Consider the following 56,821-nt stretch of genomic DNA (forward strand, 5'->3'; position numbering starts at 1 on the left):
GCTGTGATCGGTGTGCCAGCCGCCACCGATATTGAGCTGCTGGCCTGCTTCCTTCAGCACCTCGGCAATTTCGGGATAGCCCTCGCGCCGCTTGAAAAACCGGTTGAGGTCGATTGCGCCCCAGCGTTCGGCAAAGGCGATATGCGCTTCGGGGGTCAGATTCTGGTCGCGGAAAAACAGAGCGCCATGGTCGCGAAATGCGGCGCGGACTTCTGCAAATTGTTGATCACTCAATTTCGTCACATCGACATCGTCAACGACCGCGCCGACCGCTTCGCCGGCTTTTGAAATCTGCATCTCGCTCTCCCTTTTCCAGTTTCCTTCTGGAACTTATATCATGATCGTGTAGCATGAAATCTGATATTGAGGAGTCCGACAATGACCGAACATAGCCAGATGCCATCTTTCAACCGTCGTCAGTTGCTTGCTGCCACCGCCGCCACCGGGGCTGCGCTCTCCGCAGGTCCGGCGCGTGCCGTTGCCGAGAGCAAGCCGGATTTGACCGGCAAGTCGATATTGATCACCGGCTGTTCTTCGGGCTTCGGTAATCTCGGTGCGGTTCTTTATGCCCAACTGGGCGCGAAAGTTTTTGCCACGATGCGCAATCTTCCGCGCGCCGAAGGGACCGCACTGGCAAAGACCGCCAAGGCGGGCAAGCTTGATATCACTATTCTCGAACTCGACGTATTGTCCGATGAATCGGTTGAGACGGCGGTCGCCGAGGCCGAACGGCTGAGTGGCGGCGCGCTCGACGTAGTCATCAATAATGCGGGGATCGGTACCGGCGCTCCGGTCGAGCTGCAGGATATCGAAACGATGCAGCTGCTCTTCAACACCAATGTGATGGGCTACCAGCGGGTCGCCCGCGCCGCATTGCCGAAGATGCGTGCCAAAAAATCCGGCCTGATCGTCAATGTCTCCTCCCAGCTCGGCCGGGTGATGGTGCCGGGCATGGGGCTCTACAGTTCGACCAAATTCGCGGTGGAATCGATGAGCGAGCAAATGGCCTATGAGCTGGTTCCGCACGGCGTCGATGTCACCATCGTCCAGCCCGGCGGTTTCCCGACCAAGATATGGGACAATGGCAACAAGCTGACCGCACCGATGCTCGAAAAGGCTTCGGACGAACGCAAGGCTGCCTATCCCGCGCTGGTCGCCGGCGCCCTGCGCGATGGGGGCGGTTCGTCCGATCCGATGGATGTTCCCCGCGCCATCGCCCGGACCATCGCCATGGCTCCGGGGACAAGGCCACTGCGGCTTCCGGTCCATCCCGGTGCCAAGCCGCAGGAGGCGATCAATACGGTCAGCGCCCAGACCCAGGTGGCCATGCTCGGCAACTCGCCCTTTGGCCCGTGGGTCAAGGACGTGAACGGACGCAGCTAGCGGAGCACAACCGTTTCAGGCGGTGCGCTTCACGAGAAACAAGGGCGCCAGATAGACGATCAGAAACACGCTATTGGGGATGACGTTGGCGGCATTGCCGGACGCCGCCGATGCGCCGCTGTCGACCGCGAACCAGATCAGGATTGTGGTAATCGTGCCCTTGCGGATCAACTCGCTGCCTTGCTCCACACCCGGCGCGGTGATGAAGACATACATGGCCATCAGGCCAGCAAAGACCCCGCCGGCAATCGCCATCGCCATTTTCGCTTCCGGCGTGTCCAGACCGGCCACGCCATTGCCGCCGGAGGAGGCGAGCTGGAAGAATATCTCGTTCGCGCCGGTAAAGTCGTTCACTCCGGCGAAGGCAAATATGATGGCAACGATAATCGAAAAACTGCCGACGATACGGATATAGCGGCCAGCGGCTTGTGGTGACATGATCTGCTCCTCCTTCTGTTTCATCATCCTTAGACCATGGAGCGGTCATCAAAACAATTACCTCCCGGGTAAGTGCATGGGGATCGATCCGTGCTATCTCTCGCTGACGCGACGGACGGCGGAAAGGAGACGATCATGGCCAGTGAATTTGGCGCGATATTGAAGGACTGGCGCAAAACGCGCCGTTTCAGCCAGCTTGACCTCAGTCTGGAGGCCGAGATGTCGGCCCGGCATCTGAGTTTTCTCGAATCGGGCCGCGCCAATCCCAGTCGCGAGATGGTGCTGCGGCTTTCCGAAGCCTTGCAATTGCCAAGGCCCGCCGCCAATCAGGCGCTCAATGCGGCTGGCTTTGCGCCGGTCTATCCCAGCCTGTCCGACGACGCGCCCGAACTGGCGCCGGTCCATCAGGCAATCAGCGCGATGCTCGACCATCATGATCCGTTCCCCGGCTATGCCATCGACCGCCACTGGAATGTCGTCAACAGCAACCAGGGTGCGCAGATGCTCCTCGCGCTGGCCAGTCCCGGCGGCCCCGCCAATCTGATCGACATATTGATCAACAGTGCGGGACTCGACCTGATCAAGAACTGGGACGAGGTCGCCATCCTCTCCCTCTCGCGCCTGCGCACCGAGATACTGGAACTGGGGGGCGACGAACAACTGTCCGCGCTGGCCGGTCGGCTGGCCTCCCATGAACGGGTCCGCAAGGTCGACATGGCATCGGTCAATCTCAACCAGGCGGTGATCCCGACGATCTTTCAGGTAGGGGAAAATCGCCTGTCGCTCTTCTCGGTGATCGCACAATTCGGCTCGGTGCTGGATATCAGGGCGGGCGAGACGCGGATCGAACTGATGTTCCCGATGGACGAGGCGACGGTTCAGTTTTTCGCAAGATAGTGGTTGGCATAGTCTGCCAACGCTTCATAAGAAGCGAAAAATGGAGGGACGGATGCGGACAATCAAAAATGGTCTGATAGTTGGGATATGCGGCCTCGCTGCCTGTGCAATGGTGGAGCCTGCAGAAAATCCGGCCCCCGTCGCTCCCGTGACGGCAAGCAGCGCAGAGGCGCCGGATCTCGAATTCCAGAAACTTTACCAGACATGGTTTGAAAATATCGAACCGTTTCGCGTGATCGGAGAGGGCCAACGGGGGATTTACTTTGTCGGCACGCGCGGGCTTGGCATGTTCTTCATCCCGACTTCCCAGGGCCATATCGTGATCGACGGCGGCATGCCGGGCCAGGGCAAGCAGGTCTGGGACAATATCATAAAGCTCGGCTACGATCCCGCCGATGTCAAAATCCTGCTCAACAGCCACGCCCATCTTGACCATAGCGGAGGGCTCGCCGAGCTGAAGCAACTGACCGGCGCGACGCTGCTGGCGAGTGAAGGCGACCGGTCGGCGCTGGAAGGCGGCTTCTATCTCGGTTCGGAGGATGATGCCTCGATGGGCGCGCCACCGGTCAAGGTCGACAAAATCATTGCCGACGGTGATGTCGTGACGCTCGGTCCGGTTTCGCTCACCGCACATCTGACTCCCGGCCACACCCGCGGCTGCACCTCATGGACGATGGATGTTCGCCAAGGCGGCGAGACCTATCAGACACTGTTTTTCTGTTCCGCTTCGGTCGCCGCCAACCGGCTGGTCGGACCGCCGCAATATCCCGGCATCGTCGCGGATTACCGCAAGACTTTCGCGATCACCCGCGACTGGAAACCGGACATTTTCCTGTCCAACCATCCCGAGTTTTTCGGCATGGCGGAGAAGCAGGAAAAGCTGGCGGTCGGCGATCCGCTGGCCTTTGTCGACGACAGCGGTTTTCCGCGGTTCATCGGGAAGATGGAACTCTGGTTCGAGGCAGCGCTGGAAAAACAGATGCTAAAATATAACGCGATCATGAAAGACTGAAGATCAGACGCCGCTCATAGCAACCGGTCAGTCTTCCGCTATCCATTCCTTTTTCAGCGGCCTCGCGGCGAGCGCCATCAGTGCCGCAGCGATGACATAGAAGGTCAGCGAGTAGAGCATCGAATAGCGCAGTCCGTCCTCGCCGTAGATCGGGGTCAGGCTGTCGGACAGCGCGCCGAGGAAGAAAATTCCGCCGCCGATCCCGATCAGGTTGTTGATCAGCAGGAACAGCGCCGATGCGGTCGCGCGGGATTCTGCCGGAACCAGATGCTGGACCGCAGAGAGCACCGGGCCGAGCCAGAAATAGGCCAATGCCTGCGGGATAAGGAAGAGGATGAAGGCGATGGTCGCGGAGCCGCTCATGATGCCGGCGGCGAATAATGGCACCGCCAGCAGGAAGGCAGCAGCGGGAACCAGACCATAAGCCGCCTTGTTGTTCTTGCCGAGCCGGTCGCCGATCATCCCGCCGCCAAGCACGCCGGCAACCCCGCCGAACAACAATATCGCGCCATAGAATAGCGAGGTATCGATCAGGCTCAGGCCAAAGCTGCGCTGCAACAGGCTGGGCAACCAGAAAGCGATGCCATAGCCCAGCATCGAACTGGACGCGGCGCCAAAGGCGAGCAGCCAGAAGGCTCTCTTTCTGGCCAGAATGTGCACGGTTCCCATGAAGCTGTAAGGCGCGACCGTCTGTTCGGCGGGAGCCGGCACCTTGGCCTTGTCGCGCACGAAATATTTGAACAAAGGCGCGATCAGCAGGCCGGAGAGTCCGACGACAAAAAAGGCGAGGCGCCAGTCGACGGTGGCGGCGATATAACCGCCGGCGATCACCCCGGTGGCGGAGCCGAGCGGAATGCCGAGCGAATAGATTGCCAGAGCCCGGGCGCGCTTCTCGCTCGGGAAATGGTCCGAGATCAGGGCATAGGAAGGGGCGACGCCGCCCGCTTCGCCGACACCGACGCCCAGCCGCATCAGAAAGATGGACCAGAAACCCTGCGCCAGGCCGGTCAGGGCGGTGAAGCCGCTCCACACCGCCAGCGAGACGGTGATCACCCAGCTGCGGCTGGTCTTGTCGGCGACCCACGCCAGCGGCACTGCCAGCGTTGAATAGAGCAAGGCGAACGCAAGGCCGCCGAGCAGACCCATCTGGGTGTCGCTGAGCCCGAGATCGGCCTGGATCGGCCCGGCCAGAATCGCCAGTATCTGGCGATCGACGAAATTGAAAATATAGACCAGCAGCAACATGCCGAGCGCAACATTGGGCGAAGTGGTCCGGCTGATATTGCTCTGCTGATCGGCCATTTATTTTCCTATGTTCGCAAAAAATTCGTCGATCGCAGCCAGTGCTTCAGGTTCGTCGAGCATCGGGGCGTGGCCACGATCCGGGATTTCCACGGCGCTGATAGGCCCGGGATGACGGGCTATCATCTCCGCAACGGTAGCGGGAGAGAGTATGTCTGACAACGCCCCGCGGATGATCAGCACGGGCAGGGCTGACAGCCGGTCCCATATCTCCCAGAGATCGGGGGGAACAGCCGAGCTTCCATCACCTGAAAGCCCGTCGGAGATGGCCGGATCATATGCAAAGCATATTTTGCCGTCCGGCATTTCGGTGCAGGTGCGCCGGGCGAAGGACAACCAGTCCTGTGCCTGATATCCGATCAAGGCGTCGCCATGTACGGACTGGCATTGATCGGCCGCCTGTTGCCAATCGTCGAACGGTGCGCGCGCGCCGACATAGCTCTGGATCCGGTCGAGCCCTTCCGCTTCGACCACCGGACCGATATCGTTCACCACCAGCCCGTCGAAGCGAGCGGGCGAAATTGCCGCCATCATCATCGCCATCAGACCGCCGAGCGACGTGCCGATCAGGCCAAGCTTTGCGAGGCGCAAGCCGTCGATCAGGGCAAACATGTCCTGGACATAGACGGCGGGCGTGTAATTTTCAGGGTCGGGATCATATTCTGATCGTCCGCGACCGCGCTGGTCGGGGACGATCAGTTGATATTGGCCCGACAGATGCCCGGCCAGCGCCTCGAAATCGGCGCTGTTCCGGGTCAGCCCGTGCATCAGCAGCAGTGGCGGACCTTCTTCCCCGTAGATGCGGGCATGAAGGTCCAGCCGGTTGTCTGCGCTGCGGTAGACATGGTCCGCATATTTCATCAGTTTTGCCTATGCGCCGGTTAGAATTTCACCCCGGCGGAAATGAAGACCTGACGCGGGTTGCCGTAGAATGCAGTCAGCGTTCCTTCGGGTCCGAGCGTCGGGATCGGCTGGCCGTTCGCGCCGGGAATAATCGCTCCGGTCGTCGGGTCGGCGGCGATAAAGGTATAGCCCGATGTCTTGTAACGCTTGTTGGTCAGGTTCTTGCCGTGCAGTCCAATGCTCCAGCGTTTGTCTGGCGCGTTATAGACAAGATTGGCATCAAGCAGCGCGAATCCCTCTTGATCGATAAAGGGGTTGGCAATCTCGAACTGGTTGGTCTTGCTGCGATAGGACAATGTGGTCCCGAGGTACAGATCACCGTCTCCCACCGGAGTGGTATAGGAAAATGTTCCGCTGGCCGTCCATTCGGGCGTATTCTGCACCGAGCGGAAATCCGCAACATCGGTCGGGACACCTCCAATATTGGTGATATATTCATCATATTCGGCGTCGATATAGCCAAGCGAGCCAGAGAGCATCACCCGGTCACCACCGGCCAGCAGGTCTTCGCCAAGCCGTGCCGAGGCCTCGAACTCGATGCCCTTCAGTGTCGCCTTGCCGGCGTTGTTGATCACGCCGCAGAAGGACGGAAGGCCAGCGACCGTACAGGCGACCGAACCGGGAATCTGCACATCCGTATAATCGGTGTAGAAACCGGCCAGCGCGATATTGAGCGCGCCGTCGAGCAGGCTGCCCTTGTAGCCGACTTCATAGCTGTCGACCGATTCTGGCTGGAAGCTGAGGAAGGATGCGACCTCGTCATCACTTGGGATGCCGCTGGCGTTGGTCGTCGGTGCGTTGACGCCAACACCGCGCGGATCAAACCCGCCGCCCTTGAAGCCCTGCGAGAAGCTGGCGTAGATATTGTGGTCCGGAGTCGGCTTGTAGCTCAGCGATGCGCGCGGCGTAAATTTCTTGAATTTCGCGTCGCCCTGAAAGTCGGTTCCGGGAGCGCCGAAAGGAATGCCCGCGCCGCCGAATGTCGGCGAACCGCCGCCAAGGTAGTTTTGCCGGAAGATGCTCGCTGTCCGCTCATCCCATGTATAACGACCGCCGAGCGACAGGCTCAGCTGCTCGGTGAAATCATAGGTGAAGTCGGCGAAAACCGCATAGGTTTCGGTGTCGACTTCGGCCTGGGTGAAGGCGGTCAGGCCAGCGAAGGTCGTGAACAGGCGAACATCGAAGAGGGTGTCGGCGCTGGCGTCGAGATAATAGAAGCCGACCAGTCCGTTGAGCTTGTCGCCTTCATAGAGCAGCTGGAATTCCTGGCTGATCTGCTCGTTCAGATATAATCCCGGGACGTCGAGATCGACCGCCGGCAGCGCGTCAAAATCGATTGGCGTTGCCGTGTCGTCCTTGCGCCATGCGCTGATCGACCGGAACGTCACCGTGTCGCTCAGATTGGCGGTGATGTTCATCGCCAGACCATAAGCCTCGATTTCCTGAACCGGGTCGTTGAGACCGCCGCGGGTATCGAAAACATTGTCCAGTACCGGAGCACCGGAGACGGCGCCCGGGATTAGCCGGTGCCCGCCGCGCGGATTGCTCTTGTCTTTTGTATAGTCGCCGGAAATCCGGACCAGGACGGGCTCGCCATAGCCGCCCAGCTCTACGGTACCCCGTGCAGCCCAGATATCCTTGTTGTAATTTTCCAGACCATTGGTCAGATTGTCGCCGAAACCGCCGCGCGACAGCCGTGCGCCCGATGCGCCGACGCGGACCAGATCACCAATCGGCATGCTGGCGGTGACCACGGCTTCTGCCTGATCATAAGTACCGTAGGTCGCCCGCGCCTTGAACGAAGGTTCGTCGGGCAGCCGCTTGGTCACATATTTGACCGCGCCGCCGATGGTGTTGCGACCGTAAAGCGTGCCCTGTGGACCGCGCAATACTTCGATCCGTTCGACGTCATAAATGTCAAGAACCGCGGCTTGCGGACGGTTGAGATAGACATCGTCAAGATAGATGCCGACGCCCTGCTCGAAACCGGAAACCGGATCCTGCTGGCCGATGCCGCGGATGAAGGCGGAAAGTGTCGAGTTGGTGCCGCGCGAGGCTTCCAGCGTCGTATTGGGCGTCGTCAATCCGATATCGGTAATATCGACCGCACCCTGCCGTTCGAGCTTCTCGGCGGAGAATGCGGTGATGGCGATCGGAACATCGACCAGCCGTTCGTCCCGGCGGCGGGCGGAGACGATGATGATATTGTCATCGGCGCCCTGTTCGGCCGACTCGGATGCCTGCGCATGGACTGCGGCAGGAGCGACAAGGCCGCCCGCGAGACCGGTGACAATCGCTGCATAGCTAACGGTTTGATGGAATTTCATGAAAGCATCCTCCTTGAATTTTATGCCTGGCATTTCCAGGTCGTGAAGCCGCCTATATTGAAACATGAACCAACATTCAACTTAGAAATTTGCTTATCCAGTGAAATGCGGTTAGCCGTGACATTATGGCCACCGAATATTCCGAACATATTGAGTCAAAAGACAAACAGCCGCGCACTGCGCGCGGGCTCAAGACCAAGCGCAAGCTGCTAGACGCCGCGGCGCTGGAATTTGGCGAGAAAGGCTTTCACGAAGCGTCGATCACCGGGATCACCCAGCGGGCGGGTACCGCCCTGGGCAGTTTCTACACCTATTTCGATTCGAAGGACGAACTGTTCAGCGCCCTCGTCCGGGACATGAGCAGCCGGGTGAAAAGCCACGCCGCGAGCGCGATGACCGAATGGCAAGACGCGCTCGAACGGGAGAAGCTGGCGCTCGAGGCGTTCATGACCTTTGCCCGCGAGCACAAGGAAATCTACCGGATCATCGACGAAGCCGAATTTGTCGATCCCGATAGCTATCGCTCGCATTATGAAGAGACCGCCAAGCGGATCCACGAGCGCCTCGAAGAAGGCAGCGCCGCCGGCGATTTTCGCGGCGGGCTGGAAGAAGCCCATGCCTGGGCGATCATGGGGATGAATGTCTTCCTCGGGTTGCGCTATGGGATTTGGAGCGAAGAAAAGTCCGCCGTCCAGATCGCGGAAATCGCGAGCGACATCCTGGCAAGAGGGATAGCAACGGACAAGGACTAGGCGATATCGAGGGCGAGACCCGTTCTCGCCGTTTCATCGCGACATTCCCGCTAGAGCGAATATCCGTAGCGCCGAACCCAAGGCTCCAGCACCGGCAGGACCGGTTCAAGATTTTCGCGGTAGCGGGTCCAGCGACCGCTGGCCCGTTTGTAGATCGGCTCGGTGACCTGCGAATAGCTTGCGGTGGTAATCAGTCCGCGTGCCTTGGCCGTGCGCTGGTGATCGAGCACCTGGTCGCGCCATTCGAGGCCCAGAAAATCAAACAGGGGCCGGACCTCGGCTTCGACATCCTCGACCAGATTTTCATATTTGACGACGTGAACATTGGTCGGGAATAGTTCGCAGGACCGCTGCCAGTGCCGGAAGGTGAGGTCATAAAATTGCGCCGCGTCCTCGAGCCGGAGAAAATTCGACATCGCGGAGTTGAGCCGGAAATTGCTCATGAAGCAGCTCAGCAGGACATCGCAGGGATGGCGCATGGCGAGGATGAAGCGCGCATCGGGAAACAGCCGCTGGATCAGCGGCACTTTCTGCAAGAAAAGCGGCGACTTGTCGATCAGCAGATTTGAGGCAGGCACGTCCCCGATCTTTTCCACTTCGGCAAAATATTGCCCGCGGGCCCGCGCTATATCTTCCGTCTCGAGAGCGGGCAGCCTTGCCAGCCCGCCGATTGTTTCATCGACAATGTTCAGCGGCGGCTGTTCCTCCAGCACCGTGGCATCGGGATGGCCCATCAATATGGTATCGAGCAAGGTGGTCCCGGATCGTGGAAATCCGACCAGAAATATCGGGTCTGGCCGATCGGCCCCAGCCTTGTCCGGCGACCATGTTGATATCCATTCGGGGGTGAGCAGATCCAGTTCGGCGCTCAGTTCGTGCCGAAGCTCTGCGGCGCGCCGGAGCGGTTCGGTCGGATTGTCCTCGTGTAGCCGCGCGGCCTCCTCGAAGGCGGCAAATGCCTCCTGCGATCGGCCAAGACGGTCGAGCAGCGTCGCCCGGATATGCGCGCTGCGCTCGGTTTCTATCTCCGCCGGGACTTTCGACAGGGCTTCCAGACCTTTCGCAAATTGGCCCGCCCGCCGATGTTCCAGCGCGCGGAGAAAGCCAAGCGCGCCGTCGTCCACACCATTGGCTTCGGCCAGCGCGATCAGCGGCGCCAATTCCTCTTCGCGATTGCTATGCTCATATTGAATGGCGAGGCCGAGATAGGCGTCAACCACGTCCGGCTCGAGTTCAATCGCTCGTCGGTAGGCGCGTTCGGCTTCCCCGATCTGTCGCAAAACGCCACGCTCTATGCCAAGCTTCAGCCAGATATCGGCAGAACCCGGGTCGCGGTCCGAAGCTTGCAACAGGGCCGCAAGCGCCTCTTCCTGCTGGAGCTGCGCCTTGTAGAATATGTAGAGCCGATAGGGCAGCTGCGATTCATCCGGAAATTCATCGATCGCCCTGACCAGCTCCGCTTCGGCTTCCTCAAACCGATCGAGGGCCTCGAGCGCAGAAACCAGATTGAGCCGGGCCGGCGCGGCACCCGGATCAATCTTTATCGCCCGCCGCAATGCGGTCTCCGCCTTCTCGTGCTCGCCCAGCCCGGCGCGGGCATTGCCAAGATTGTTCCAGCATTCGAAATCGCCGGGCTGTTGCGCGACGATCAACTCATAGGCCTCGACCGCGGCTGAAAATTCTTCCAGATTCTGCGCGAGAAATCCGCGAAAGCGTGCAACGCGCAGGCTCTCGTCCCGGCGCATCAGCTCGGCACTTGCGACCTCCAGAGCATCGGCTTCGCGCTTCTGGTCCATCAGGATCGAAACCAGATTGCAGGCGATCGTGATATCCTGCGGTCGCAGCGCATGCGCCTGTTCCAGATGCTGGGTCGCGGCGGAGAGCTCACCCGAGCGCGCGCAGATCATGCCGAGGAAGCCATGAAAGGCCGCCGGATCGCCCCGGCCGTCCTCGAGAGCCTCCTCCGCTACCGTCCTGGCGCGCGCGAAATCGCCCTCGCTGGCCGCTTGCACGGCCTGGTCCAGCATATCTCTGTCGTCGATCATGTCGGAAGATAGTCCGGCCATCTCTTGCCCTCGCTCTGCAATATCCTGGCGGGCCGATTCATGTGCCGGCCCGCCAGATGAAGATGGAGGGTTGCTCCGCTGCAACCCCCCAATATCATGGATCCGCCCGGTTTCAGAAGTCGAGCGTGACGCCGGCGAAGAAATAGCGTCCGAGCGCGTCCCAGGTTGCCGGATAGGTGTTCCCGTTGCACGGACCGGTAGGGCACAGGTTAGGGGTTCCGCCACCGCCGGAGGTCACCAGTGGCGGCTCCTTGTCAAACAGGTTGTTGACGCCGAGACGGAACTGGAATGTCTCCTGCAGATCGAACGACAGCACGGCATCGATATAGTTGAATGACGGGATACGGGTGCCGGGTCCGGCATGGTCGGTAAGCCCGCCGGGGTTCAGGGCGGCAAAGGAGGAGACGGTTTCGGCCGTCACCTTGCCGACATAGCGCCACTGGATCGACCCCCCGATGCCGGAGTCCGTGTTCAGCGATACACGGGCCTTGTGGCGCCAGCGAGGAAGCGGAGCGCCCGCATCCGATGTTCCGCCCACGCTGCAGGTAGGACCATAGAGGCCTGCGCAATCATAGCTGACCTGGCTGCCGTCCGCGTTGGTGAGCCCATTCTCGACTTCATAGGAGTCGAGATAGGTGCCGTTCATCGAAAAGGAGATGGTGCCAAAACTGACCGGTACGGAATATCGGCCACCGACTTCAATGCCCGAGGTCTGGAGACGACCGACATTGTTCGGCAGGTCGACCGTGAAGCCGTTGGGCGTCAGCCACAGCGAGCCCGCGGCATCGCGGTTGATGAGCGCGCATGATTCAGGCGTAAAGGTCGCCGAAGCGTTGGTGACACAATTGTTGAGCACGGCATCAACCCCGAAGGTGCGGATCGCATCGTCTACCTCGATATTGAAATAGTCGACGGTCAGCGACAGTCCCGGGATGAAACTGGGCTGGAGCACGACACCGGCCGTCCACGTCTTCGCCGTTTCGGGCTGGAGATCGGCATTGCCGCCGAGCAGGCCGTTATATTGTCCCGCCGGATTTGGCGTCACGCCCTGGCCAACCGTCAGGCCCTGCGCGAGACAACCGTAATTGGTGGCGGTGATGGTGAAACCGGCACAGGGATCGTTCGAGCCGCTCAGCCCGACCGCCGCCGTCCGGAACAGCTCCTGGATATTCGGTGCCCGCACGGCCTGGTTGTAAACCGCACGAAAGCGAATGTCCGGAACCGGTGCCAGTTCGGCGCCGATCTTGAACGTGTCGGTATTGTAGGTTCGGTCGGCGCTGGTTTCATAATGCGAGCGACGATAGCCGGCATTGATCTCGAACAGGTCGATAAAGCCGTCCTGAATGATCGGAATCTGCGTTTCGGCAAAAAACTCGATAACATCGAAACTGCCCGCAAGCGGCAGGGTTGCGCCGCCCTGGCCGGTCAGGTCACCGGTGGCAAAGGCGGTGTCGACCTTCAGCTCGAGCGTCTCCTTGCGCCATTCGCCGCCGACATTCACTCGCACGCCGTCCTGCGCCCATGGAAACACAGCCCCATAGTCTGTCAGGTCACCGGTGAAGGAGATATTGGCAACCTGCTCGGTCGTTTCGCCGTTCTGGAAGCCCGACACGTTGAGATAGTTGACCGCAGCCTGGCTCGCTCCGCCTTCGCCTGCGAACAGGTCATAGGGAACACAGTCCGTGTCGCCAGCGGTGATCAGCGAGCGGCAAACCACCTGTCCCTGGGTCGGGCTGCCGGGGCGATTGTCGGTCACCGCATCGAGGGCCCGGACCAGGCGGGCGATCGAGAATTCATTGTCATAGACTTGCGAATATTCGACCTTGCCATATTGATAATAGGCATCGTAGCTCCACACATCCGAAATATCGCCATTCGCGCCGATGACGCCGCGATAGGTCGTGTGACCCAGATTGGAGCGACGCGGACCACCTTCCAGGTTGCGACGGAGAGTGAGCGCATAGCCCTGATTATAGGTTCCGCCCTGACCATCCGCAAAATCGATCGGAGGCGCGGTCGGGTCTGGATTGAACGGCGCCGTGGTCGCCGCCGGGAAGGTGCCGACATAGCCGCTGATCAGATTGTCGGTGTCGCAGATGACCGCTCTTTGTGCTGCCGACATCAGCGGGTTGTCGCAGTTCAGGGTCAGAGTGTTGCCGAAGTTGCCCGATGGAGCGATCTGGGCCACGGTCTGGTTGTCCATGAACTGGAATTCCATATAGGGACGGAACGAGTCGCTGACCTCATATTTGACAAAGGCCCCGCCGGTAAACCGCTCGTCGGGACGCTGGAAATGGTTGAAGGGTGCGAAGTTGAAGACGCCCAGCCCGTTCACGAATCCGCGATTGGGCGCGAACGTGTAGAAGGTTGAAGTTCCGGTGGTGACGGCGGTGTCGAACACCAGCACATTGCCATTTGGTGTCGTCGCTGAACCGCCGCAACGATTGGCTCCCCCGGCAACATTTTGCAGAACGCATGAGCTGAAGTCCCGTTCGGCCTGGGTCACCGCATTGATCTTGCGATAGCCGCCATAGATCATGAAATGACCACGATCATCGGCAAATTTTGATCCGAAGGCGACCGTGGCATCGATCGAACCGCCATCAACCGTGTTCCCGTCGGGAAACGGAAATCCGCGGGCATCGAGAAACGGCCGGATGAACTGGTTGTTATTGTCGTGCTGGTAGACTCCATATTGGGCGTCGATCCGGAAGCCTTCGAATTCATCGTCGATGATGAAGTTGACAACCCCGGCCACAGCGTCTGCACCATATACCGAAGAAGCGCCGCCGGTCAGCACTTCAACCTGCTTGAGCATCGCGGCGGGGATGATGTTGATGTCGGCTGCCGAACCACTGGTCGGGGACGGATCGCCCGGGACGAGCCGGCGGCCATTTATCAACGTGAGTGTACGGGTGGAGCCGAGGCCGCGCAGATCGACCGTCGCGGTACCGTCTGCACCGTTGGCGAGCGAGGATGCCTGGCTGGCGGCGACTGCAGGCAGCGAATTGAGAACATCCTCGATCCGCGTCGTGCCCTGTAGCTTGATGTCCTGACTGCTCACCACCGCTACGGGAGACGAGGCCTCTACGTCCGGGCGCGCGATACGGGAGCCGGTAACGACGATGAGCGCATCATCGCCTGCGGCAGACGTATCGGCGCTGTCGGCGTCCATATTGTCGGCATTGATATCTTGCGCAGCCGCTGGCGATGCAATCAGCGCGAGACTGAGAGCGATGGGAGCGACGGTGGTTTGCAATTTGTAAAAGCGTGCATTCTTCATGGGTCGAGCCTTTCAATATCGACCCCGACGCATGAGTGGCCACTCATGCATCAAGGTCTGTTATGAAAGCTGCCCTTACAGCTTTGTTGGTGATTTTTATTAGCCACACAATTTCCGCCGCGCAAGAAAAGCTGTGGGATTGCAACCAAATATTTTTGTATTTGTAACTTTTCTGCAACAGTCACGGACAGCGCGACCGCTGTGCCGTCGGAGACTCCTTTATTATGTATGATAGCCGCTAGCGTCCAAAAACAGGGCTTTTCGCCGCCTTGAATGCAGGCGGGCAATCACAAATTAGTTGCAAGGGTTACAAACAGTTACATTGATCGACGTAGATTTGCCGTTGGTCGAAGCCGGTCGAAGCCTGTCGACAATTGCATGGGGGTTTGTCGAAGTCCTGATGATTGTCACGGTTGATCCAAGTAATCAAAAATGACTGATCCAGATATTGGAGAGTTAAAAATGAAGAGATCAATATTCCCCCGAACAGTCTTTGCCGCAACTTGCGCGATATTGGTTGCAACCGGAACATCCACTGCCGCCAGCGCGCAGTGGCGCGAGGTACGTACCGCAACCGTCGAATATGGTGACCTCAATTTGCTGAGCGACGAGGGCAAGGCAACCCTGCAAGGCCGCATCAGAGGCGCGATCCGTTCCGTCTGCGGGACCTATGACACGCGCTCGATCAAAGACAGGATGGATCACAACCAATGCTGGGAGGAAGCCAGCACGTCGGCGCGACAGGCCAGCGTGACGATCATGGCAGAAGCGGCGGCGGGCAAGCTCAAGGAAACCGCGATGGTGATCCGCAGATAATTCGAGAAATACGAGAGCTGCCAACCCCAAATGAAGCAGCTCCATTTGGCCAAATAAACTTCGACAATGCCCCGGTGCCCTTACACCGGGGTTTATTTTTGTCTGGCCGCCCGGGCATTGCGGCGCTTGCTTATCGCAGCGGGTGTCATAATAGGAGCAATGCCCGGAGCAGAACCCTATCGGCCACAATCTGCCCCACCGCCCGGCCGGGTCCAAATTTGCCTGGCAACGCGAGGTCCGGGCGGCATTCGCAAGGTCGTATTTTCATGAGCGATCTGCAGCGGCTTTCCGTGGCCCGGCGGACCGGTGCTCTCTTTTGGTCCAACGCTTATGTCCTGCTTTCCTTCACCGCACTTTTCTGGGCGGGGAACAGTATCGTCGGCCGTGCCGCGCGGGACCTGATACCGCCAGCCTCGCTCGCGTTCTGGCGCTGGAGTCTGGCGCTGCTGCTCGTGCTCCCGCTGGCCTGGCCGCATCTCAAGCGCGACTGGCCGGCACTCAGGGCCAATTGGCGAATCATGTTGCTGCTCGGCGCATTGGGCATCGGCGCGTTCAACACGCTGCTCTACACCGGCCTCCAGTCGACAATGGCGCTCAACGCGATGTTGCTGCAGGCCGCCCAGCCCGCGCTGATCCTGATAGTGGCGGCTTTGCTGATGAAAGACCATGTCAGCGTTCGCCAGATCGCCGGTGTGATTATCTCGCTGGCGGGCGTTCTGGCGATCATATCGCAGGGCAATCCTGCGGCATTGATGGCGCTGGACCTCAATCGCGGTGATGCGATCATCGCCTTCGCGGTGCTGCTCTGGTCGGTCTATGCGGTCATGCTGCGCCACCGGCCGGACGTTCATCCGTTCAGCTTCCTCGCGGCAACCCTGATGATCGGGCTGGTCTGTATCGTCCCCTTTTATGCCGCGGAAATCATCCGCGGGCATTTGATCATAGCCTCGCGCGAAAGCGCGCTGGCGATCGCCTATGTCGCCATTTTCCCGTCCTTCTTCGCCTATCTCTTCTTCAACCGCGGCGTCCAGCTGATCGGGGCCGCGACTACCGGGCAGTTCATGAATATCCTGCCGGTAATGGGCGCAGGCCTCGCCATGCTGTTTCTTGGCGAACGCCTCTATGCGTTTCACATCGCGGGCATCGGGCTGATTTTCACCGGGATATTCGTGGCGGGGAAGGGGGCTGCTTCTCCACCGCTCGCCAATGCCAAGGGCTAGAGTGATTCGCAGGGCCCGCGTTCCCCGCCATATTTCCGAACCGGCAAAGATCGTCACGAATAATGCTGACAGTCTGGCTGATGCGGTCTAAAATCCCTTGATGTACAAAATCCTGACCAGAAAACATAAGCCCGATATCGCGATTGATCTCGGCACGGCCAACACGCGCATCATGACCGCAGCAGAGGGGATTGTCTTTGATGAACCGACCCTGTGCTGTTTCTCCGGTGACACGGGCAGCAAAAAACTGGTCGCCGCAGGGCTGGACGCGGTAAAGATGCGCGGTCATGACACAAATGATCTCGACGTGGTTCGCCCGCTCAGCTTTGGCGTCCTCAATGATATCGACGCCACGCGGGCGTTTCTGGAATATGCCATTCAGGCGAGTATCGGCAAGCCGCGCAGAGGACGTCTGACGGCGACGATCGGGGTTCCGACCGACGCAACCAGCGCCGAGCGCAACGCGCTGATGACGGCAGCAAGAGATGCCGGGATATCCTCGGTCAGCCTGGTCGAGGAAACCATCGCCGCTGCGCAGGGCGCCGGTATAGAAATCGACTCGCCGACCGGTACGATGATTCTCGAATGCGGCGCGGGTCTGACCGAGGCGGTTGTTCTGTCTCTCGGTGGTCTGTGCGGTCGCGCCGCGATCCGAAAGGGTGGCGACAGTCTCGACCGGTCGATCATCGATCATCTCCACTTCAAGCACAAGTTCCTGATCGGTCAGAATATGGCGGAAGAGACAAAACTGACACTCGTCGATCAGATGATCGCGGACGCCGGAGCAAGCGGATCGATCGACGTCAAGGGCCGGAATATGACGAACGGCCTGCCCGAGACCCGGTCGATTCCGGCGCGGGAACTGGCAGCGCTGGTCGGCAGGCATATTGACGCGATCGCCGATATGTCGGCCAATCTGTTGAGCAACACCGCCCCCGAACTATGCGATGATATTTATTCGAGCGGCATTCTGCTGACCGGTGGCAGTGCGGCGATCAGCCTGATCGGCCAGACCCTGACCGACAGGATCGGGGTTCCGGTCGCGATAGCGAATCAATCAAAATCCTGTGTCGCCTACGGTTTGCACAGTGGCCTGGTCCATTAGCCATCGCGTAACCGATCCACCCGATTGACTTCACTGATCTCCGCTCCATCATATCTTGCATAGGCCTTGACCATTCCTCTCGGGCGATATCGAGAATGATTGCCTGGCCGGACCGTGCCGGAACCGAACGGATGTTGCGCATCGTTGGCGTCGCACCGCCCGATGATCCGAATGCAACCCGGGACTGACGCCATGGAGAAAGAGCTTGCCCACTACCGATGCATCGCCAATGATGGTTCCGGTCTCTATGTCATCGAATATCAGCATTTCAGGATCGTGGATGTGGACAGTGGCGTTCGGCATTATCCGGGCGCCCGGAGGCTGGTGACCGCCGATGACGAACCGGTTGGCTATATCGATGGAATGACTTTTGAAATCATCGATACCGGCGAACTGGTCCGTCGGCACAACTAGTCCGACACAGGGCTGCCAGAGGCGCGACGGCATTTGTCTGAATGGAATTTCCGGAGTAGAAAATGATAAGATTTGTGGTTCCGATATTGCTGGTTGCGGCGGCGGCCCTGCTGGGCATCCTGCTTCCGGCCAATCCCTGGCTGATCTGGCTGCTGGTGCCCGTGCTCCTGGTCCTCGCCGTTGCGCTTTGGGATATGGTCCAGACCAGCCACACGCTGCGTCGCAATTATCCGGTCATCGCCCACATGCGCTGGTTTTTCGAGGATCTGCGTCCCTATCTGCGCTCCTATATCGTGGAAAGCGATCTCGACGGCAGGCCGTTCAATCATAATGATCGCGCGCTGGTCTATGCGCGGGCCAAGGGGGATATTTCCTCCCATCCCTTTGGCACCGAACTGAATGTCTATTCCGAGGAATATGACTGGCTCAACCATTCGATGATGCCGAATGAACGGGCCGCCAGCGAATTCCGGGTCGATGTCGGCGGGCCCCAGTGCAAGCAGCCCTATTCGGCCGCGATCCTCAATATTTCGGCGATGAGCTTTGGCTCGCTCAGCGCAAAGGCGATCGAAACCCTGAACCTGGGCGCGCAAAAGGGCGGCTTCTATCACGACACGGGTGAAGGCGGTTTCAGTCCCTATCACGCCAAACATGGCGGCGATATCGTCTGGGAAATCGGCAGCGGCTATTTCGGATGCCGCAGCGACGACGGCAGTTTCGATCCCGACAAATTCGCCGGAACCGCGGTGCTCGACCAGATCAAGATGATCGAGATCAAGCTCAGCCAGGGCGCCAAGCCCGGCAAGGGCGGGATGCTCCCCGGTGCGAAGGTTACCGCCGAGATTGCGAAAACGCGTGATGTTCCGGAAGGCAAGGACTGCATTTCACCCGCCGCCCACACAGCCTTTACCACCCCGCTCGAACTGCTCGATTTTGTCGAGCAGCTGCGCCGCCTGTCCGGCGGCAAGCCGGTCGGGATAAAATTATGCGTGGGTCAGCCGCACGAGATTTTTGCGCTGATGAAAGCGATGCTGCAAACCGGCATCAGGCTTGATTTCATTGTCGTCGACGGCGGCGAGGGCGGCACCGGAGCCGCACCGGTGGAACTGTCCGACCGCGTCGGCATGCCGCTCCGCGAAGGCTTGATACTGGTCAACAACGCGCTGATCGGCGCCGGTCTGCGCGGCGATGTCCGGCTCGCCGCATCGGGCAAGGTGATCAGCGGCGCCAGCCTCGCGATGAACGCGGCGCTGGGCGCGGACTGGTCCAACGCCGCCCGCGGCTTCATGTTTTCGCTCGGCTGCGTCCAGTCCCTGCAATGCCATACCGGCAATTGCCCGACCGGTATCGCGACCCAGAGCGTCTCGCGCCAGCGCGGTCTGGTCGTCGAGGACAAGGCCGAGCGCGTGCACCGGTTTCAGAAGGAAACCGCTGCCGCTCTGCGCGATATTGTGGTTTCGATGGGGCTCGACAATCCCTCGCAAATCCGTCCCCACCATCTGCATGAACGCCTGAATGCGGTCAAATCCAGTTCGATTGACCAGATCTATCCGTTCCTCAAGGCCAATGCGCTGGTCGATACGCCGGACGCCACGCCTTATGCCCGTTTCTGGGCGGCGGCGCAGGCCGAGAGTTTTCGGGCGCTCCCGGATATGCGCCAGACGAGCTATGACTGAGACGGCGGGACGACGACAGGCCTAGCGGAGCTGGCTGTCCTTGCTGCCCCGCCGGTTGATCCCGGCACTCTTCCGGTCCGCATCGCGAGCCGACTGGCAGACCACACAGGTCCGCGTGCCGGGCAGGGCGAGCCGGCGCGCCTCGGGAATCTCCTCGCCGCATTCCGCGCAATATCTGGCGGCTTCTCCCGACGGCATATCCGCCCGCGCGCGCTTTACCGCGTCGGATATCGTATCGTCGATCTGATCCTGCACCGCGCCATCGCGTGCCCAACCGCCTGCCATTTTATATCCTTTGACCATCTTGTGATTAGTCTGTCAGATATAAGAATGGGATCGCCGCATTCAACCGGTCCCTGCTTCTGCATATTCCTTCGCAAGCACGCGACCATTCTCGCCCCGGATGATTTGTGACGCCATGGTTACGGATCGCCTGGCCGGCTCGATGAAGGGTTCCGGGCCCCTCAACCTGCGCCTGAATTTGCCTCACCATGAGACCTCACTATAAAGGCGTGTCCACGAGATAGCGGATCGTCCTGCGATATATCTCCGTCGACTGGGCAAGCACCGACCGGCGCCACTCAGGATCGGCGGGAATGAAACTCTCTATGGCCCGGCGTTGCAGGGTCCGTCGCTCGGCATCGTTGATCTGGCCGGCATCGCTTCGCAAAAAGCGATCGATCAGCAACGCCCCGAACATCGTGTCGATATCGAAAGTCCCCCATTCGATGACCGCCCCCAGGATTTTTTTGTCCTTCCCGTCGCGCAACGCTTCTTCCGCAGCAGAAATGACCAGACCGCTGTGCGAAATGGAAACGCCTTCTCCGTAAATATCATCGGGATTGACATGGGACGGGCCCCAGCAGTCCTCCGCGCTCGCAAATGTCGACTTTTGTCCAGCCGGGTTCACGATGATGAAGGGTTCGCCAAAGTCTCCGATGCCGGTGTGCCAGTCGATGACAACGACCGATTGTGCCGCACCCCGGAAATCATCCAATAGGCGCAGCAGGCTCTTGTACGACCAGCTCGCTTCCTGTCCGCCGTAGCTCAGCCCATCCGGGAATTCATATTGGCCCGCCGCAAAGCCCTCGAAGCCCTGGGCAGTGCCCCATTCCTCACAATAGACATGAAAATTGGCGAGCGCTTTCTCAACCGCATTTTCCGAAGCGCCATATTGCGTCAGCAACGGATGCAGCGCACGGTAATTTTTATTGTGGGTTGGGCCGCGGGAGTGATCGAAACAATTGCGATTCACATCGACATTATTCTCGTCGCCCCTGGTAGAATGCGCCCAGCCGTAAGGATTGACCGCGTGCACCAGCACCACAGAGATATCGTCCGGCAATTCCGCCGGTCCGCCATTTTCCAGCCAGTAGAGAAAGGTTGCCGCACCTGCTGCCGCTTCCAGCCCATGGGTGCCGCAGAGGAAAATGCCGAGACGCTTCGCCCCTTCCGGCCCGAACCGCGCCACATCCGTGGCCAGCTCTTCCTGATCGGGTCCAAACTGGTCGGGGTGAACATAGCTTTTCACCTCGGCGCCAGCCTTGTCGCAAGCCGCAATGAAGCGGGCGCGCGCATCCTTGTAACTTGATGAAAAGCAGCGACCGACAGCAAGCTCGTCTGGCTGGTGGGGCATTATAATGTTCCTTTAACTCGAGCTGTTCGCAAAATTCAGGCCGTCTGGTCAGCCTGAAGATTCGAGAAAGTCCCGCAGGAGCAGGTTGAACCGCCCCGGATCATGCAGGAAGGGCGCGTGCGAGCTGCCGGGAAGCACTTGGACTTCATCCTTCCAGAGATTGCCCCAGTCGGCCTTCTCGACAAAGTCGACCCTGGCCAGTGCATCATCCTGCCCCATCACGCAGGCGATCGGTCCCTGCCAGTTGGCGATGACGGATAACTGGTCATGGCCACTTGTTCCTTCGGCCCAGTGCGTTCCCATAGTTTCCCGGGCACGGCCATCGGTGCGGATGGCCGCCGCCGCAAAACATTCGGGGACAGAATCGAGAGACCCCACGGCATCCTGCACGAAGTCAACAAGTTCCTGATCTGTCGCCTCCGCCCCCATCGCCGGCGATTCGAGCGCCCGGGCCTGGAAGGCTGCGGCAAAATCAGGCGTGCCCGGCCCGACCGGCGGTGTGCCGACCAGCATGATCCCGGCGATCGCCGTCCCCCGGCTGGCCAATTCGAGGGCAATATTGCCACCCAGTGACCAGCCCAGAATGACGGGATTGGCAATCTCCAGTTCCGCCAGCAATTGCAGCACAAGATCGGCATAGCCGGGGATTGTATACTGGCTAGCCGGATCGGCCGCATCGGAAGACCCGCCATGACCCGGCAGGTCTATCGCAAGAAGCGACCATTCGCCGCCCGAGAAAGCGTCAAACTGGCGATAGAACACCTCTTTGCACATGGAATTTCCATGCAGAAATATCAGATAGCGCGGTCCCCGGCGCACTTCCCAATAGCGCAGCGAAACCCCGTCGATCGTCGCTCTGCGCTCCTCCCCGACCCGCCGCAGGGCAGAAGCCTGCTGCGAGACCTCTCTATGTCCTGGTGCGTTCATTCATCCTGCTCCACCGCTATCACCGGAAATCATAGACGATACGAAAACCGAACCGGCGCGGCGGTTGGGTGATCGAGAATGGCCTCGGATCTGCAAAGAAGAACGCGTTGAACACCCGCGTTTCGATGAATTCGTCCGTCACATTGTCAACAAACAGATCGAGCCGGAAATTTTCATGTTCAAGCGACGCCGTCAGGTCAAGCACCTCGTAGGATTGAACCGGGAATTGCAGATCAACATCCACACCGCTTCCCGAAAGAATATCGCCGACGTGGCGAAAATTGGCGCCCAGCGTCAGGTCACCAAAATCGCCGATCGGAATGGTCGCCCGGCCATATAGTTCGGCGGTCCATTCGGGCACGAAAGGAAAACGCTCCCCGGACCGGTCCGCCCCCACGGTATCGAGGTAGGAGCGATATGTTGCATCGGTATAGCCAACGTTGCCGCCCAGGGTGATCCAGGGCGACGGCCGGATCGCCATATCAAGTTCAAAGCCTTCCGATCGACTGCTGCCGGCATTGCCGACCGATGCCACCGGCAGATTCGGATCACCGTTGAGAAAGACGATGGTCGAAAGCTGCTGATCGGAAAGGTCGATGCGGAACAGGGCAAAATTGAAGTCCAGAATTCCGCCAAGAGACGATCCTTTCAGACCGATTTCGTAATTGTCCGAGGTTTCGGGCCCGAAGGATATATTGGTCGTGGCGCTGGCCGGGGCGAGCGGGAATCCCCCCGCCTTAAAGCCGCGAGCATAGCGCGCATAGGTCGCCAGATCGTCGGTAAGATTGGCTCTTATGGATACGGTCGGCGAAATATTGGAATCGGTCAACGACCCGCTTCCCGTTTCGCTGATCGCTACGATGCCGGGCAGGGCAAAATCCAGAACCACATCGGAATCAACGGACTCGCGGGCATAGCGCAGGCCACCTCCGATTTCGAGCCAGTCGACCGGCCGCCATTGCAGATCAGCGAAAAGCGCAAAGCCGTCGCGCGTCAAATCCTGACGCTGGGCATCGACCGTCAACCCTCCGGGAAAGGCATCAATGTCCAGCAATTGGACCGATCTGTCGGTCAGCGAGTCTTCGCGAAAGGCATAGGCACCGACCAGCCAGCTCAGCCTGTCTCCAAATCCGCCGTCGAGGCGAACTTCCTGCGAAAAGAGCGTCTGTTCGCTCTGGATATCCTGCAGATTGGGGCCGCGCTCCGGCGAACCGTCAAAATCAAATGGCAGCTCGGTGGAAATGTCGCGGAAAGCGCTGATCAGCGTTAGCGCGACATTTCCAAAATCATTCTCGATTGTCAGCGCGCCACCGATATTCTCGGTCGTTCCGTCAATCTGAAAATCGCTGCGCACGATATAGTCTTCGCTGCCGCGCGGGACGCCGGGATAGCCATCGAGGCCGCTTTTGCGAGATCCGTCAATCGCCAGATTGATGTCCAGACCGTTGTCGGGATTGTAGCGCAAGGCCAGACGGCCGGAATATCTGTCACTGGCATTTGCCGATACCGTGCGGCCCTGTCCGTTGGCCCCCGCGGCATTGGCCACCACATTGTTGCGAAGATAGCCGTTGGTGGTGGAGACATCCGCCGCAATCGAACCAAAGAAATTGTCCGATATCTGGCCAGACAGCGCAGCCTGCGCGCGCGCCGATTCGAATTCGTCGAAGGTCAGCGCCAGACGTCCGCGCGTCTCTTCATCCGGGCGGCGAAGCACGATGTTCAGGGCACCGCCTTGCGTATTGCGACCGAACAAGGTGCCTTGGGGCCCGCGCAAGACTTCCACCCTCTCCACATCCATGAAGCCGATGTCGAAAGACAGGGATGGCACGAAGGCTCCATCGACAAAGGTTCCGACCGCCGGCACCCCGGCGCCTTGCGCGCCGACCCCGCGGATCGCAATATTGAGGAAATCATTGCCCGGCGAAAGCACGTTGGAACTGAGCGACAGATTGGGAGTCCGCCCGACAAGATCCTCGACATTGTCGACCCGGTCGCGCTCCAGCGAGACGGCCGAGAAGACCTGCACGGACAACGGAGCATCGATCGCGCGCTCTTCGCGCTTTCGCGCCGTGACCACGATTGTGTTGGACGAATCGTCCGCGACGCCGCTCGCCGCTTGCGCACGCACCTCGGTGCTCGTTGCGGCAAGCGCCAGCGCACCTGTGGTCAAAAGCAATCCCAATTTCATGACTTCCCCCTATTCCGATCAAATGTGCCCGAAGGAAACAAATGATCCTATTGAAGCTATGTTAATTTAATTAACATTGGATTGTTATCTCGATTAACATTAGGATGTCAAGTCCTGACAATCGCTCACCGTTTTTTGGGCCTTCGTAGATAGAGCTTCACCATGGAACGCCATCCCCAGAAACCCGATAAACCCCTGAAAAAAATGCGTTACCACCATGGCGACTTGCGCAATGCCATCATCGATTCGGTGGCCAGATTGATCGAGGAAAAGCGAAGTCTGGCCTTCCAGCTCAAGGAAGTTGCGAAGCTGGTAGGCACATCCCAGCCCGCCATTTACCGGCATTTCGAAAATAAGGACGCCCTGTTGGTCGAAACCGCAGTTCGAGGCTACCAGCTGCAAAGAGAATTGCGGGAGCATGCCATCAAGACGACCGGCGGCACGCCATTGGCCGACATTCTGGCCATTCTGGAAGCCTATACGCTCTTTTCAATAACGCGGTCCGGCTATTTCCTGCTGATCAAGAATCTCGAAACCAACGAAATATTGGCATCCTCGACCTATCTCGAAGAGCGCAGCCGCTCCATCAAGCGCATCACCGATTTGCTGCAGGATTGCATCGAGAATGGACTTCTGGCGGAAACCGACCTCGAAATTGCCCACACCGTGCTGCAGTCGTCAGCCTATGGATTGGCCCATTTATATATAACCGGCCAGGTCGAGTTGATTACGCGCCCCGATGTTGACAATTCTATCTTATCAACCCGCATCTTCACTCTCAGTCTGGGCAGCCTTTTGTCCGAGAAGGGCAAAGCGGAATTTGCGAAAATAATCAAAAATCGCAATCCCATGGATTTTGCAAAACTGGCTGACGGAAAGATATTATCGGACATCGAAGATGAAGTCCGCTTGCGGTGATCTGCGCTACTATATTCGATGGCTGAAGCCGAGCCCTTTGCCGACAGGCTGCTTTCAGGCAGTTCGCCGGGAGAAGCGAACCTTTCCTCGGGTAGCCCATAGCCCCACGCGTCGATAAAATATCATCTTACCAAAGCGAAGATTAATTGCTCTTCAGCGGTCAAAGCCGATGAACGTCTATTGCAATATCCTGTAACTTGTATAACAATACCCTCTAACGAGGAGAATGACATGGTTTATATCTTGGGTGGCTGCCAGACGGACTTTGCCCGGAATTGGGAACGTCAGGGCGAGGATATCGCCTCGGTCTTTGCTGACACGCTTCACAAGGGTCTCGCGCAAGCCGAGCTTGATGCAGAAGATATTGAAACAGGTCACGTCGGCAATTTTGTTGCGGAGCTGTTTGCCGGACAGGGGCTGCTCGGCGGATTTTTCGGGCAGGCGCATCCGGCGCTTGATGGCCTTCCGACGGCGCGGCATGAAGCGGCCTGCGCGTCCGGCAGTGTCGCCATCCTCGCTGCCATGTCGGAGATCGAAGCCGGTCGCTATGATCTGGCCTGTGTTCTCGGGCTCGAGCAGATGCGCAATGTTCCCGGGCGTGTCGCTGCCGGTCATCTGGGCGCTGCTGCGTGGCGCGGACAGGAATATCAGGATGCGGAATATGTCTGGCCGCGATCCTTTTCGGACCTGGCCGAGGAATATGACGAACGCTATGGTCTGAAATATGAGCATCTGATGCGGATATCCGAGATCAACTTCGGCAACGCCAAGCGCAATCCCAACGCCCAGACACGCGACTGGGCCTTCACCGACAAAAGCTTCACCGCCGATGACGAAGCCAATCCGGTCATCGAAGGCCGCACCCGCAAGATGGATTGCGGGCAGGTTACCGATGGCGCTGCCGTCCTGTTTCTCGCTTCGGAAAAACGGGCCCGGCAATATGCCGACGAGCACGGCGTAACCCTGGAAAGCCTCCCGCGCATTTCTGGCTGGGGCCACCGTTCCGCACCGATTTCCTACAAGCAGAAAATCCGCAACAGCGCCGACGGGCCGTATGTTTTTCCGCAGGTCAAACGGGCGGTGGACGACGCCCGCGCCCGCGCCGGGATAGACGGCATCGACGCCATCGACATGGTCGAAACGCACGATTGTTTTGCGACCACCGAATATATGGCGATCGATCATCTCGGAATCACCGAAGCCGGCGAGTCATGGAAGGCGATCGAGGACGGCAGCATCGAAATGGGCGGCCGGATTCCGGTCAACCCGTCCGGCGGCCTCATCGGTCTGGGCCATCCGGTTGGCGCGACCGGGGTGCGCATGGTTCTCGACGCCGCCAACCAGGTCACCGAAAAGGCCGGCGATTGTCAGGTCGAAGGTGCGCGTCGCGCGCAGACGCTGAATATCGGCGGCTCCACGACCACCACCGTCAGCTTTATCGTAGAGCGCGAAGCCGCATGATCGGCAGACGCGAGCTTATCATCATGACAGCGGGCGCGGCCCTCGCCGCCTGCTCAAAAAAAATCAAAATATCTGGAGAGAGTGACATGTCGACCCGATTTGAACAGTTCAAGACCGTAATCGAATTCTGGAAAAACAAGGATATCGACGCGGTGATCGACGCGATGAGCGATGATATCGTCTGGCATTATGCCGCCGCGATCGCACCGCCGGTCAGGGGCAAGGACGAAGCCCGCGCCTTTCTCGAACGTTTTGGCGGCGCGATCGGCGAAGTCAAATGGCGCATTTTCGAGACAGCCGAAACCGCCGATCGCCTGTTTGTCGAAGGCGTCGACGAATATGTCACCAAAGACGGTGTCGCCGTCGCGGCGCCTTATGCCGGCGTCATCGAATATTCCGGAGACAAGATCAGCGGCTGGCGCGATTATGTGGACTCGGGTGTCATGAGTCACATGAAAGCGGGCAATCCCTATCCTGAACAGGTCAAAGAGCTCATCGCCCGGCCAGCCCGGTAGGCAAAAAAATCATGACCGATTTCCGAACCGCGCCGTTTCGCGACGCCGAATTCATGCCCGTTGATTTGGATGTGGACCGGCAGGACGACGGCACCATAATCTTCAAATCAAACATCCCGATGCCTGAGCGCGAGACCAATGTCGCGCGCGCCGTTTTCCAGAGTGTGGAAAATAATGCCGGCACAATCGCTCTCGCGCAGCGCGACGGGGAGGATGATTGGGAAGTCGTCAATTATATCACGCTCGGCCAGCGGATCGCTTCGCTCGCCAACTGGCTGATCGAAAATGTGCCTGCGGGACGCGCCGTTCTGGTACTGGCGGAAAATTCGATAGATTCGGCCATCGTCAAATTCGCATGCTATGCAGCCCGGGTCATCCATACGCCGGTGAGCCCGGCCTTTGCTCTGGCAACCGACTATGCGCGGCTGTCGCATGTCGCAAGGATGACCAATCCTGCATGTGTTTTCGCACCGGCGACGGCGCCATTTGTCAAAGCGGTAGAGACGGTCCTGGCGGATGACGTTGCGATATTGACCGACAAGCCGGAGCTGTTTTCGCGGCCAGCCACGGCTGTTCACGATATTTACGACATTGCCGCAACCAACGCGGTGCAGGAATCGATCAACCGGATCGATCCGGACGATGTCGCCAGCTATATGATGACATCGGGTTCCACCGGCCTGCCCAAAGTGGTCCAGCTCAGCATGACGGCCCTGGCCGCCAATACCGCCCAGACAATTGCCGCGATCGGCAAGGCGGCAGGGTGGGATGATGTCATGCTGGACTGGTTGCCCTGGCACCACGCGGCCGGCGCCTCGGTGCTGCGCTCCTGCCTGGTCGAAGGCGGCACGCTCTATATCGATGCGGGGAAACCCGCGCCGGGACTGTTCGACACATCGATCCGCAATTTGCGCGAAATCTCCGTCTGCTATTTCAACAATGTGCCATCGGGTTACGCGATGCTGGTCGCGGCGATGGAAGACGATCCCGAGCTACGCGCGAGCTTCTTCAGGAAAATGCGGCTAATGCTCTATGGCGGAGCGGGTCTGCCGCAAAATGTCTACGACCGGCTACAGGAAATGGCGGTCGCGGAGACCGGTCACCGGATTCATATGACCACCGGCTATGGCATGACCGAGACCGTCTCCGGTTGCCTGACTATCCATTTCCCGACTCAGACAGTGGGTATCGGCCTGCCGTGCCCCGACGTGACGGTAAAGCTGGTGCCGACAGATGGCCGCTATGAAGTCCGTTTGCACGGCCGCAATCTGATGAATGGCTATCTCAACGAGCCGGAGAAAAATGCAGCGGTTTTTGACGAGCAGGGCTTTTACAAGACCGGCGATCTGGCGCGACTGATCAACCCCGACAATCTCGAGGAAGGTCTCGCCTTTGCCGGTCGTCTGGCGGAAGAATTCAAATTGTCCAACGGCACGTGGGTCTATGGCGGGGAATTGCGTGACAGCTTGCTGAAGGCGCTTTCTCCCGACATCATGGATCTGGTCCTGTGCGACGCCAACCGGCCCTATCTGACGATGATGGCCTGGCCCGGCCCCAAGGCAGATGCCGACGCCGGACCGCGGATTGCCGAAAAACTGAAGGCCTTCAACGCCAATCGCAGCGGCAAGTCGGCGACCATCCAGCGCTTTGCCCTGCTCGCGACAGCGCCTGATCCCTCGGCCCAGGAAGTGTCCGACAAGGGCAGTATCAACCGGCGCGCAGTGATCGAAAACCGCGGAGACATTGTCGAGCAGCTCTACGCCGACACACCGCCCGCATCGATATTTTGCGTCGACCCGAGCAAATAAGGAATCATCATGAATCTGGTTACTATGTTGGCGATGAACGCCGCAATCCTGCTTACGCTGTTTTTTGTCCTGTGGCTGGTTTTCCAGAAAACCCGCGACGTCACGCCGATAGACAGCGTCTGGGCACTGGGAATGGTGGCGCTGGCGATCAGCAGCTTCTTTCTTGGGAGCGCGTCGGACGATCGCAAATATCTGTTGCTCGGCCTGTGCGCTGTCTGGGGCATCCGGCTCGGCGGCTATATGTTGTGGCGCTGGCGCGATCATGGGCCGGACCGTCGCTACGAAGCCATGGTCGGCAAGGCCAAGGCGAACAAGGGCTGGGGCTTTGGCCACGCAACCGCTCGGCTCGTCATCGCCCCGCAGGCACCAATGCTGTTCATCGTCTGCCTGCCGGTCCAGCTCGGGCAAGCCGGACCACCAGTCGCGCTCGGTATGCTCGCCATGGTCGGCGCTGCGCTCGCCGTCATCGGGATTATTTTCGAAACGGTCAGCGACTGGCAGCTGACGAAATTCAAGAAGAACCCGGACAATGCCGGAAAGGTCATGCAATATGGTCTGTGGCGCTACACCCGCCACCCCAATTATTTCGGCGACGCCTGTGTCTGGTGGGGCTTGTTCCTGATCGCAGCCGAAACGCCTGCCGGAATATGGTCCTTCTTCGGCCCCGCTCTGCTGACCTGGACGTTGATAAAATGGTCCGGCGCGCCGACGGTAGAAAACCGGCTGCACAAGACAAGAGAAGGTTATGCCGATTATGTGCGGCGTACGTCCGGCTTCGTGCCGATGCCGCCCAAAAGCAGCTGATCGCTATCCCCCGATAGCGGCCAGCCGCGCTTTGGCGGCGCGAAATTCGGCGTCCAGCTGATCGCCTATTGCCGCGACGGGTTCCCGGCCCTTGACGGCCTGGATACCCTGTCCCGCGGCCCACAGGTCCTTCCAGCGGGTACCGACATCGTCGCCACCATAGTTGCGGGTAGCGGGCTTGGTCAGGTCATCCAGATCATAGCCATTGGCAAGCAGGGACGGAATGAGCCAGGACGCCGGTGTGCCGGTCACGCCGGCGCTGACGATCAGATCGGTGGCGTCGCTGCTGACCACCATGTCCTTGTAGTCATCAGCCGCCATGCTCTCTTCTGCGGCGAGAAAGCGCGTGCCCATATAGACCAGGTCGGCTCCGGCCGCGACCGCGCCGGCGACGCCCGCTCCGTCGGATATTCCGCCGCCCACGCAGACAATGCCATCGAAAAATTCCCGGATCGCGGAGACAAAGGCAAAGGGTGACAATTGCCCTGTATGGCCCCCGGCGCCGGACGATACCGCCACCAGGCCATCCGCGCCTGCGGCGGCGGCTTTCCTTCCCAGAGCGATCGTCACGATATCTGCCAGGACGATCCCGCCATAGTCATGTACCACCGAAATGGCGGGTGCCGGACTGCCCAGGGCGGTGATCACGATCGGCGGCTTGTGCTTGGCCACCAGCGCAAGGTCATCTGCCAGGCGGTCATTGGTGCTATGGGTAACGAGGTTCGCCGCCCACAGGCCGTCACTGTCCCTCGTCTCCGCCACGATCTGCGTCATCCACTCGTCGAGCTGCTGCGCAGTGCGGCAATTGGGTGTGGGGAAGGCCCCGACCAGTCCGGATCGCGCTGCGGAGATGACCATTTCCGGGCCTGATACCAGAAACATCGGAGCGACAACCACCGGCAGACGCAGACGGGAAAGCAAGGGGTTCGTCATGACAGTCTCTCCACAATGATCGCTGCGCCAACACCTTGTGCGCCGGAGGCTACAACCAGTCCATATTTGCCATCTGCTGCATCCAGGGCGTCGAGCAAAGTGGATAATAATATCGCGCCAGTCGCGCCCATCGGGTGGCCCTTGGCAATATGGCCACCGCTGACGTTCACCCTGTCCATGTCCGGTTGATAGTTGCGGCGGAACAAGGCGTAAGGGACGGCGAAAGCCTCCATGAATTCGATCCGGTCGATCTGGTCGAGGGACAGTCCGGCTTGCGCCAGCACTTTGTCCATGGCGGCAAACCCAGCGGTCAAAGATTGCCGTGCATCAGCCCCTGTTTCTGCAAATGCAACGACCCGGGCACGCGGGGAGAGAAATGACTTTGCGCCGCCGATAGCGGCGAGACCCGCCCCATCCGTCATCGGCGGAGCGTTGGCGACCGACATCCGGGGATCCAGCGTCTGGCCGCTTAGCGCATGTGCATATTGTTCCGCCAATCCGCCAAAAGCCGGTGGCATGGCAGCCAGTTTTTCCGGGCTAGTCACCCGGACGGCTTCATCATGGTCGAGATTGCCGATCGTGATGCGGGAGGCCAGCAAGGCCGCGTCATTTTCCGCATTGGCCGCGCGCGACTGCGACAGATAGCTCAGGCTATCCATTTCCTCGCGGGTAACATCCTGTTCCATCGCCAGCAAATCTGCCGCAAGCGCGACCGGAATATAGCGATCCGCCGGTTCAAAGCTCTGGTCGCTGTAATAGTCCGCCCGATCCGCCATGAAGGGCACTTGCGACAGCATTTCCACGCCGCCCGCCAATGCGAGCTCGCTCTGGCCGGCTGACACCGCGGCAACCGCCTGGCCGATAGCGGTGAGACCGGATGCGCAGAAATTGTTGATCGTATGGGCGCTGCTCGTTTCGGGCAGTCTGGACGCTATTTTCGTGGTGAGCGCGATATGGCCGCCCTGCGCGCCGACCTGGCCGACACAGCCCAGCGTGAGCCGGTCGACATCGGACCGCTCGATTGCTCCGCGTTGTTCGACCGCATCGATCAGCGCACCGACCAGACCATAAGGCGTCTGCTCCGCAAGGCCGCCGTCCGGTCGCGCTTTGCCGCGTACCGAGCGGACACAGTCGCCGATGAATATATCCATGATCAAACTTTCTGTCGTTGCAGGGAAATCGAAGGCGGCTGGAACGCGAACAGACCGGCCGGCGCAGCGATGACTTCGGGAATGGCATTGATGGCAACCGCGCAGACTGCATCTGTAAGCGCGCGCGACGGGGGCTTCGAAGGATCGGATTCGGAAATATCGAGCGTCATCCTGATGTCTGGGCGGCCCTTGATATTCATGATCCAGTGTCCTTGTCGCTCGCTGTCGTGCAGACTGGGATCCGCCGTCCAGATGATCGACAACAACAGGTCCGTGCCGTTTTCGAGACGTGCGGTCCAGCGCCACTCGGTGGCGGCAACCGTGCCCTTGGCAATGGTCCCGGCCGCAACCTCGATATCGTGCGGCGCGATCGTCAGTTGATGGTCCGGCTCGATTGCCGATATTCTGCTGCCCAGATGATTGGCGCAGAAATACAGGACTTCGGAAAATAATACGCCATAGAGCCCGCTGAGCGGACCCTGGCGGATATCCTTCTCCGCGGGATCGGAACCCAGGCCCATCAGGCCGAAGACAAATTCCGGGCTTGTCATTGCCGACGCGTCGACCGTTTCAAAAATCTCGACCCTGTCCATATCCACCGACATGGCGCTGGCGGTCATCACCAGCCGCTCCGCCACCATGCCGGGGTTTACCCCTACGCCCGCGAGCGTTGCATTGCCTTTGATCGCGGCAGCGCGGAGCGGGCCAGCATAGCTTTCGCCATGCGCGTCCGGCCAGTGGAAGCCTGCGGTGGAAATAACATTCTTGCCGGATTCCAGCAGGCGGATGACATCGGGAACCAGCGCTTCATAAGGCAAAGTGATCCGCGGCATGTGGATCACGACATCTGCATTGCTATCGATAATCGCGTCTACATCGTCGGTGGCAAGGACACCGGTGGGCGCGCGCCTTGCAATATCGCCGACGTCGAGACCCCGTTTTCTGGCAGAGTAAACCAACGCTCCGACCAGTTCCATGTCAGGATGATCCATCACCATTCGCATTGCCGTGCGGCCCATCGATCCGCTCGCCCACTGGATGACCTGGATCGCTTTGCCTGTTTTCATCTATTCTGTTCCCGGAAATGTTGCACTTATCTGTTGGTATCTTTATGCAAGCTAATACGGTCACCGTCAATTGGACAGTGAAACCAATTTTGAGATGGGAGAAGGTCGCGATGTTTTTGACGCCAGACAGCCAAACCGAAGATTATCGCGCCAAGGGCTGGTGGGGCACCCGAACGGTTGACGACATGTTGCAGGATGCAATTTCCTCCCATCCGGCGAGCATGGCTTTGGTCGACCCCCTCAATCGCGAATCACTGGACGGCGTCATGCCTCGTTCGCTCAGCTGGGCTGATCTGGGAACCGAAGTCGACCGGACCGCAGCGGCGTTGCTCGCGCGGGGTCTGGAAAAGGATGACCGGCTGGTCGTGCAATTGCCGAACACGGTGGATGCGGTGATAATATTTCTCGCCGCCGCCCGGATCGGCCTCATCATCAGTCCGGTGGTGATGCAATATCGCGAGCATGAAATACGCTATATCATTGAAAAGATCGAGCCGGCAGCCTTTGTAACCATTCCGCAATTCGGTGGCTTTGATCATGACAGCCTGGGTCATAGCCTCACTGATGAACTTGCCGACGTCCAGCTGGTGATCCTGAACGGAACCGGCGAAAGCGCGCTTGATCTGGCCTCGGCCGACATTGCAGCCGTCGGGCATTATCGCGAGAACAACCCAGTCGACGCCGCCGAAATCCTGACCATCTGCTGGACCTCCGGAACCGAGTCACGGCCCAAAGGCGTGCCCCGCAACCATTGCCACTGGGTGCTCAACGCCGACGTGATCGTCGATGCTGCCGGGATGGTCGAGAGCGACGTGCTGCTCAACCCGTTCCCGCTGGTCAATATCGGCTCGATCGGTGGCCTGGTGCTGCCGTGGCTGCAGTTGCAAACCAAGCTGGTTCTGCATCATCCTTTCGATATCGCTATTTTTCTCAACCAGATCGCGGCCGAGAAAGTCAGCTACACGATCGCGCCACCCGCCGTTCTCGGTGCCTTGCTCAAGAATCCCGCGCTGCTGGAGACATTCGATATCGGGTCGCTCCGCGCGGTCGGGTCGGGCTCCGCGCCTTTGTCGCCCTGGCTGATCGAAACGTGGAAGAATGTTCACGATATCGAGATCACCAATATATTCGGATCGAACGAGGGCTCGTCGCTCTTTTCCAGTCCAGCCTTTGTCCCGGATCCCAGCGAGCGCGCGCGATTTTTTCCGCGTCTCGGCGCGAAGGGCGTTGAATGGCCGGGACGGGTGGCGGAAGTCATGCAGACACGGTTGGTCGACCCGGCGACGGGCGCGGAAATCACCGAGGCGGGTCTGGTCGGCGAGATGCGCCTTGCCGGGGGCACGATATTCAGCGGATACTGGCGTTCACCCGAACTCAACCAATCTGCCTTTGACGAGGACGGCTATTTTGCCACCGGCGATCTTTTCGAAATCGCGGGAGAGGGCGCTCTGTCGCGCTATTACCGGTTCGTCGGCCGCTCCAAGGAAATCATCGTTCGCGGCGGGGTCAATATCTCCCCCGCAGAGCTGGATGATCTGATTGTCGGGCACCCGAAGATACGCGAAGCGGCGACGGTCGGGATCGCCGATGACAAGCTGGGGGAGCGGGTCGCAGTGGCTGTGGCCCCCAATGAAGGCGAGGAAATCAGCCTGTCAGATTTGACCGCCTGGCTGAGCGAGCAGCAAATCGCGATCTTCAAGCACCCGGAGATGCTGGTGACCGTAGACCAGTTGCCCCGCAACGCGATGAACAAGGTCATGCGCGATGAATTGCGCGACATCGTGATTGCAAAGCTGGACTGAAGAAGATGCCGGGGACCCGTTGATTACGCTATGCGCAGTTAACGGGTTCCGGGCCTAGAGCTTGTCGCGCGACACCCAGGTTGAGTGGGTTCCACTGCAGATCTTGTGCGGCAATTTTATCCGGCACACCGGGCCGGCCTCGAAATTTTTTGCATCGATCAGAATACATTCAGACGTGCCGCTATTCTCGTCCATAATGAAACTCACCAGATAGCCGTCATCCTCCGACTGCGAATTGACCCGCGGAGCAAAGGGCGCTTCCGAAGCATAACGCCCGTCGTCCAGAGTGACCGTTTCGCTTTCGCCGGTCTCCAGATCATGTTTGATGAACCCGCAGAATAGAAACCATCCGGGCTTGGCGAAGGTCGAATAGACATAACGATATTTGCGACCCGAATATTGCTGGTTGATCATGCCGAATTCGACAATCCGGTCATCCAGCTGTTCTTCCGTGGTAGTGCCGTCCTTCAGGTTGAAGCGCCAGCGATGGAGCCGCGATTTGAAACTATGCTCGTCGAGATAGGCCATCAGATGCCCGTGCTCACCCGCTTCGGCAATCGGCGGCGGGGAAGGATCTTCCTGAAAATAGCCGTCCATGATGACTTCATCGCCCTCTTCATAGGCATTGAGCCAGTGCAGCACATAGGTTGGTGCCGCCTCGAACCAGCGTATTTCGGATGGATCGCCATGACGCGGGATCAGCGCAAAGCGCGAAGGCATATCATCGTGAAAGCGCACCGCATGAATGTTGCGCTTGAGCAGTTCTTCATCCCAGAAGACGGGCAAATCATTCAAAATCGACCAGTTCTCGCTGAACGTCATATCATGGGGCAAGCGCGGACCGGGCAGTTCGATCGGCACATAATGTACCAGCTTGTGATCCTTGTCGACCACGCCATAATGCATATAGGGCGCAAATTTCGAATAGTTGAAAAACATCATCTCGCCGGTATTTTCATCGACGCGAGGGTGCGCGGAAATGCCGTCGATCGGGACCCAGGGGGCCAGCCCTTCCGGCTCCAGTGTCTCGGGATTGAGCACATAGCCTTCGCCGCACTGGTAGAAAGTCGAAATGGCCTTGCCGGCATGAACCACGATATCGGTGCTGGAACTGTCCTTCAACGATCCGTGCGCGCCGAACCCCGGCCTCAGTGAAGTGCCCGGGCCATCCATCAGGCCGCCCCAGAGTGACTGTTCCGCTGACTGCTCGGCGTCGAAACAGCGTGTCTTGACGAACCGGTTGCGGTAATTGGCCTTGCCGTTCTGGAAGCTGATCTGGTGGATCATCCCGTCGCCGTCAAACGGATGATGGCGACCCAGGGGCTGGTGGATCTGGTTTTCGGTATTGCGCAGATAGATGCCGTCAATGTCGTCGGGAATGGCGCCCTCGATAACCTCCAGATCGGTTGCATCGACTTCCTCCATCAGCGGCGTCCACGCTCCATTGAGATAGGGGTGGTTGCTGGGTTGCAAGGTCGATTTAATCGGAGGCAGCTTGTCTACTTTCATCATCATTCCCGTTTATCACATTTACATTTTCGGCGTCTCTCGCGCCCTGATTGCGCAACAGCGATTCGTCTGACTATTTCCTTGACTCGATCATTCGAATATCGCAGGCCTCACTTTTATAACAATACCTACTGGAGGATTTTATGAAGTTTCGCAAGATATTTTTGCCCGTTTTGATGGGATTGTCACCTCTTGCCGTGTCGCCGGCCAGCGCTGCAGACACGGCGCCAGAAGGCGCCACCTCCGAAGATTCCCACCATGATATGAACAAGGATCAGGCCGCCATGCAACAGGACCCCAAAATCGCCGTCGTCCAGGAAATGATTACCGCATGGAACGAAAAGCAATGGAGCAAGGTCGGCGATCTGTTCACCGAAGATGGCGTGCTTCACTCGATGATGCTTGATCCGATCGTCGGCCGCGAGCCGATCCGCGAGCGGATCATCGGCCTTGGAGAAGGCATTGAGGAAATCACTCTGCATATCCACAATATCGGTCGCATCGGCGATGTGGTCGTGATCGAGCGGACCGACGAGTTCATCTATAAAGGCCACAAGGGCAAGGTGCCGGTCGTTGGCATTCTGGAAGTCGAAGGCGACAAGGTCAGCGTTTGGCGGGAATATTATGATCGCGCCGAGCTGATCGAGGCATTGGGCCTGACTGCCGATTTTGATCCGTCAGCGTGAGTGAAACAGAGCAGCTCGCTCCTACTGCAGCGATAGAAGCGAGTGCCGCCGGGATAGGTGAGGGTGAACCTCCCTATCCCGGCGCGGCTCTGTCCTGGGGCATCGTGGCGATGCTTTTCATCGCCTATATTTTCTCGTTCATAGACCGGATGCTGATCGGTCTTCTGGTCGAACCGATCAAGAAAGACCTGCTGCTGACGGACACCCAGATCAGCCTCTTGCAGGGACTCGCCTTCGCGCTTTTCTATACGATCGCAGGCATCCCGATTGGCCGCTGGATTGACCGCGCACCGAGAATGCGGGTCGTCGCTATTGGCATTACCATATGGAGCGGGATGACCGCCCTGTGCGCCACCGTCACAAATTTCTCCCAATTTTTCCTCGCCCGCATGGGCGTCGGTGTGGGCGAGGCCGTGCTGTCACCGGCCGCCTATTCTATAATCTCGGACAGCTTCCCGAAGAGCCGGCTCGGCCTCGCCATGGGTGTCTACGGTCTGGGCTCCGCAATCGGGGCCGGCATGGCGTTCATGATCGGCGCAGTGGTCATCGCCGCCGTCGCCAACGCGGAGACGGTTACGGTTCCGTTGCTCGGCGTCATCAAGGGGTGGCAAGTCGCATTTCTTGTCGCTGGCCTGCCCGGCCTGCTTATCGCCCTCGCTTTCGTGCTGCTGCCAGAGCCGGTGCGACGGATCACCAAGGGGGAAGAGCATCTCACCGGCCAGGTGCCGATGTCCGCCGTTACCCGTCACCTGAAAGACAATAAGGTCTATTTCTGGAGCATTTTTCTTGCGGTCGGCATGGTCAATCTCTCCGTTCTCGGGTCCATTTCATGGCTGCCGGTCATGATGGTCCGTTCGTTCGGCATGGAATTGGCGAATGCAGGCTGGCTTTCGGGATCGCTGTTGATTGTTGGCGGCCTGCTCGGGATGGTCGGCGGCGGCGCGCTTATGGACAGGCTTGGCGGCGGCTCACCCGAATCGCGGCTGAAATTCTGTGCGTGGGCAACGGTGGTCGGAATATTCGGGGCGGTGGCATTCCCGCTGCTCGAAAACACCATTCTCATGTCGGTCGCGTTCGTGATATTCTTTACCGCAGCGGCAGTAGCTGTCGGCGCTGCGCCATCGGTTATCCAGCAGCTCGCCCCGAACCGGATGCGGGCGACTATTTCTGCAGCCTATGTGTTCGTGATCAACATCATCGGACTGGGTGCAGGACCGACATTGACGGCGGTGATCGGCGACAATTTCTTCCCGTTCGAGTCGGGTATCCGTTACGCGATCGCGATTGTTGCCCCCTTTGGCTATGTCGTCGGTGCGATATTATTCTTTGTCGCGGCAAACAGCGTGCGCTCCCACAAAATCTAGGCCGGACTACCGACGCGAGACTTCAAGTGGCCAAGCTGGCGCGCAAGCCCGAATGGACAAATGACTAAAGGTGCGCCTATAATAAAGTATGGAAAAGAAACTCATTCGGTCCTGTTCAATATGGCGCGCGCTCGAGGTGGTTGGCGACGTACCTATTCTTCTGATTTTGGAAGCCAGTTGGCTGGGCGGCAAAAGATTTGACGAATTTCGCCGCCGCACAGGATTGTTGAAAGCCCTGCTTTCCGATCGCCTGGGGCGACTCGTGACGGGCGGTTTGATGGAAAAGAAGCTCTATTGCGATAGTCCGCCGCGCTACGAATATCTGATGACCACGAAAGGTCAGGACCTCTACTGGACCGCGCTGATGCTCCTCCGCTGGGAAAAAAAATGGCAGGTCAAGGACAAGATCAATGTGGAATTGATCCACAAGACCTGCGGCAAAATGTTCGACCCGGTTCCGGCCTGCGGGCATTGCAGCGAAGAGATTGATCCGACCCGGGTCGCGTGGAGCGAAGGCCCGGGGCTGGGCTGGATGAAACCGCTATACAGCCGTCGCCGGAAAACCCGGGAGAGTACGGGCGATACGACATCGCTCATGGATCAGGCGGCGCAGATCATGGGCGACCGTTGGGGCAGCCTGATCATGCGATCCATCTATACCGGGGTGAACCGATTTGATGATATCCGCGCCGACACCGCGATCGCAACCAACATATTGTCGGAGCGTCTGACGTGGCTCACCGATATGGGGATGATCAGACAGAGCCAGTATAACAGCAATCCTCCGCGCTACGAATATCGGCTGCGCCGCAAGGGTGTGGATTATTATCACGCGCTGCTCATGCTGATGCAATGGGGGGACAAATATTTCGTCGCGCCCGAAGGGCCTCCGCTGCTTTTGACCCACGAGGAATGTGGCCACGATCTGGATCCGCAAGTCGTCTGTTCGGAATGCAAGGAACATATCTCTTTCCAGGACGTCAGCTACCGGATTATCGACCGCCGTCCAATGTCGGAGAATGATTCAGAGCCTGTCCCGGTGTCGCGGACGGCTTCCTGAAAACTGGCCCACCCCGAAATATAAACTTTCATTACCATACCTTCTCGGCTAGTCGATAGAAAAGCCGGAGAGGGATTATGACGAAACAGCGAACTGCCTTGGTAACAGGTGCCGGAAAAGGTCTGGGCGCGGCATTCGCCCGCGGGCTGGCTGCGGATGGCAGCGCGGTGATGGTCAACAATCGCAGCCATGATGGCCAGCCAAGCTCGGCCAAACAGATAGCCGACAGCCTGACCGCAAGGGGTTTCACGGCGAGCCATGACAACCATGCCGTCGACGGCAATGGCGCAGCCGATGCAATCATCGGTCATGCGGTCGAGACATGGGGCGGACTGGATATATTGGTCCTCAATGCCGGGATCACCGGGCCTGCGGCGAAAGTCGGAGCGCTGACCGATGCCGATATCAGAGCCGTGATGGAGATAAATTTCCACGCCAATACCGCGCTGGTCGACGCCGCCTTGCCTCATCTGATCGCCTCGCCTGCCGGTCGCATTGTGTTCATCGCATCTTCCGCGGGACTCTATGGCGTGCGAGGGCGTGCTTCCTATGCCGCATCCAAGGGGGCGTTGATCGCTTATGCGCGGACGCTCGCCGACGAGCTGGCCCGGACTTCTGTGCGGGTGAACATATTGGCGCCTTATGCCGCAACCAATATGACCGCCGGCCAGGGCGAGGAGCTGAATGACGTGCTCCATCCTGACAAGGCGGCAGCCGCCGCCGTCTGGCTCAGCCGGCCGGAATGCCAGCGGACCGGCGAAATCTGGATAGCGGGCGGCGACTATTTCTGCCGTGCCGCAGCCACCGAGAGCACCGGTGGTGGCGCTCCCGATGCCACAGCGGACTGGTTCGGCGAAAATGTCGAGCAACTGTCAGCAATAGGAAATGGCCGGGAACATTCCGGCGCAGAGGCGGCGTTCGGCGATTTTTTCGATCGCCTGAAAAATATTTCAACAGAATGAAGGAGAGACAAGAGAATGGCACGACCAAAATCCGTAGAAGAATTGTTCGACCGCGAGGAAATATATGACATATTGATCAACTATGCGCGTGGAGCCGACCGGGCCGATATAGACCTGATTGCCGCGGCCTATCACGACGACGCTATAGAAGATCACGGCGGGACATTTCACGGACCGGCGAGCGAATATGTGGCGTTGATCAGCAAGGTTCTGCCAACTGCGCCGCGGATGTCCCATATTGTCACCAATATCAATATCGAGCTGGACGGCGAGAAAGCCTACACAGAATGCTATTTTCTGACCTTTTCGCGCCGCGACCAGATCGACGACCCTTTTGACAGCCTGACCATGGCCCGGGTGATCGACCGGTTCGAACGGCGCGACGGCGCATGGAAAATTGCCCATCGCCGCCTGGCATGGGACTGGAACCACGAAATGCCGCTGCTCGAAAGCTGGGGGCGTGGCGGGATCGCCCCCGACCCGTCCAAGCTGACCAGAGGGGCCAAGAAACCCGACGATATTTTATACGGCGACTGGCTCCGCGGAGACGGCCCGGCAACCCAAAAAGGAGAAATTGAATGAAGATTGAAGGATGTACGGCGCTGGTTACCGGCGGCAATCGCGGTATTGGCAAAGGCTTTGTCGAAGAGCTGCTCGATGCCGGAGCGAAGCGGGTCTATATTGCGGCTCGCAAATTGGCCGATGCCGAAGAATTGGCGCAGACGGCGCCGGACCGGCTGGTTGCGATCGAGCTCGACGTAACCAACGCCGATCAGATTGCAAAAGCCGCCGAGCAATGCACCGACCTCGATTTGCTGGTCAACAATGCTGGCGCCTTCAACAATGTCACCCTGATGGGGGCGGACGACATGACCGCGATGCGGCAGGAGATCGAGACCAATTATATTGGCGTTGTCGCCATGTGCCGGGCCTTTGCACCGATATTGAAAGCCAATGGCGGCGGCGCGATCGTCAACGTCTTGTCCGCCGGTGCGATTATCGCGGTTCCCAATATGGGCGGATATAGTCCGTCGAAATTTGCTTCGCGCGCGGCCTCGGACTGCATTCGTGCCGAACTGGAGCCGCAGGGCACGCAGGTTTCAGCGCTGATCGTCGGTTCGGTCGACACGCGCATGGCATCGCATGTAACCTGGCAGGAGAAAAGCTCGCCCCGGACGATCGGCAAGGCCGGCATTCTGGCCGTGGAACATGGCATCGACGAGCATGATACCGATCCGCATTCGGTGTCGGTTCGGGCTTTTCTGGCCCGTGATCCCCATACCATCAAGCGCTCGATGACCGATGCCCTGCACAAAGGACGCAGCTAATGTATAAAAACACGATCGAGACGGTTATCGCCAAACAGGATATCCACGATACAATCATGCGCTATGCCCGCGCCATAGATCGCGCAGACGGTCCGTTGTTGCACAGCTGCTACTGGGATGACGCGATCGAGGAGCATGGCAGCAGTTACACCGGACCTGCCCATGACTATATCGACGGCGCGATGGAGCGCCTGATGAAAGGCGATGTCATGATGCATCTGGCCGGTAACATTCATGTCGAGCTGGAAGGCGATACCGCCTGGGTCGAGACTTATCTGCTGACCTTCGCCCGCTTCAAGAAGGACGGAGAAGACTGGGACACGCTGACCGGCGGCCGTGTTTTCGACAAATTTACCTGTCGGGACGGCGAATGGCGCATCGCCCACCGCAAGATGGCGTTCGACTGGAACCACGACATGCCGTCTTCCGAGAGCTGGTGCGTGGGACTGTTCAACCCCGAGGATCCCCGCATGATCATGGGACGCAAGGGGAAGGATGACCTGACCTACAGCCGGTTCTGACGGCAGATCATTTCAGGCAAAAAAGAAGCCCGCGGACGAGATGTCCGCGGGCTTTTTCATGTATCAGAGAAGCGTCCGGTCTAGAATTTGAGAGCGACTTCCGCACCATAGGTCCGTGGCGCGCCCAGACGTGATATTTCATCACCGAAGAATGCAATCACGTTCGCGCGATAGACTTTGTTGGTCAGGTTGCGGCCCCAGATCGAGAAGGACAGGTCGCGCGTCGGGCTGAGGGTCAACCGTCCGCCCAGCGTTCCGTAACCAGGCTCATTGGCCAGGGCATCGGGGCTCCAGCTCATCTTGCCTTGATGGCTATAGCTCAGATTGGCCGCAAAACCGTCGGACCATGAACCAAGATCGGTCACGTAGTTCGCGCTGACGTTGAACTGATAATCCGGGGTCCGTTGCAGGAACTTGCCGTCGTTCACATTGCCGACCGAGTCGGTGAACTCGAGATATTTGGTGTCGAGCAAGGTCAGTGCGCCGTTCAGGTTGAAGCCGGGGAACAGGACAACTTGCGCTTCCGCTTCGATACCCAGGATCTTCGCATCGGCGGCATTATCCGTGATGTTGCACAGACAGATCTGCGACGTCTGTGTGACCTGCAGATTCTTGTAGCGCATCGAGAATGCAGCGACATTCAACCGAGCACGACGGTCGAACAGATCGAATTTCGCGCCGACTTCGTAGCTGTTGACCTTTTCCGGATCATAGCTGCTCTGCGCTGCCAGAGCATTGGCCGGATCGTCCTCGAACCCGCCGCCCTTGTAGCCCGTCGAATAGGTCGCATAGAGCATTATGTCGGGGTTGGGCTTGAACTCTGCAGTAACCTGCGGCGTAAATTGAGACCAGTGGTTGGAGTAGGCGGTCGTGTAACCGCCACCCTCGACATAATTGGCCGCAAGCGGAGCGGACGGAACCGGATCATTGGGTGTGAATTTGTCGCCCGTTTCCAGCGCCAGACCGGTGACGGTTCCGCTCTTCTTGTCGCGTGACCAGCGCAGGCCGCCGACGATCCGGAACTGCTCGCTGAAGCGATAGCCCAGTTGTCCGAAGATCGCATAAGAGGTGTTTTCCCCGTCATTGTCCCAAAGCGACTGGCCGTTCAGCGTCGGGATCGCGGGGGTTGCGATTTCGAAAGCGATAATATCGTCTTTCTTGACTTTATCGTGCTGGAAATATCCGCCGACGATCCAGTCGAACCCGCGGTCATAGGCCTGTTCGGAGACCATCCGGATTTCCTGCGTGAACTGCTTGATATTCTCTCTCTCACGTACCGGAGACCGGAACAGAAGAGGCAGGACGATCCCGTAATTGTTGCTGGGGCCGATGCCGGTCTGGTCATATTGGCTGAACGCCTTGCCGCTGCGATAGCCGGTAATGCTGGTAAGCGTACCAAGGCCTTCAAACTCGTTCGACAGGTTAAGCGTCAGTCCCCAGGCCTCGCGGTCGAGTTGTTGCGGGGTGGGATTCACGTCGCCCTTGTAGGTCTGCCAGTCGGGCAGGCTTTCCCGGATGGAAAGGCCTTCTGGCCGCAAGGCAGCGACCTGCGCACGCGCCGTGCTCCATGGACCGGCGCCGGCGTCGGGACCATCCAGGGCCACCGAGTGGAAACCGTTCGAACTGTCCTTGGTAAAGTCGGCGATCAGCAGCGCGCTGAAATCGGAATTTGACGGCAGATATTGCAACTGTCCGCGCATCTGTACGCTGTCGACATTGTCGAGGTCGATGTCATGGGCGATATCGCGGGCAAAGCCGTCACGATTGCGCACCTGGAACGCGAACCGTCCGTTGACGCTATCGCTGATCGGCCCGGTGAAATGTCCTTTCACCAGCTTTTCGTTATAATTTCCGTAGGATGCGTTGAGGCTTCCTCCGTAGGTCGATTCCGGACGCGCGCTGTAGATGCTGATCGCACCGCCGGCGACATTGCGGCCCAGAAGCACGCCCTGGGGTCCGCGAACGACTTCGACACGGCCGATATCATAGAGATCGAAATTGAACAGGCCGGAGCGGCCGACATAGACGTCGTCGGTGAATATCCCGATCGACTGATCGGCCGTCGGGGAATCAAGCCGCGTGTTGGTGATACCGCGGATGTTGAATTCCTGATCGAGGGGAGACAGTGCGGTGAACGACAGGGAGGTCGCTTCGCCAGCAAGATCCTCGAAGCTGAGGACGCGGGCTGTTTCGAGGCTATCCGCTGAAAAAGCGGAAATTGCCGCGGATGTGTCCTGCACATTTGTGTCGCGGCGCTGTGCCGTCACGACGATGACATCGAGTTGCATATTAGAACCTGCTTCCGCGGAAGCTTCGTTCTGCGTCTCGGCCTGCGCGGGCACCACAGCGGTCTGTGCGAGCGCCGCCGCAGGGAAGGCAAGGCAACTGATTGCTAAAGAAAGGTGACTCGATGTCTTGAACAAACTCATATATTTTCTCCCATCATATCCGGTCATTGAAGCAGCCGGTCTATCTTCGCACATCCGTAAACCATCGTAGTGGGTTCGTCAATGCAAGTTAGTCGAATGTGTTGAAGAGTGCGACCTCATGCTCAAGGCAGCCGTCCCGGCGAGACGATGCCTCCCTCTCACTTACGGGGATTATCATCCGGATTAAGGTTCGATGCCGATTTAGATGATCGCATTCCGGGAAATCTTGCCGTTGCAGTCGCCACGCAACAATCCCTGCCCGCCAATAGGCCAACAGAGGCAGCTATCGGGCAGCCGTCCTGAGGGGGATATTATCGGTTTCCGATCACTCCGGAGATGCTCCGGGGTTCCGTGTCGCTCTAACCCAATAAATGGCAGAAAAATGGTGCACCCGACAGAATTCGAATCTGTGACCTCTGCCTTCGGAGGGCAGCGCTCTATCCAGCTGAGCTACGGGTGCCAGGGCGTGTACCGCCGGATGGGCGTTTAGCAGCGACATTGCCCGATTGCCAATCAAATATTTGGCCTTTTGCGCGCGGCGGTCTAGTCTTCGCCTTCCGCCTTCGGAATTTTCTCGATCTGCTGGAACTTGCCGAGGCCGCAGGCGCCGCGCGTGTCCAGCTGGCCGCCGGTCTGCGACAGCACGTGAATGATATCGACGCTGCACAGCCGGTTGGTGGAGGTCTTGTAGGAAAAAGCCTCTTCAAAGCCGAGGCCGCCGCATTTGTTGGGCAGCTTGTTGCGATAGATATCGCCGTTGCGCATCTCGAAATCGATCGTCTGGTCGTCGATCACGTCGGTCGAGCGGATGCTCGAACGGGTGATGCAGCTTTTCGGTTCGCCGATCGCGCGGATTTCAGATATCTCGTCGCCGGACGGCTTCTCTGCGGCAAAAGCCAGGCTGCCGGCGGTCAGGGCGGACGCGATGATGACGGTGGATTGCAGGCGCATGTTCTTCTCCTTGCGATATCTGCCATTTGGGCGGCGAATTTACATTCCGATATATTTCGCGAAGCTGAATGCCGGCCGGAATGTTACGAATCGTCGGTCCAGCCGTCCGGCGCCGGCGTTTTCTTCTTGAACCGGCAGAGATCGGCAACCGGACAGCGCCAGCATTCGGGCTTGCGCGCCTTGCAGATATAGCGGCCGTGCAGGATCAGCCAGTGGTGGGCGTGGACGCGGAACGGGGCAGGGGTCTGTTTCTCGAGTTTCTTCTCCACCGCCAGCACGGTCTTTCCGGGCGCCAGGCCGGTGCGGTTGCCGACCCGGAAAATATGCGTGTCGACCGCAAATGTCTCGGCACCAAAGGCGCAGTTCATCACGACATTGGCGGTCTTGCGTCCGACTCCGGGCAGCTTGACCAGTTCGTCGCGGTCCGCCGGAACCTCGCCGCCATAGTCGGCAATCAGCATCTCCGACAGCGCGATGACATTTTTCGCCTTGGTATTGTAGAGGCCGATCGTCTTGATGTGCTCCTTCAGCCCGTCGAGCCCGAGATCGACCATCTGCTGCGGCGTTGTCACTTCGGCAAACAGAAGCCGGGTCGCCTTGTTGACGCCGATATCGGTCGATTGCGCCGACAGCGCCACGGCGACCACCAGCTGATAGACATTGCCATAGTTGAGCTCGGTCTCCGGCGACGGATTGTCGGCGGCGAGGCGCGAGTAGAATTCGAAGATATCGGCTTTTTTCATGGCCGCCGTCATGGCCGGTCGCGGCGCAAAATACAATCGGCCGCTCTGGCCGGATGTCATCCGGGCATCAGCGGCGCCGGCGAATCATTGGGTCAGGCGGCGCTCGTCGAACCATTGCCGCATGATCGCGGCCTGACAACCGGTCGATCCGTAGGTGCCGACCACCGAGCAGCTGCCCGGGCGGCCCGGCCGGGCGGCTTCTTCATGAGCGGCGAGGGCGGAGGACCAGCTCTGTTCTCCGGCCTGTTCTTCCGCTTCGACTTCCCGCACTTCCTTTGGAATGCGATAGCGTTCCGATTCGGGGCGTTGCGCGCAGACAACGATCTCGTCGCCTTGCGCTTCCGGACATGCATCCTCGCCATAGGTCACCAGAACATTGATCCGTTCCGGCGTGTCGAGAGGAGCGGGCGGACTGGCCGTCGCGGTCGTGCTCCAGAGACAGGCTGTCGCCGCGATTGCGCCCGATGTGGTGATATGCTTGAGAAAAATGATCCCGGCCTTCTCGCTGTTGCGCTCGTCGCGGGCCCTCACCGGCCGCTGTTTCCCGCGAGCATAAGCGGATATTCATTGCGGGACACTGAACGAACGGCGGGTCAGGTCGGGCCGTCGCCCTGTACCCGGTCCATCATGTCCATGAAATCCCGGGCGCTGTTGCGATCGGCCTCGTCCTCGAACGCCGTGTCGAGATCAAGATGCGTGCCGAGCATATAGAGGACCGCCCAGAGCGCGAAACGCCGCCCGCGATCCTGTTCCAGACCGAAGTCGACGCGCATATGCTCGATCCCCGCGGCCATCGCCTCCGGCTGGATCGCGCCCAGGTCGGCGGTGCCGAAATAGCGTTGCAGCTGATCATCAAAATCCATGATCAGGGCTTATGGGCTGCGGCGATGCTTGGCAAGCGGGGCGTGGGCGGTACGGGGTGCCGGTTTATCCTGTCGCTGCGGACAATATATCCTCAGCCTGTCTCCACCAGACCAGAATCTTCATAATTCATCGGCATGATGGGCAAATTCTATCCAGCAGGTCCATTTCGTCCGGGAGCATAAAATGGCATTTATCAATCATTTCGAAGAGGATGAAGTCGAGCAGGAATATATCCGCAGTGAACGCCAATCCCGGCTATATTCGACCCGGGCGGTGATCGTCATCGGGCCTCTGATTTTCCTCGGGTTCTTCATGTTGACCCCGGTTTTTTCTTCCAACGAAGCCTTCGCGATATTCAATATCACGACGGTGGTGACTGTCGCATTTTTCGCAACCATAATGTTCGTGACCGGCACCCGCCACTATATTGAAAAGACATGGCTGGATGTGTTGCCGTTCATCTGCCTGTCGATAGCGGCGGCTGTCTTGATGACCGTTCTGGTACGCACGGTTGATCCCGAACAGCTCGATCTCACCAAGATTTCCGTGATCTTCTTCGGTTTGATCTACTTTATCGCCAGCGTCCTGTTCGTCGCCAATGTGCGGCTTTTCATGATCTGGGCGATCGGGCTGCTCGGGGTCTTCTTCGTCTATATGGAGACCCACGGCATATCGATCGACGAGATGTACCATAGCGTTGTAAACATCGGTTTCTTCCTGTTGTTCGCGATCTTTTCCAACTGGGAGGTTGATCGCCGGGCGCGGGAAATGTTCGTCAGTCGTCAACAGCTGGATCTGGAACGCAAAAAGACCGAAAAACTGCTCTACAATGTCCTGCCGCAACAGGTGGCGAAGCGTTTGCGTGCGGGCGAAGTGGTCGCCGATTCCTTTTCGGATATATCGGTGGTGTTTATCGATATTGTCGGCTTCTCCAAACTCTCCAAACAGCTTTCCCCCGGACATCTGGTGGAGCAGTTAAACGGGTTCTTCCTGATCGCCGATCAATGCGCGAACCGCCATGGCATCGAAAAGGTAAAGACGATCGGCGATTGCTATCTCGCAGTCTCGGGCGGGACGACTTCCAATGGCCCGGGTGCGAAGGAAGCGGTCAATTTTGCTATCGATGTGATTGCCGAGATGCAGAATCGCGCGGCGGAAAGCGGCATCGACATTCAGTTGCGGGTCGGCGTCCACTCCGGTCCGGTGGTTGGCGGGGTGGTCGGAACGAACCGGCTGGCCTATGATTATTGGGGCGATACGATGAATATTGCCAGCAGGATCGAGGGTGCGGCGGAACCCAATGGTATCGCGGTATCTGCGGCGACCTATTTTCAATGCGCCAATAGCCACAAATTCGGTTCGCCCGAAACTATCCCGCTGAAGGGAGTGGGGGATACGACCATCTATCGGCTCAAACCGGCCATGGAGGAGCGGTGAACTCGCTGCCGCACCGTTGCTGCTGGACCAGGTGGCACATGATGTTCAGCCAGTCCGGCGCTCCGTCAGCCTCAGGTCATGATATAGCCGCCACGGATCATTACAATCGATGCCCAGGGCTTATCGGCTGCGCTTGTGGTTGGTAAGCCGGGCCTCCATTTCCCCATTCGCCGGGAACGGATCGCCACGCGGCGCGTATGGAAAACATGGAGAGTCCGGAAACGACGCTGACAGAGATTTTTTCCTACACGACGATCGGGCTGTCACTGGCCCTGATGTCGGGGCTGGCGCTGGGCCACGTGACCGAGCAATCAATGCATCCCCGCCTGTCTACCCCGCCGCCCGCGGACCCGGTCGAACGCTATGCGCTTGGTCAGAACGCCTACAAGATGCCCCATATCCCCGCCCGCATGACCCGCACACCGCCCGCCGAATATGCCGACGCCAGCCATGAAATCGGCCGCTACGAAAAGGGCGCGCGGGTGCTGGCACCGCAGGAGCCCGCCCGCAAGATCGAGCGGCTCCGGCTGGAACGGCTGCTTGCCTGGAATGAGGAGAATTTTGGGCGCGGTGACGGTCGGGCAGATCAGGCCGAGACGCTTGCAGACGACCATGCGCCCATCGATGTCGGCGCGGTAATGGATGCGCCGGAGACGGTGATGATGCGAGCCAGCGGGATATAACGCAATCGCACCGGTCGAAGACTGGTTGTCCCAATACATTAGCTGTCTGTTCGGTGCAGAATCCGCTATTCCGCCGAAGGTGTGGATTGAGCCAATCGGCGCTGCGGAGAGGAAGGCTGTGCCAGGTCCTGACGTGCTACGAATTGGTTCGACTAAGGCCGTAATTTCAACCGCTTATACCTTCTGCCATTAACGAGAAGGAGGCAAAACTTCTGCACTGATGCGCCGTTCAGGCCATTGTCGCATCCCGACAGCGCGATATTGCAAATGCCAAAAAAAAAGCGGGGCATATAGCCCCGCTTTAAAAGCAAAATTGTCAAAAGCTCAAGGGCTCGTAGGGGTATCGCTATCGCTTTCGCTGACTTCGGCGATCAGCAAAAAACCACCGATAACAGCAACCGATGCCAAAATTCCGAGAAGCGTACCGCTGCCTTCAAGGTTCGAAGCATTTTCGGTCTTGGCGGATACGCGCTCGACTTTCGATGCGACGGGCTTTGCAACGCTCTGCTGCGATTGAGCCAAGGCTGGTGCAGCAATCATGGAAGTGGCAGCAATGCAGGCTGCGATTTTACCAAATTTCATTATCGTAATCTCCGAATTTCTGTATTTCAATTTTATCATATGCTTCTGAGCCTAGGGAGACCAATGTTCGGCGGGAAAGTCAATAAAAATTAGCAATATCACGACAATGTACAGAACCTGTCACAATATAGTGACAGTTATTCTCGAATTTCATTGCAAACCCAAAACCCCGTCCATCCCGTACCGCCCGGCACTCTGCCCGGCCAGCCAGCCAGCCGCCTTCACGGCGCCGCGCGCAAAGATCATGCGGTTTTCCGCCCTATGGGTCAGCTCGATCCGTTCCTCGTCGCTCGCCAATATGACCGTGTGATCCCCCGCCACCGATCCGCCGCGCAGCGCGGCAAAGCCGATCGCGCCTTTTTTGCGCGCGCCGGTTATGCCGTCGCGACCGCTTTCGCTGTTGTTGGCCAGATCAATCTCGCGCCCCCGCGCAGCCGCTTCGCCCAGCAGTTTTGCGGTGCCGCTCGGCGCGTCCACTTTATGCCGGTGGTGCATCTCGACAATCTCGATATCCCAGTCATCGCCCAGCCTGCCCGCTGCCTGCTCGACCAGCGCCGCCAGCATATTGACGCCGAGCGAGGTATTGCCGGTCTGCAGCACCGGGATATTGGTCGCCGCCGCGTCGATCGCGGCATGATGCGCGTCTTCCAGCCCGGTGGTGCCGATGACGATCGGCTTGCCCGCCGCCACGCAGGCGTCGAGCGTCGCCTGCAGCGCCTTCGGCGAAGAGAAATCGACCAGCACATCGCTCGCACCGACCAGCGCCGCGACATCGTCGCCCTGGTCCGCGCCGCCGGCATGGGCGTGCTCCGCTTCCGCGATCGCCGCGACCAGCGCCTGTCCCATGCGGCCCTTGCTGCCGATAATTCCGATGGCTGTCATATCCCGGTCCCTGTCTTTGGTCCTGTGTTGAACATCCCTCTAGCCGTTCGTGTCGAGCGAAGTCGAGACACGTTGGAATCAAATTTCTCGCAAGTTCGCCCCACATGCTTCTCGACTTCGCTCGAAGCGAACGGTTATGGGGGGCGGATGCTGCAAACTATCAACAATATCGTCATCCTCACCGGCGCCGGCGTCAGCGCCGAAAGCGGCGTCGCCACCTTTCGCGGGCCGGATGGTCTGTGGGAAGGGCACCGGGTCGAGGATGTCGCCACGCCCGAGGCCTTTGTCCGCGACCCCGCTCTGGTCCAGAAATTCTACGACGAGCGCCGCGCGAAGCTCAAGACCGTCGAGCCGAATGCCGCGCACCAGGCGCTGGCGCGGCTCGACCGGACCTGGGCGGGCGAGCTGCTGCTGGTCACGCAAAATGTCGACGACCTCCACGACCGCGCCGGGTCGCAGCGCCTGCTCCACATGCACGGCGAGCTCAACAGCGCCTGGTGTCGCGCCTGCGACGCGCATTTTGCCTTTGAAGGGGAAATGGCGAGCGGCCCGGTCTGTCCGCACTGCCATGTACCCGGCTGCCTGCGGCCCGACATCGTCTGGTTCGGCGAAATGCCCTATCAGATGGAGCGGATCGAGGCGGCGCTCGCCCGCTGCGACCTGTTCGTGTCGATCGGTACATCGGGCGCGGTCTATCCGGCCGCCGGCTTTGTCCAGACCGCCCGCTATCACGGTGCCCGCACGCTGGAGATGAACCTCGATCCCTCGGAGGGCAGTTTCCATTTCCACGAAAGCCGGATGGGCAAGGCGGGCGAACTGGTGCCGGATTGGGTTGATCAGGTCCTGTCGCACGGGCTGTGTTGAGCCGGGCGCCATGAAGGGCCAATGCCATTGTGGCGCGGTGCAGATCACGGTGCCCGGACCACCGGCGGAGATCAGCCGCTGCAATTGTTCCCTGTGCCGCACGACCGGCTGGATCGGCGGCTATTGGCATCCCGACGAGGTCATGGTCGCAGCGCCGCCCGGGGCGCTGAACTCCTATGTCCAGGGCGACAGGATGATCACGACCTGGAATTGCGCAAGCTGCGGATCGCACACCCACTGGACGCCGCGAACCGCATCACCCGACCGCATGGGCGTGAATATGCGGATATTCGAGCCCGAAGAGTGGCAGCATCTGCCGGTGCGGGTCGTGGACGGGGCAAGCTTCTAATATGTGCCGAAATTTCTCCAATAAGCCGCGCTACACAGGGAGCCTGAACTTGCGAAACCTTTCAATCAATCTGCTTTCGGCCTTTTGCGCCTTTGCCCTTGCACCCGCCGCGTTCGCTCAACCAGCCAGTGAAGGCGACGCTCAGGCGACCGCGAGCAGTCTGGCGGGCAATTATCACCTGACCGGGGTGATGGAAACCGCGGCGCAGCTGCAGCTCGACGCCGACGGCAGCTATAAATGGATGATGATGGTCGGCAATCTCGATCTCTATAGCGAAGGCCGCTGGACGCAGGCGGGCGGGCAGGTGACCCTCGGCCCGCACCGGTTCGGCAAGGACATGCCGGTCTTTTCACTGGGCGAAGCCTATCCCTGGGGGCGCGAAGAAGCGGACGCCGCCTATGACAGCGATACCATCCGACTGCAAAACCGGGCGAAATGGCAATGCGCGTTTCTCGATGCTGGCGGCTATTATCAGTCGTCGGATGACACCGCCGCTGCAGAAGACCTGACCCCGTTGCAGCGCTACGAAGCCGCTGCGGCCAGCGAAGCCCAACTGCGCATCGAGTATGAGCGGGCGATTGCCGCCTATTTTGCCCGCGACCTGTCCGACCCGGATGACAATCTGGAAATTTCCGCACGCAGCGCAAGACGGGGCTGGGGCCAGGCGGTCGCGGTCCTGGCCAAAAGCGCACGCGCCGTTGGCAAGGCCGCCCGCTATCAGCCACCCTCGCTGCCCGCCGACTGTTTCTTCCTGTCCGATTATACGCCTGAATATGCCGACCGCGAATCCGGCCCCCGGATCGACTGGAGCGAAGGGGTCGGCATCTGGGTCAACCGGCGCGAGCGGCCCAATGCCCGGCTGGATATCGCTGCCGAATTCACCTTCGCCGATGGCAGCGTCGAAACGGCGAACAGTCATGAACTCGGCTTCGCCTTCGTCCCCGCAGCTGATGAACGACAGCTAAAGACGATTCGGCTGACGTTGCGGCATAACGGGTCGGAATATTCCTCCAGCTTCTCCGTAGCGTCGGACCGTGATGCGCGGGTCTACGCAGTGAAGCTGGACAATCGCATATTCATCAAGCCGCCCTTCGAGGAGCTTCGGCTCAATATTTCCGGCGATGATCTGGTACCGGCAGACGGCAGCGGCGGCGCCTATCTCAGGCGCGATTGACCTGCTGTTTCCGGCGAATCTTATAAATGCATCGTCACGAAAAGAAACAGGATCCACAGCGCCAGCGCCACGGTCGTCAGCCAGGTTGCCAGCACGCCCAATTGGCGAAAGCGCGGCGAGCCGCCCTTGTGATGCTGTGCCATGCCGACGATATGCGCGACCCGGCCGATCAGGAAGATTGCGGCGATAATCGTGATGCCGATATGATGGGCATTGGCCAGTTCGAGGATCGCCAGCATGATCAGGAAGACCGGCGCATGTTCCGACAGATTGGCATGGGTGCGGCGGGCGGCAAGCAGATCGGGATTGTCGCCGTCGCCGAAGCCGATCTGGCTGGCGAGGCGGACCTTGACCGTCGCATAGGCGCAATAGATCAGCAGCAGCGCACAAATCGCGGCGGCGAGGCCGGTTACCGGTAATGTCATGTTATTCCTCCCTGTGTTTTGGGGAGCTTAACCAATTCTCGGCGAAGCGCAACGTGCGGGGCAGGCGGGCGCGGCTTTGCAGGCGAGCAGCAGGATGCGCCGCGCAGCTATTGTCATGCGAGGGGCGCGGTCATTCTGCCCCGTATCGGCGAAACCGCGGCAGCCGGATCCATCATCATGAGCTCCTCCGGCGGCACCCCGCCGCGGAGCCGTGCCAGCCAGTCGTCGGGGTCATATTCCGTGCCGACGGGGTTCTGGCCGATGGCTTCGCCATGGAAATAGGCCGTGCCTTCCGCCTTGGTCGGAAACACATCGACGGAAAATTCCATCTGGTTGCCATCGGGGTCGGCATAATAGAGCGATGCGCTCATGCCGTGATTGACGCACCAATAGGGCCGGATCCCGACTGCCTTCAGCGTTTCGTAATTTGCCAGCAAATCGTTCAGCGAGTCATATTCCCACGCGACATGATCGACACCAATCATGCCGCTGTCATCCTTGTCGTCCGGATCGTCCGGGCGGATCACGCCGAGATCGGCAAAAGCGAAGCGGTGATGTTCTTCATCAAAGGTGAGAAACGCCAGCGCTGGGTTCTGATACTGGATTCTGGCCCCGAAAACCGTGGCATACCATTGCAACATGTCCTCAAAACGGCGGGTCCGGTAGACCACGTGGGCAAGGGCGGATGGTGAATTGATCATGAAGCTACTCCTTTGGTCATGAGGGTTCGGGAAGGGGCGCGGTCGTCCGCGTCCAGAAATTGCTCTGTCCGCGGTATCGCCGAGGCGGATGAGGCAAGCGCCAGGCCGAGGTGCGCCAGAATATAGGGTTTGATATCGTCCACTAGCCGGCCTGCTGTTCGTCTTCATTCGCCAGACTGCCTGCGCCAACTCCGGCGAACAGGCACAGGGCCAGTCCGGCAAGAGACAGGGCGGCTACCGCATAATAGGCCGCCGCATAGCCGCTGCCTTCGACGACCCACCCCGAGCCACCCGACAGGAGCGACCTAGCGAGATTGGGAGCGGCCATGAACAGCGCAAACAGACTCGCGGCAATGGTCGGATCGCAAAGTCGCATCGCCCAGACGATGAGAACGATGGTCAGGAGAAGTGCGACAATATACTGGATAGCATATATTGCCATGAAGACTGTACTGCCTTGCCATATTTCATAGGTGGCACCCGCTATGATTGCCGCAAGAGCCAGGACAAGAAAAAGCACCGTCATAGAATTGCGAAGGCCCGCCCAGCGTACAAGAAATGTGGTTATCGTGGCACCGGCGATCGCTGCGACCAGCCCGACAATACTCGCAAAACTGCTATAATCGTCACTCCCCCAGCCCAGTTGCTGGACCGCGAGCGTTGGCGCGACGGAATCCAGAAAGGCAAAAGTCGCCGAGGCCAATCCGGTCCCGGCCAGGAACAGGAGAGTCGGTAGCGATAGCAAGGACCGAAAAATGCCCCCGAGGATCGGAAGCCAGGCTGCGTGCTGGCGTTCGGTACATTCTGGTGAAGGTTGGCCGCCGGTCCACGGGAAAAGCCGTTCTCCGGGCCGTTCCCGGAACAGGGAAACGAACAGGGAGGCAATCCCGACAAAAGCGCCAAACAGAAACGCCGTGATCGAAATCTGGTCATCGACCAACAGCTGCCCGGCGATAAAGCCGGCAGCAGAAATGCCCAGGGTCTGGGAAGCAAACATAAATCCGTTAACGGTGGTTCGTTCTTCTTCGGGCACGAGGTCAACCGTCATGCCGTCGATTGCCACATCATTGAAGGTGGCGCACAGATTGAGCGTGAAACAAAAGGCCGTGAGCAAAATAATCTGGCTGGCCGACGGGGCGGCAATGGCCAGGCCGAACAAGGTTGCCATCATCAACGCCTGGGCGACCAATATCCATGACCGACGTCTACCCATCGGCCGATAGGTAAACCGGTCCATCAACAGGCCGTTGAAAAGTTTCAGCGACCAGGGGAGCAGGGCTGTTCCTACAAAGCCGCCAATTTCTATCGGCGAGGCGCCGCGGGCTGCGAGCCAGGCGGGTATGGCGATCGTGCTTAACCCGACAACGATACCCTGCATGAAATAGAGCAATATGATCGCGGTACATCGCAAATATATATTCTCGGACATGGTCGGAACAGCCGGGTAGCCCCTGTAAAGGGCAGATTTTGCTTCACTCATAAAAATATCGCTCTTCGATGATCTTTTGGTCGCGGACGGTGTAGATGGCGATCTCGCTAAAAGGTTGCCGCTCGCCGGTGGCCCGGCGCTTGATCAGCATGTCGATAAACAGGGCAAAATGGTCGCCAGTGATAAAAGGGCCATCGATGCTGAGCTCTTCCATCGCGCTGTGATCCAGCCAGCTTGTCAGCTTGTAATGCGCGGCCTTATATCCCGTAACGATGGCCGGGCCATGTTCCCTGCTATTCTCCGGCTCCATGCTGACGATATCGACGGCCCAATATTTTTCTGCCGCAGCAACCGCCTGCCCGTTCAGTAGCAATGATGAAAAATCATGTGCGAGATCACCAAGATCACTCATAGCATCCCCTTCCTGTGTTCGGGCCAAGCAGAAGAATCCGGCGGATGGCGGGTCGCAAAATCATCCGCCGGACTGGGGTGCGGCTTGGCCGGTTGATGCAAAGGGATGCAATCTCCGGCCAGACCAAACTTCAAAGCTAGCGGACGGTCGCTTCCTGCAGCGTCATCGACCCCGTGACCTTGCGGAATTTCGCCCGGTTGCCGGATTCGGCATCGAGCTGCGCGTTGGTTCTCTTGTCAAATTCTTCCCATTCCTTGCTGCGCTTTTCCATTTCGGCGCCGCTGGGCCAGGAAGGGAAGGTCCGCGTCAGATACATGGACGGTTCACCATCGCGGGGATCGACATTATAATAGATTTTATAATCGCTGATCCAGCCCTTGGACTTGGCGAAATCCTGGTTTTTCTTCCATTCGCCGGCAAGATAGCTGGCATAAGCCGTCCATCCGGCATCCTCCAGATAGATGCCGGTCATGGTCGTGTAGTCACCGGCGACCAGCGGGAATTCGTCGGCCATAGCCGGTGCGGACAAGGCCAGCGGCGCGGCCACGGTGATGGCAGTGGCCACCATCATTTTTTTCATCAGTTTCATTCGTCTTCTCCTGTTCTCTTTCGGTCAGCGAGGCCAAGGCGATATCGAATTTCACAGCCCCCCATTCGGCAAA

Annotated in this window: 54 protein-coding genes and 1 tRNA gene (1 of these 55 cut by a window edge); 27 read left to right on the plus strand and 28 right to left on the minus strand. The window is 59.1% G+C overall.

The window, feature by feature from the left end:
• Window positions 1-297: the 5' end (the start) of a TauD/TfdA dioxygenase family protein gene (locus HUO14_RS09425; RefSeq protein ID WP_176279659.1), read on the minus strand. Its footprint begins 528 nt before the window's first position; 297 of the gene's 825 nt are visible here — the first part of the coding sequence; the start codon lies at window positions 295-297; its stop codon lies beyond the left edge, outside the window.
• An 81-nt stretch (window positions 298-378) separates the two neighbouring features.
• On the opposite strand from HUO14_RS09425, the gene HUO14_RS09430 reads away from it, so the two are divergent.
• Entirely contained in the window at window positions 379-1,383 is a 1,005-nt protein-coding gene (locus HUO14_RS09430) for an SDR family oxidoreductase (RefSeq protein WP_246255471.1), read from the plus strand.
• A 15-nt stretch (window positions 1,384-1,398) separates the two neighbouring features.
• On the opposite strand, the gene HUO14_RS09435 is transcribed toward HUO14_RS09430, so the two are convergent.
• A complete protein-coding gene (locus tag HUO14_RS09435) occupies window positions 1,399-1,848 on the minus strand; it encodes a hypothetical protein (RefSeq protein WP_176279660.1) in 450 nt (149 codons plus the stop codon).
• 108 nt (window positions 1,849-1,956) lie between these two features.
• Here HUO14_RS09435 and HUO14_RS09440 point away from each other — a divergent pair, with 108 nt between their 5' ends.
• Both HUO14_RS09440 and bla read left to right on the plus strand, forming a co-directional pair.
• Window positions 1,957-2,718, plus strand: coding sequence for a helix-turn-helix domain-containing protein (locus HUO14_RS09440; RefSeq protein WP_176279661.1), 762 nt, complete (start codon window positions 1,957-1,959; stop codon window positions 2,716-2,718).
• A gap of 52 nt (window positions 2,719-2,770) precedes the next feature.
• Window positions 2,771-3,730 (plus strand): subclass B3 metallo-beta-lactamase, encoded by a 960-nt coding sequence (bla, locus tag HUO14_RS09445; RefSeq protein ID WP_176279662.1) that lies wholly within the window; start codon window positions 2,771-2,773, stop codon window positions 3,728-3,730.
• 27 nt (window positions 3,731-3,757) lie between these two features.
• Here bla and HUO14_RS09450 read toward each other — a convergent pair whose 3' ends face one another.
• Genes HUO14_RS09450 through HUO14_RS09460 form a run of 3 tightly spaced genes read right to left on the minus strand, consistent with a single transcriptional unit; the run spans window position 3,758 to window position 8,262 of the window.
• On the minus strand, window positions 3,758-5,032 hold the full coding sequence (locus HUO14_RS09450; protein WP_176279663.1) for a spinster family MFS transporter: 1,275 nt from the start codon (window positions 5,030-5,032) through the stop codon (window positions 3,758-3,760).
• The gene (locus tag HUO14_RS09455) at window positions 5,033-5,893 is read right to left on the minus strand and encodes an alpha/beta fold hydrolase (RefSeq protein ID WP_176279664.1); all 861 of its coding nucleotides are present in this window, start codon (window positions 5,891-5,893) and stop codon (window positions 5,033-5,035) included. It abuts the gene before it with no gap.
• 20 nt (window positions 5,894-5,913) lie between these two features.
• Window positions 5,914-8,262 (minus strand): TonB-dependent receptor, encoded by a 2,349-nt coding sequence (locus HUO14_RS09460; RefSeq protein ID WP_176279665.1) that lies wholly within the window; start codon window positions 8,260-8,262, stop codon window positions 5,914-5,916.
• Window positions 8,263-8,387: 125 nt separating this feature from the next.
• Between HUO14_RS09460 and HUO14_RS09465 the strand changes: the two genes are divergently transcribed.
• Entirely contained in the window at window positions 8,388-9,014 is a 627-nt protein-coding gene (locus HUO14_RS09465) for a TetR/AcrR family transcriptional regulator (RefSeq protein ID WP_176279666.1), read from the plus strand.
• Between the two features lie 50 nt (window positions 9,015-9,064).
• Here HUO14_RS09465 and HUO14_RS09470 read toward each other — a convergent pair whose 3' ends face one another.
• A complete protein-coding gene (locus tag HUO14_RS09470; protein ID WP_176279667.1) occupies window positions 9,065-11,080 on the minus strand; it encodes a tetratricopeptide repeat-containing sulfotransferase family protein in 2,016 nt (671 codons plus the stop codon).
• Between the two features lie 112 nt (window positions 11,081-11,192).
• The gene (locus tag HUO14_RS09475) at window positions 11,193-14,363 is read right to left on the minus strand and encodes a TonB-dependent receptor domain-containing protein (protein ID WP_176279668.1); all 3,171 of its coding nucleotides are present in this window, start codon (window positions 14,361-14,363) and stop codon (window positions 11,193-11,195) included.
• Window positions 14,364-14,825: 462 nt separating this feature from the next.
• Between HUO14_RS09475 and HUO14_RS09480 the strand changes: the two genes are divergently transcribed.
• From HUO14_RS09480 to HUO14_RS09500, 5 genes are all read left to right on the plus strand, one after another.
• Entirely contained in the window at window positions 14,826-15,179 is a 354-nt protein-coding gene (locus HUO14_RS09480; protein WP_176279669.1) for a UrcA family protein, read from the plus strand.
• A gap of 266 nt (window positions 15,180-15,445) precedes the next feature.
• Complete coding sequence (locus HUO14_RS09485; RefSeq protein WP_176279670.1) at window positions 15,446-16,399, plus strand: DMT family transporter; 954 nt, start codon at window positions 15,446-15,448, stop codon at window positions 16,397-16,399.
• Window positions 16,400-16,499: 100 nt separating this feature from the next.
• A complete protein-coding gene (locus HUO14_RS09490; protein WP_176279671.1) occupies window positions 16,500-17,504 on the plus strand; it encodes a rod shape-determining protein in 1,005 nt (334 codons plus the stop codon).
• A gap of 192 nt (window positions 17,505-17,696) precedes the next feature.
• Window positions 17,697-17,918 (plus strand): hypothetical protein, encoded by a 222-nt coding sequence (locus tag HUO14_RS09495; protein WP_176279672.1) that lies wholly within the window; start codon window positions 17,697-17,699, stop codon window positions 17,916-17,918.
• Window positions 17,919-17,980: 62 nt separating this feature from the next.
• Window positions 17,981-19,594, plus strand: coding sequence for an FMN-binding glutamate synthase family protein (locus tag HUO14_RS09500; RefSeq protein ID WP_176279673.1), 1,614 nt, complete (start codon window positions 17,981-17,983; stop codon window positions 19,592-19,594).
• A gap of 21 nt (window positions 19,595-19,615) precedes the next feature.
• Here HUO14_RS09500 and HUO14_RS09505 read toward each other — a convergent pair whose 3' ends face one another.
• The 4 genes from HUO14_RS09505 to HUO14_RS09520 form a co-directional block, all read right to left on the minus strand.
• Window positions 19,616-19,879: a DksA/TraR family C4-type zinc finger protein gene (locus HUO14_RS09505; RefSeq protein ID WP_176279674.1), complete on the minus strand. Its 264-nt coding sequence runs from the start codon at window positions 19,877-19,879 to the stop codon at window positions 19,616-19,618.
• Window positions 19,880-20,096: 217 nt separating this feature from the next.
• Window positions 20,097-21,230 (minus strand): DUF2817 domain-containing protein, encoded by a 1,134-nt coding sequence (locus tag HUO14_RS09510; protein ID WP_176279675.1) that lies wholly within the window; start codon window positions 21,228-21,230, stop codon window positions 20,097-20,099.
• 48 nt (window positions 21,231-21,278) lie between these two features.
• The gene (locus tag HUO14_RS09515; RefSeq protein WP_176279676.1) at window positions 21,279-22,157 is read right to left on the minus strand and encodes an alpha/beta fold hydrolase; all 879 of its coding nucleotides are present in this window, start codon (window positions 22,155-22,157) and stop codon (window positions 21,279-21,281) included.
• 19 nt (window positions 22,158-22,176) lie between these two features.
• Window positions 22,177-24,345 (minus strand): TonB-dependent receptor, encoded by a 2,169-nt coding sequence (locus tag HUO14_RS09520; protein WP_176279677.1) that lies wholly within the window; start codon window positions 24,343-24,345, stop codon window positions 22,177-22,179.
• A gap of 162 nt (window positions 24,346-24,507) precedes the next feature.
• On the opposite strand from HUO14_RS09520, the gene HUO14_RS09525 reads away from it, so the two are divergent.
• The 5 genes from HUO14_RS09525 (at window position 24,508) to HUO14_RS09545 (ending at window position 29,851) form a co-directional block, all read left to right on the plus strand.
• The gene (locus HUO14_RS09525; protein WP_176279678.1) at window positions 24,508-25,263 is read left to right on the plus strand and encodes a TetR/AcrR family transcriptional regulator; all 756 of its coding nucleotides are present in this window, start codon (window positions 24,508-24,510) and stop codon (window positions 25,261-25,263) included.
• Window positions 25,264-25,494: 231 nt separating this feature from the next.
• Entirely contained in the window at window positions 25,495-26,724 is a 1,230-nt protein-coding gene (locus tag HUO14_RS09530; RefSeq protein WP_176279679.1) for an acetyl-CoA acetyltransferase, read from the plus strand.
• A gap of 86 nt (window positions 26,725-26,810) precedes the next feature.
• The gene (locus tag HUO14_RS09535; RefSeq protein ID WP_176279680.1) at window positions 26,811-27,239 is read left to right on the plus strand and encodes a nuclear transport factor 2 family protein; all 429 of its coding nucleotides are present in this window, start codon (window positions 26,811-26,813) and stop codon (window positions 27,237-27,239) included.
• An 11-nt stretch (window positions 27,240-27,250) separates the two neighbouring features.
• A complete protein-coding gene (locus tag HUO14_RS09540) occupies window positions 27,251-29,047 on the plus strand; it encodes an AMP-binding protein (protein ID WP_176279681.1) in 1,797 nt (598 codons plus the stop codon).
• Between the two features lie 9 nt (window positions 29,048-29,056).
• The gene (locus HUO14_RS09545) at window positions 29,057-29,851 is read left to right on the plus strand and encodes a DUF1295 domain-containing protein (protein ID WP_176279682.1); all 795 of its coding nucleotides are present in this window, start codon (window positions 29,057-29,059) and stop codon (window positions 29,849-29,851) included.
• Window positions 29,852-29,854: 3 nt separating this feature from the next.
• On the opposite strand, the gene HUO14_RS09550 is transcribed toward HUO14_RS09545, so the two are convergent.
• The 3 genes from HUO14_RS09550 to HUO14_RS09560 are packed head-to-tail and all read right to left on the minus strand — an operon-like array spanning window position 29,855 to window position 33,002.
• Entirely contained in the window at window positions 29,855-30,784 is a 930-nt protein-coding gene (locus HUO14_RS09550) for an NAD(P)H-dependent flavin oxidoreductase (protein WP_176279683.1), read from the minus strand.
• Window positions 30,781-31,935: an acetyl-CoA C-acyltransferase gene (locus HUO14_RS09555; protein WP_176279684.1), complete on the minus strand. Its 1,155-nt coding sequence runs from the start codon at window positions 31,933-31,935 to the stop codon at window positions 30,781-30,783. Before HUO14_RS09555 ends, HUO14_RS09550 begins: the two co-directional genes overlap by 4 nt.
• Window positions 31,936-31,937: 2 nt before the next feature.
• A complete protein-coding gene (locus HUO14_RS09560) occupies window positions 31,938-33,002 on the minus strand; it encodes an NAD(P)H-dependent amine dehydrogenase family protein (protein ID WP_176279685.1) in 1,065 nt (354 codons plus the stop codon).
• 110 nt (window positions 33,003-33,112) lie between these two features.
• On the opposite strand from HUO14_RS09560, the gene HUO14_RS09565 reads away from it, so the two are divergent.
• Window positions 33,113-34,804, plus strand: coding sequence for a class I adenylate-forming enzyme family protein (locus HUO14_RS09565; protein ID WP_176279686.1), 1,692 nt, complete (start codon window positions 33,113-33,115; stop codon window positions 34,802-34,804).
• A 54-nt stretch (window positions 34,805-34,858) separates the two neighbouring features.
• Here HUO14_RS09565 and HUO14_RS09570 read toward each other — a convergent pair whose 3' ends face one another.
• Window positions 34,859-36,319, minus strand: a complete 1,461-nt coding sequence (locus HUO14_RS09570) for a carotenoid oxygenase family protein (RefSeq protein WP_246255479.1) — start codon at window positions 36,317-36,319, stop codon at window positions 34,859-34,861.
• 137 nt (window positions 36,320-36,456) lie between these two features.
• Between HUO14_RS09570 and HUO14_RS09575 the strand changes: the two genes are divergently transcribed.
• The 7 genes from HUO14_RS09575 (at window position 36,457) to HUO14_RS09605 (ending at window position 42,234) form a co-directional block, all read left to right on the plus strand.
• Window positions 36,457-36,999, plus strand: a complete 543-nt coding sequence (locus HUO14_RS09575; protein WP_217907987.1) for a nuclear transport factor 2 family protein — start codon at window positions 36,457-36,459, stop codon at window positions 36,997-36,999.
• Window positions 36,996-38,363: an MFS transporter gene (locus HUO14_RS09580; protein ID WP_176279687.1), complete on the plus strand. Its 1,368-nt coding sequence runs from the start codon at window positions 36,996-36,998 to the stop codon at window positions 38,361-38,363. Before HUO14_RS09575 ends, HUO14_RS09580 begins: the two co-directional genes overlap by 4 nt.
• Window positions 38,364-38,451: 88 nt before the next feature.
• Window positions 38,452-39,423 carry a winged helix-turn-helix transcriptional regulator gene (locus HUO14_RS09585; protein ID WP_176279688.1) on the plus strand — a complete coding sequence of 324 codons (972 nt, stop codon included), beginning with the start codon at window positions 38,452-38,454 and terminating at the stop codon, window positions 39,421-39,423.
• Window positions 39,424-39,500: 77 nt separating this feature from the next.
• A complete protein-coding gene (locus HUO14_RS09590) occupies window positions 39,501-40,385 on the plus strand; it encodes an SDR family NAD(P)-dependent oxidoreductase (RefSeq protein WP_176279689.1) in 885 nt (294 codons plus the stop codon).
• Between the two features lie 15 nt (window positions 40,386-40,400).
• The gene (locus tag HUO14_RS09595; RefSeq protein WP_176279690.1) at window positions 40,401-40,967 is read left to right on the plus strand and encodes a nuclear transport factor 2 family protein; all 567 of its coding nucleotides are present in this window, start codon (window positions 40,401-40,403) and stop codon (window positions 40,965-40,967) included.
• Window positions 40,964-41,713 (plus strand): SDR family oxidoreductase, encoded by a 750-nt coding sequence (locus HUO14_RS09600; RefSeq protein WP_176279691.1) that lies wholly within the window; start codon window positions 40,964-40,966, stop codon window positions 41,711-41,713. The genes HUO14_RS09595 and HUO14_RS09600 overlap by 4 nt, the downstream gene beginning before the upstream one ends.
• On the plus strand, window positions 41,713-42,234 hold the full coding sequence (locus HUO14_RS09605) for a nuclear transport factor 2 family protein (RefSeq protein WP_176279692.1): 522 nt from the start codon (window positions 41,713-41,715) through the stop codon (window positions 42,232-42,234). Before HUO14_RS09600 ends, HUO14_RS09605 begins: the two co-directional genes overlap by 1 nt.
• Window positions 42,235-42,314: 80 nt before the next feature.
• Here the strand turns inward: HUO14_RS09605 and HUO14_RS09610 are convergent, their stop codons facing one another.
• From HUO14_RS09610 to HUO14_RS09635, 6 genes are all read right to left on the minus strand, one after another.
• Window positions 42,315-44,663 (minus strand): TonB-dependent receptor, encoded by a 2,349-nt coding sequence (locus HUO14_RS09610; protein WP_176279693.1) that lies wholly within the window; start codon window positions 44,661-44,663, stop codon window positions 42,315-42,317.
• 383 nt (window positions 44,664-45,046) lie between these two features.
• Window positions 45,047-45,123 (minus strand) — tRNA-Arg (locus tag HUO14_RS09615).
• Window positions 45,124-45,206: 83 nt separating this feature from the next.
• The gene (locus tag HUO14_RS09620; RefSeq protein ID WP_176279694.1) at window positions 45,207-45,614 is read right to left on the minus strand and encodes a hypothetical protein; all 408 of its coding nucleotides are present in this window, start codon (window positions 45,612-45,614) and stop codon (window positions 45,207-45,209) included.
• 83 nt (window positions 45,615-45,697) lie between these two features.
• A complete protein-coding gene (gene nth / locus HUO14_RS09625) occupies window positions 45,698-46,357 on the minus strand; it encodes an endonuclease III (RefSeq protein ID WP_176279695.1) in 660 nt (219 codons plus the stop codon).
• Window positions 46,358-46,441: 84 nt separating this feature from the next.
• The gene (locus HUO14_RS09630) at window positions 46,442-46,888 is read right to left on the minus strand and encodes a hypothetical protein (RefSeq protein WP_176279696.1); all 447 of its coding nucleotides are present in this window, start codon (window positions 46,886-46,888) and stop codon (window positions 46,442-46,444) included.
• 62 nt (window positions 46,889-46,950) lie between these two features.
• Window positions 46,951-47,220 (minus strand): hypothetical protein, encoded by a 270-nt coding sequence (locus tag HUO14_RS09635; protein ID WP_176279697.1) that lies wholly within the window; start codon window positions 47,218-47,220, stop codon window positions 46,951-46,953.
• Between the two features lie 184 nt (window positions 47,221-47,404).
• On the opposite strand from HUO14_RS09635, the gene HUO14_RS09640 reads away from it, so the two are divergent.
• Window positions 47,405-48,658 (plus strand): adenylate/guanylate cyclase domain-containing protein, encoded by a 1,254-nt coding sequence (locus tag HUO14_RS09640; RefSeq protein WP_176279698.1) that lies wholly within the window; start codon window positions 47,405-47,407, stop codon window positions 48,656-48,658.
• 206 nt (window positions 48,659-48,864) lie between these two features.
• On the plus strand, window positions 48,865-49,341 hold the full coding sequence (locus tag HUO14_RS09645) for a hypothetical protein (RefSeq protein ID WP_176279699.1): 477 nt from the start codon (window positions 48,865-48,867) through the stop codon (window positions 49,339-49,341).
• Window positions 49,342-49,665: 324 nt separating this feature from the next.
• On the opposite strand, the gene HUO14_RS09650 is transcribed toward HUO14_RS09645, so the two are convergent.
• Both HUO14_RS09650 and dapB read right to left on the minus strand, forming a co-directional pair.
• Entirely contained in the window at window positions 49,666-49,923 is a 258-nt protein-coding gene (locus tag HUO14_RS09650; protein ID WP_176279700.1) for a hypothetical protein, read from the minus strand.
• A 150-nt stretch (window positions 49,924-50,073) separates the two neighbouring features.
• Window positions 50,074-50,805, minus strand: a complete 732-nt coding sequence (gene dapB / locus HUO14_RS09655; RefSeq protein ID WP_176279701.1) for a 4-hydroxy-tetrahydrodipicolinate reductase — start codon at window positions 50,803-50,805, stop codon at window positions 50,074-50,076.
• A 147-nt stretch (window positions 50,806-50,952) separates the two neighbouring features.
• Between dapB and HUO14_RS09660 the strand changes: the two genes are divergently transcribed.
• The 3 genes from HUO14_RS09660 to HUO14_RS09670 are packed head-to-tail and all read left to right on the plus strand — an operon-like array spanning window position 50,953 to window position 53,192.
• Window positions 50,953-51,669, plus strand: coding sequence for an NAD-dependent deacylase (locus HUO14_RS09660; RefSeq protein WP_176279702.1), 717 nt, complete (start codon window positions 50,953-50,955; stop codon window positions 51,667-51,669).
• Window positions 51,670-51,679: 10 nt separating this feature from the next.
• Window positions 51,680-52,018: a GFA family protein gene (locus HUO14_RS09665; RefSeq protein ID WP_176279703.1), complete on the plus strand. Its 339-nt coding sequence runs from the start codon at window positions 51,680-51,682 to the stop codon at window positions 52,016-52,018.
• Between the two features lie 49 nt (window positions 52,019-52,067).
• Complete coding sequence (locus tag HUO14_RS09670; protein WP_176279704.1) at window positions 52,068-53,192, plus strand: hypothetical protein; 1,125 nt, start codon at window positions 52,068-52,070, stop codon at window positions 53,190-53,192.
• 20 nt (window positions 53,193-53,212) lie between these two features.
• Here the strand turns inward: HUO14_RS09670 and HUO14_RS09675 are convergent, their stop codons facing one another.
• From HUO14_RS09675 to HUO14_RS09695, 5 genes are all read right to left on the minus strand, one after another.
• Window positions 53,213-53,617 (minus strand): MAPEG family protein, encoded by a 405-nt coding sequence (locus HUO14_RS09675; RefSeq protein WP_176279705.1) that lies wholly within the window; start codon window positions 53,615-53,617, stop codon window positions 53,213-53,215.
• A 113-nt stretch (window positions 53,618-53,730) separates the two neighbouring features.
• Window positions 53,731-54,318, minus strand: a complete 588-nt coding sequence (locus tag HUO14_RS09680; RefSeq protein WP_176279706.1) for a VOC family protein — start codon at window positions 54,316-54,318, stop codon at window positions 53,731-53,733.
• Window positions 54,319-54,460: 142 nt separating this feature from the next.
• Window positions 54,461-55,798 carry an MFS transporter gene (locus tag HUO14_RS09685; RefSeq protein WP_176279707.1) on the minus strand — a complete coding sequence of 446 codons (1,338 nt, stop codon included), beginning with the start codon at window positions 55,796-55,798 and terminating at the stop codon, window positions 54,461-54,463.
• Window positions 55,791-56,159: a SnoaL-like domain-containing protein gene (locus HUO14_RS09690; RefSeq protein WP_089134006.1), complete on the minus strand. Its 369-nt coding sequence runs from the start codon at window positions 56,157-56,159 to the stop codon at window positions 55,791-55,793. Before HUO14_RS09690 ends, HUO14_RS09685 begins: the two co-directional genes overlap by 8 nt.
• Before the next feature lie 136 nt (window positions 56,160-56,295).
• Window positions 56,296-56,748, minus strand: a complete 453-nt coding sequence (locus HUO14_RS09695) for a hypothetical protein (RefSeq protein ID WP_176279708.1) — start codon at window positions 56,746-56,748, stop codon at window positions 56,296-56,298.
• Window positions 56,749-56,821 lie beyond the last annotated feature (73 nt).

It is taken from the genome of Parasphingorhabdus flavimaris, from assembly GCF_013371215.1.
Lineage (GTDB): Bacteria > Pseudomonadota > Alphaproteobacteria > Sphingomonadales > Sphingomonadaceae > Parasphingorhabdus > Parasphingorhabdus flavimaris.

Excerpts from the sequence above, each read along its gene's own strand:
- HUO14_RS09430 (WP_246255471.1), top strand. The coding sequence starts at position 379 with ATGACCGAACATAGCCAGATGCCATCTTTCAACCGTCGTCAGTTGCTT.
- HUO14_RS09435 (WP_176279660.1), bottom strand. The coding sequence starts at position 1,848 with ATGATGAAACAGAAGGAGGAGCAGATCATGTCACCACAAGCCGCTGGC.
- HUO14_RS09440 (WP_176279661.1), top strand. The coding sequence starts at position 1,957 with ATGGCCAGTGAATTTGGCGCGATATTGAAGGACTGGCGCAAAACGCGC.
- bla (WP_176279662.1), top strand. The coding sequence starts at position 2,771 with ATGCGGACAATCAAAAATGGTCTGATAGTTGGGATATGCGGCCTCGCT.
- HUO14_RS09450 (WP_176279663.1), bottom strand. The coding sequence starts at position 5,032 with ATGGCCGATCAGCAGAGCAATATCAGCCGGACCACTTCGCCCAATGTT.
- HUO14_RS09455 (WP_176279664.1), bottom strand. The coding sequence starts at position 5,893 with ATGAAATATGCGGACCATGTCTACCGCAGCGCAGACAACCGGCTGGAC.
- HUO14_RS09460 (WP_176279665.1), bottom strand. The coding sequence starts at position 8,262 with ATGAAATTCCATCAAACCGTTAGCTATGCAGCGATTGTCACCGGTCTC.
- HUO14_RS09465 (WP_176279666.1), top strand. The coding sequence starts at position 8,388 with ATGGCCACCGAATATTCCGAACATATTGAGTCAAAAGACAAACAGCCG.
- HUO14_RS09470 (WP_176279667.1), bottom strand. The coding sequence starts at position 11,080 with ATGGCCGGACTATCTTCCGACATGATCGACGACAGAGATATGCTGGAC.
- HUO14_RS09475 (WP_176279668.1), bottom strand. The coding sequence starts at position 14,363 with ATGAAGAATGCACGCTTTTACAAATTGCAAACCACCGTCGCTCCCATC.
- HUO14_RS09480 (WP_176279669.1), top strand. The coding sequence starts at position 14,826 with ATGAAGAGATCAATATTCCCCCGAACAGTCTTTGCCGCAACTTGCGCG.
- HUO14_RS09485 (WP_176279670.1), top strand. The coding sequence starts at position 15,446 with ATGAGCGATCTGCAGCGGCTTTCCGTGGCCCGGCGGACCGGTGCTCTC.
- HUO14_RS09490 (WP_176279671.1), top strand. The coding sequence starts at position 16,500 with ATGTACAAAATCCTGACCAGAAAACATAAGCCCGATATCGCGATTGAT.
- HUO14_RS09495 (WP_176279672.1), top strand. The coding sequence starts at position 17,697 with ATGGAGAAAGAGCTTGCCCACTACCGATGCATCGCCAATGATGGTTCC.
- HUO14_RS09500 (WP_176279673.1), top strand. The coding sequence starts at position 17,981 with ATGATAAGATTTGTGGTTCCGATATTGCTGGTTGCGGCGGCGGCCCTG.
- HUO14_RS09505 (WP_176279674.1), bottom strand. The coding sequence starts at position 19,879 with ATGGCAGGCGGTTGGGCACGCGATGGCGCGGTGCAGGATCAGATCGAC.
- HUO14_RS09510 (WP_176279675.1), bottom strand. The coding sequence starts at position 21,230 with ATGCCCCACCAGCCAGACGAGCTTGCTGTCGGTCGCTGCTTTTCATCA.
- HUO14_RS09515 (WP_176279676.1), bottom strand. The coding sequence starts at position 22,157 with ATGAACGCACCAGGACATAGAGAGGTCTCGCAGCAGGCTTCTGCCCTG.
- HUO14_RS09520 (WP_176279677.1), bottom strand. The coding sequence starts at position 24,345 with ATGAAATTGGGATTGCTTTTGACCACAGGTGCGCTGGCGCTTGCCGCA.
- HUO14_RS09525 (WP_176279678.1), top strand. The coding sequence starts at position 24,508 with ATGGAACGCCATCCCCAGAAACCCGATAAACCCCTGAAAAAAATGCGT.
- HUO14_RS09530 (WP_176279679.1), top strand. The coding sequence starts at position 25,495 with ATGGTTTATATCTTGGGTGGCTGCCAGACGGACTTTGCCCGGAATTGG.
- HUO14_RS09535 (WP_176279680.1), top strand. The coding sequence starts at position 26,811 with ATGTCGACCCGATTTGAACAGTTCAAGACCGTAATCGAATTCTGGAAA.
- HUO14_RS09540 (WP_176279681.1), top strand. The coding sequence starts at position 27,251 with ATGACCGATTTCCGAACCGCGCCGTTTCGCGACGCCGAATTCATGCCC.
- HUO14_RS09545 (WP_176279682.1), top strand. The coding sequence starts at position 29,057 with ATGAATCTGGTTACTATGTTGGCGATGAACGCCGCAATCCTGCTTACG.
- HUO14_RS09550 (WP_176279683.1), bottom strand. The coding sequence starts at position 30,784 with ATGACGAACCCCTTGCTTTCCCGTCTGCGTCTGCCGGTGGTTGTCGCT.
- HUO14_RS09555 (WP_176279684.1), bottom strand. The coding sequence starts at position 31,935 with ATGGATATATTCATCGGCGACTGTGTCCGCTCGGTACGCGGCAAAGCG.
- HUO14_RS09560 (WP_176279685.1), bottom strand. The coding sequence starts at position 33,002 with ATGAAAACAGGCAAAGCGATCCAGGTCATCCAGTGGGCGAGCGGATCG.
- HUO14_RS09565 (WP_176279686.1), top strand. The coding sequence starts at position 33,113 with ATGTTTTTGACGCCAGACAGCCAAACCGAAGATTATCGCGCCAAGGGC.
- HUO14_RS09570 (WP_246255479.1), bottom strand. The coding sequence starts at position 36,319 with ATGATGATGAAAGTAGACAAGCTGCCTCCGATTAAATCGACCTTGCAA.
- HUO14_RS09575 (WP_217907987.1), top strand. The coding sequence starts at position 36,457 with ATGAAGTTTCGCAAGATATTTTTGCCCGTTTTGATGGGATTGTCACCT.
- HUO14_RS09585 (WP_176279688.1), top strand. The coding sequence starts at position 38,452 with ATGGAAAAGAAACTCATTCGGTCCTGTTCAATATGGCGCGCGCTCGAG.
- HUO14_RS09590 (WP_176279689.1), top strand. The coding sequence starts at position 39,501 with ATGACGAAACAGCGAACTGCCTTGGTAACAGGTGCCGGAAAAGGTCTG.
- HUO14_RS09595 (WP_176279690.1), top strand. The coding sequence starts at position 40,401 with ATGGCACGACCAAAATCCGTAGAAGAATTGTTCGACCGCGAGGAAATA.
- HUO14_RS09600 (WP_176279691.1), top strand. The coding sequence starts at position 40,964 with ATGAAGATTGAAGGATGTACGGCGCTGGTTACCGGCGGCAATCGCGGT.
- HUO14_RS09605 (WP_176279692.1), top strand. The coding sequence starts at position 41,713 with ATGTATAAAAACACGATCGAGACGGTTATCGCCAAACAGGATATCCAC.
- HUO14_RS09610 (WP_176279693.1), bottom strand. The coding sequence starts at position 44,663 with ATGAGTTTGTTCAAGACATCGAGTCACCTTTCTTTAGCAATCAGTTGC.
- HUO14_RS09620 (WP_176279694.1), bottom strand. The coding sequence starts at position 45,614 with ATGCGCCTGCAATCCACCGTCATCATCGCGTCCGCCCTGACCGCCGGC.
- nth (WP_176279695.1), bottom strand. The coding sequence starts at position 46,357 with ATGAAAAAAGCCGATATCTTCGAATTCTACTCGCGCCTCGCCGCCGAC.
- HUO14_RS09635 (WP_176279697.1), bottom strand. The coding sequence starts at position 47,220 with ATGGATTTTGATGATCAGCTGCAACGCTATTTCGGCACCGCCGACCTG.
- HUO14_RS09640 (WP_176279698.1), top strand. The coding sequence starts at position 47,405 with ATGGCATTTATCAATCATTTCGAAGAGGATGAAGTCGAGCAGGAATAT.
- HUO14_RS09645 (WP_176279699.1), top strand. The coding sequence starts at position 48,865 with ATGGAGAGTCCGGAAACGACGCTGACAGAGATTTTTTCCTACACGACG.
- HUO14_RS09650 (WP_176279700.1), bottom strand. The coding sequence starts at position 49,923 with ATGAAATTTGGTAAAATCGCAGCCTGCATTGCTGCCACTTCCATGATT.
- dapB (WP_176279701.1), bottom strand. The coding sequence starts at position 50,805 with ATGACAGCCATCGGAATTATCGGCAGCAAGGGCCGCATGGGACAGGCG.
- HUO14_RS09660 (WP_176279702.1), top strand. The coding sequence starts at position 50,953 with ATGCTGCAAACTATCAACAATATCGTCATCCTCACCGGCGCCGGCGTC.
- HUO14_RS09665 (WP_176279703.1), top strand. The coding sequence starts at position 51,680 with ATGAAGGGCCAATGCCATTGTGGCGCGGTGCAGATCACGGTGCCCGGA.
- HUO14_RS09675 (WP_176279705.1), bottom strand. The coding sequence starts at position 53,617 with ATGACATTACCGGTAACCGGCCTCGCCGCCGCGATTTGTGCGCTGCTG.
- HUO14_RS09680 (WP_176279706.1), bottom strand. The coding sequence starts at position 54,318 with ATGATCAATTCACCATCCGCCCTTGCCCACGTGGTCTACCGGACCCGC.
- HUO14_RS09685 (WP_176279707.1), bottom strand. The coding sequence starts at position 55,798 with ATGAGTGAAGCAAAATCTGCCCTTTACAGGGGCTACCCGGCTGTTCCG.
- HUO14_RS09690 (WP_089134006.1), bottom strand. The coding sequence starts at position 56,159 with ATGAGTGATCTTGGTGATCTCGCACATGATTTTTCATCATTGCTACTG.
- HUO14_RS09695 (WP_176279708.1), bottom strand. The coding sequence starts at position 56,748 with ATGAAACTGATGAAAAAAATGATGGTGGCCACTGCCATCACCGTGGCC.